The organism is Rhodospirillales bacterium, assembly GCA_018666775.1.
In the GTDB taxonomy this organism is placed as follows: domain Bacteria; phylum Pseudomonadota; class Alphaproteobacteria; order SMXQ01; family SMXQ01; genus JABIXC01.
Window position 1 is genome coordinate 55119 of sequence record JABIXC010000008.1, and the last position, 57425, is coordinate 112543.

Here is a 57425-nt window from a genome sequence, read left to right on the forward strand (position 1 = left end):
GCGATCAGTACCTTTTCAAACATGATGTTTTCCGATACCCGGCTTTATTCTAGAATCAGAAGAACTTCGCCGTATTCAACCGGGGCAGCATTGCCCACAAGAATCTGGGCGACCAATCCTGCGCGTGGCGCGCGGATCGGGTTCATGGTCTTCATGGCTTCAACCAACATCAGGGTCTGGCCTTCGCTGACGGTATCGCCAACCTTTATAAAAGCCGGGGCACCAGGTTCAGGCGCGCTGTAAGCCGTGCCAACCATGGGAGAGGTTACAGCACCAGGATGGGATGCAATGTTGGCCGCTGATGTTTCTTCTGCATTGCCGGCACTTGTCGCATCGGTGGCGCTGCTGGTGGGCGCTGCCACATGAACGGCACTGCCGCCGCTGGCACGTGATACCCGAACATGCCATTTGCCTTCGCCATATTCGAGCTCTGTCAGGCCATTTTCATCAAGGAGTTCTGAAAGTCGTTTGATCAGTTCTTCGTCAACTGGATGTTTTCTTGTCACGGTGTTTGTTCCGCCCCTATCAGTTTTTGGTCAGTTTTTGCATTGCATCAAGGGCTAGAAGATAACCCTGAGATCCGAAACCTGCAATCATGCCGTTGGCAGCTTGGGATACGAATGATTCGCTGCGAAAGGCCTCACGCTGGAAAATATTGGACAGGTGCACCTCGACCACAGGAATCTCTACGATTTTAAGCGCATCCAGAATTGCGATGGAGGTATGGGTATAGGCCCCCGCATTGATGATGATGCCGTGAAATCCGGTGCGGGATTCTTGAATCCAGTCAACCAGGTCTGCTTCGCTGTTGGATTGGCGAAAGTCGATGGTGATGCCAAGTGGCTGGGCGTGTGCCTTGGCCTTTGCCTCGATATCATCAAGGGTATCATGGCCGTAAATATCGACTTCCCGACTGCCCAGCATATTGAGGTTGGGGCCATTTAAGATCAGAATGTTACAGCTCATTGCCGCATCCCCGTTCGTGCGCTTACCGTCAATTTGTGCCATCAATTTGGCCATTATTTTGCACTATGGGGTTTATAGCACGGTGCCCGATTGTAGCAACGGTGCAAATATGCCCAAAGATCGCGGGTTTTCACCAAAATGAGAAAAAAATATATTTTCAGATAATTATTCTCTTTACCTGTATTTAACCAGTTTTTGGCTCTTATCATATGGCAAAAGCATTTAATGCATGAAGGATAACACTTTGAGTGAAACCACAGACCAGTTAGAGCGTCGCTCTGCCGAGACGAATGATCCAAGGGAACGCCGTCTTGTTTTACGGTTGCTATCGTATTGGCGAGATGTGTGTGGTGATAATGACATGCCATTGCCCGAAGATATCGATGGCAGTGCAATCCCTGATATGTGGGATTACAGCTTTATCATCAAGGTTGACGGTGACGAGGGCAATTCGTTTGAAACCGTTGGCGATTGGCATGTGGAATTCCATAGCGGGCCTGTGGTCGGTGTTTCTGTTGGTGAGGTCGGGGATAATACAATCCTTGGTCATTCGACCAGCTACTTGAATGAAGTGATCAAGCGTCAAATTCCCGTCACCTATGGCGGTGAGTTCATTGATGCGGATGGAAATGAAATTTTGTACCGGAGCATTCTTCTGCCACTGTCTTCAGACGGTGTGAATGTTGACTCGGTAATGGGCGGTGCAAATTGTCGCATTACGGCTCCAGACGTAGAGCCATTGGAAGAGTAGGGGATTGGGTAGTGGCATTATTAAGGGTCTTTGAGATCCACACATACCGATCAGGGACATGGAAGATAGATTCAGTCTTCGATGATCGTGATCTTGCATTGATGGAGGCAGAGCGGGTGGACCATTCCAGTCGTTTCCCCGCTGTTCGTGTGGTTGAGGAAACCTTTGATGACGAAAGTCAGCAAGGCGGTACCCGCACGATATATCGTTCAAACAAAGCCGATAAAATTAATAAGGCAACCCGTGCCAAGCAGGCTGCTGCTTCAAAAATACCGGCACCACCCCCCAAGGCAAAGCCTAAACCGAAGCCCAAAAAAGGCATGGCCCACCAAGCAGTTTCAGCATGTTTGCTGTTGGCGGTTATTGTTGGCGGTGGTTTGTTCGTCATCTACCTTCTGAATACGCTGACCGTCGGGTAATTAGCGTTTTCCACCCCTCATAATACATTTGTTTCCAGATTAACCCTGCTTGTCGTGGGTTCTTTGCCTTGGGCGCATCATGGTTTATGATCATGGGCAGAAGCCCCGGCATGTCGTGGGGGCCAAAAAGCACATCAGGGCAGGATACAGATGGACCATCAGATCACCGTCAATGGGGAAGAACATGCTTTCGGCGAAGGCCAGACGGTCAAGGCGTTGCTGGAAAGCCTGGGGGTTGATACCCGCAAGGTTGCCGTAGAATTGAACCGCGAAATTTTGCCTCGGTCTTGCTATGACGCAACGCCGCTTTCGGGCGGGGATAAGCTGGAGGTTGTTCACTTTATTGGTGGCGGTGCCGATGATGGTGGGACCAAAAGCGCGGATGCGCTAGAGGTTGCCGGGGTGCAATATGGTTCCCGATTGCTGGTGGGAACGGGAAAGTACAAGGATTTTGAAGAAACAGCCCAAGCCATTGAGGCCAGTGGTGCTGAAATCGTTACCGTTGCGGTCAGGCGCGTTAATGTCAGTGATCCAACCCAGCCGATGCTGGTCGATTACGTAGACCCCAAACGCTATACCTATCTTCCCAATACTGCGGGCTGTTTTACCGCCGACGACGCTGTTCGTACGCTGCGGCTTGCCCGTGAAGCCGGGGGCTGGGATCTTGTTAAACTGGAAGTTCTGGGGGATCAGAAAACCCTTTATCCAGACATGCCCGAAACCTTGAAAGCGACAGAGATACTGGTCAAGGAAGGGTTCAAGGTTATGGTCTATTGCGCCGATGACCCGATTCAGGCCAAACGATTGGAAGACATGGGCTGCGTTGCCATTATGCCGCTTGCGGCACCCATTGGTTCCGGGTTGGGCGTCCAAAACCCGGTTACCATCCGCATTATCAAGGAAAATGCCAATGTCCCCGTTTTAGTGGATGCCGGTGTCGGCACCGCATCAGATGCGGCCATTGCCATGGAACTGGGGTGTGATGGGGTGTTGATGAACACGGCCATTGCCGAGGCAAAAGACCCCATTGCCATGGCCAAGGCCATGCGGTTTGCCATAGAGGCCGGCCGGCTTGCATACCTTGCCGGGCGTATGCCCAAGAAACTTTATGCCGACCCATCTTCGCCACTTGCGGGAATGATCTAAGCTGTCTGGTTGGAAGCAGGCTGGCAACAGCGTTGCGGCCCTGTTTTTGGATGGCCATCAATGAACGATAAAATCCAGCAATTTCTCGCCTCGCAAAATCCGGAAACACCGTGTCTGGTTGTCGATGTGGATAGGGTTGTCGATCATTATGCAAGCTTGCGCCAGAACCTTCCGGGGGCTGAAATTTTCTATGCCATGAAGGCAAACCCGGCGCCTGAAATCATCCGGGCCTTGATGGATGAAGGGGCCAGTTTCGACGTTGCCAGCATTTATGAAATTAGACAGTTGATGGCCCTTGAAAAAGGGGTTCATGAACGGATTTCTTTCGGCAATACCATCAAAAAAGAAGGCGATATCGCTGAAGCCTTTGCCCATGGCATTCGTTTGTTTGCCTTTGACAGCATAGAGGAATTGCAAAAACTGTCCCGCGCTGCCCCCGGTTCAAAGGTGTATTGCCGGCTGCTTATGACCAATGCGGGGGCGCAATGGCCGACGTCGCGAAAATTTGGCTGTGATGTCGAAATGGCCCGTGACCTTTTGATCAAGGCCCAAAAATTGGGGCTTGATCCATATGGCGTCTCCTTTCATGTGGGCTCGCAACAGACCGATGTTCGCCAATGGGATATCGCCCTTGGGGAGGTTCATCAGTTGTTTGTCGAACTGGAACAAGCAGGGGTGAGACTTTCCATGCTCAATCTAGGGGGCGGGATGCCAATCCGTTACCGCGAAGATGTCGTGGACGAGGTGGAAAGTTGTGCTGCCATTCGGCATGCGCTTGAGCATCATTTTGGCGACCATAACCTGCGTATCTGGGTGGAGCCGGGGCGTTCTATTGTTGGGGATGCGGGTGTTATCGAGACAGAAGTGGTGCTGATATCAAAGAAAAGCGCCGATGATGAACGCCGCTGGGTTTATCTCGATATTGGCAAATTTGGCGGTCTGCCCGAAACCATGGGTGAATGTATCCGCTATTCAATTGAAACCGATCATGATGATGGTTTCAAGGGGCCGGTGGTGATTGCTGGGCCAACCTGTGATGAGGTGGATATTCTTTATGATCAGGCAGGGTATCTTTTGCCCCTTGATCTTAAAATCGGTGATCGGGTTCGTATTCTTGCAACGGGTGCTTATACTGCGACCTATAGTTCGGTGGGCTTCAATGGGTTTCCACCGTTGAAGGCATATTATATTTAGTTTGAACCATGTGCCCTGATGTTATGGGCAGGGAGAAAAAAATGAAGCTTTATGATTACTTTCGATCCTCGGCAAGTTTCCGGGTGCGGATTGGCTTGAATCTCAAAGGCATTGAGGTAGAGCGGGCCACCATCCATCTGACCCGCGATGGCGGTGAACAGTTTTCTGAAGCGTTTACCCAGCTTAATCATCAGCAACTGGTTCCGGTTCTGACCGATGGCGATGTGGTGTTGACCCAATCGCTGGCAATCCTTGAATACCTGGATGAAACCCAGCCTGAACCCCCTTTGTTGCCCGTTTCTCCGGCGGACCGGGCCAGGGTTCGTGGGTTGGCTCAAATCATTTCCTGTGACACCCACCCCGTGAACAATTTGCGCATCTTAAATTATTTGAAAACCAAAATGGACCAGCCCGATGATGACCGCAATGCGTGGTACCGCCATTGGGTCGATCTTGGCCTGTCGACCTTTGAAAATCAGTTGGTGGAAAATGCTGCGACTGGAAAATTCTGTCATGGTGATCTGCCGGGGCTTGCCGATATTTGTCTGGTGCCCCAAATTTTCAATGCAAAGCGGCTGAAATGCCCCTTGGACGGATTTCCGGTGCTCATGAAAATATTTGAAACCTGCATGGAACACCCCGCCTTTGATGCGGCCCAACCGTCCAATCAGCCAGACGCCGAATAGACTTAATTGGCACCCATCGTGCGAAGGGTTCGTTTGATGTCCTGGGCCCTGACCCATCCCGCCGATCCCTTGACCAATTTTTTTTCTGCACGCCAAATATGATAGCGGGCATCCTTTGGGTGGCCACGGATCAGGGCGGCTTCGGCAAGGGCAAGGGCAGCGAACCCCAATTGGCCGTTCCGGCCATAGGCGACGGCCAGTTGGCTCCAGGCAAAGGCGGAATTGGGGTTAGCCTGGGTCGTGAGCAAAAGATTGCTAATCGCTTTTTTGACCAATGCCGCGTCGTTGCTTTCTAATTGTGCCCGGGCCAGCCCAATGCGGATCAGGGGGGCATTGGGACTAATCTGGATGGCTTTGGTGTACGGGACGATGGAGTCACGTATGCGCCCGGTTTCAAAAAGCATTTGCCCCTTCATTTCATAAAAATAGGGGTTTTTGGGTTCGGCCTTGATCAGCCCATCTATCAGGGGAATCCCCTGTTTAAGGTCCGCCAGACGATAATAGGCGATGGCCCGGGCATAGCGTGCGGCAATGGCGGAATCAGTTTTTTTGTAGCGGGCGAAGGTCTGGTGCACTGGTTTGATAAAGGCGAACAATTTTGCCTGCATTCGTTTGAATTTTTTTGCGTGTTCAGGCGGCGGCGGTGTCCGGGTGTAGCGGGATTTTTTGAGATGGCTATCCACATGCCGCATACGGTTTCGGGTTATGGGATGGGTTCGGACATAGGCATCTTGCCGGGTGCTGGCCAAAAGTTCCTGATCTTCGATGGCACCAAAGAACGAACGCATTCCCAAAGCCGATTGTCCGGTGCGGTCCAGCAGTTCCAGCCCAGCCTGATCAGCCGCCGATTCCTGTGCCCTGGAATAATTGAGCAATGATCCAACCGCCAGGCCTTGGCCCCCTTGGGCAACCGCCATGCCCGCACCTGCGTTGCCACTGGCAATGGCTGTCACAACGCCTAGAACCGTTGCCAGCATAGCTGCGGTGTTACCGGTTTCTATCTGTTTGGAAAACCGGACAAGGTGGCCACCTGATATATGGCCGGTTTCATGGGCCAACACCCCAATGAGCTGGTTTGCGTCTTTAACGCGCATCAATAGACCGCTATGAATGAATAAGTTCATCCCACCAGCGACAAAAGCATTGAGGGCGGGGTCGGAAATGATAAAAAGGTCTATGTCAGAACTTCGAAGTCCTGCCGCTTCAAAGAGTGGCGTGCTAAAGTGACGGATGGTATTTTCTATCTCTGTGTCCCGAATTAAATTCGCTGCTGCCACATGTCGCCATGTGGGCAGCAGAAACATAAAGGCAAGCGCCAGTATGATTATGGCCCGAATTCGTATGCATTTTAACATGTTAAAGCTCAAATCCATGCCTAGACATACCATAAAACAAGCCACAGGCACTACCGGACGCTTTGCAAACGTCTTGCCAGTGCTTGTGTTGGTATCGTTGCTGCTTGCGGGTTGTGATTCCATGGTGATCTTTAAAAGAGAGGCAAGAGACTATGTTGCCGGTTTTGCGGGTGGCGTTGCCGGGGATGAACCTTCGGCAGTGCTGGTTGCGCAGAAAATCCTTAAAGGTGAGGGCAGTGCGGCAGATGCCGCGATCGCGGCTTACTTTGCCATGTCGGTGACTTTGCCATCAGCGGCATCCCTTGGTGGTGGGGGGGCATGTTTGGTCATTGATCGTGAAAAAAATAAAGTGGAAAGTCTGACTTTTATGGCCGGCGGCATGGATGGAAACCGCCCTGTTGTGCCTGCTAACGTTCGGGCCATGTATGCACTTCATGCAAAATATGGCCAATTGCCATGGCGTCAATTGGTTGCTCCTGCTGAAAACATGGCCCGGTTTGGTGCCCCTGTTTCCAGAGCATTCGCGCGTGATCTTGTCGCGGCCCAGGGCCATATAACGCCATCTTCGGATATGGGACGCACCTTTGCCAATCGCCAGGGCAGGCTGGTTCGTGAAGGCGACAATCTTCGCCAGCTTGATCTGGCCGCAACGCTCAGCATCATTCGTGGCCGCCCCGCTGCATTTTTCAGTGGCCCCGGAAAACAACGCATTATCCGGGCCTATGGTGCGGCAGGCATGCCCATTTCAAGCGCCGATGTTGATCGTGCCCGCCCGGTCTGGAAGGCCCCCATCACGGTTCGTCGTGGTAATCAGGCAGCAGATTTTCTACCGACCCCTGCAGGGCTAGTTGGTGCGCAGGCATGGGCCATGATGTACAGGGATGGTGCCTGGAAAAGTGCAAATAATCGCGAAAAGCCTCATTTAATTGCTGAGGTGTCGCGGCGTTCCATGGCCGGTGCAGGGCGGTGGCTTCATTCCCCAGCAGAGCTTGAAAAGGCAGCGCCATCGGTGGTTTCTGAAAAACGAACCGAGGCATTGATGGCCAGTTTCGATTCTGGTCGTAAAACCAAATTTGCAATCCCTGAAGGTGGGGGGCACCCAGCACCGGTAGACCAAGGTGGCGCCAGTGTCATTGCTGCAGACCAGTTTGGCCAAGCCGTTGCGTGCAGTTTTACCATGAATGGTCTTATGGGCTCGGTGCGCATCGCGCCTAAAACGGGCATCATTATTGCTGCACGACCTGATCCGGCAATGCGGGGCATGTCTTCGGGTTCGCTTATGGTGTTGCGCTATGATGATCAGAATCAGCTGGAATTTATGGCTTCTGCCACCGGAGGTGCTGCAGCCCCGATTACCATGGTGACCGTGGCCCTTCGGGCAATGCTTGATAAACAGAATTTGGAGAAGGCATCAAGGGCCCCACGACTATTTGCGCCCATGATCCCAGACCAGGTGTTGATGGAATCTGGCAATAGGGGGCTGGCTAAAACGCTTGAGAATGCTGGCCACCGTGTTGCCCCGGTTTCAGCGATGATCCGTCTTAATGGGTTCTTCTGTCCAGCCGGGTTCGATGGCCATCGGTCTCGGTGCGAATTGCGCACCGATCGCCGGGGCTTCGGGTTCGCCAGCCAGTTATAACGCCATGGCCATCAAGGTATCAGCGCGCGGGTCCATCCCACCCTTTATCGTCATGGATGTCATGCGGGCGGCCAATGACCGTGCGGCAAAAGGCCATGATGTTGTGCATCTGGAGGTCGGCCAGCCATCCACAAGCGCGCCAGGCGCCGTTAAATCTCTGGCAAAGTCCGCCCTGGATTCGGAAAACCTGGGCTACACAGAGGCATTCGGTTTGCCCGCCCTGCGTGCGCGCGTCGCCGCTTATTACCGGGAAATTTATGACACGGATATTGATGCTTCAAAGATCGCCATGACCACGGGGTCGTCGGGGGCATTTGTTCTGGCTTTTCTGGCAGCATTTGATGCAGGGGACCGGGTTGCTTTTGCTGCACCGGGATATCCCGGTTATCGCAACATTTTAACGGCCCTCGATATTGACCCCGTGGCGATTCCAGTTGGGCACGCGCAAGGCTTTCAGATTAGCGTAGAGCATTTGGAACGCCTTGAGACACCGATAGATGGCTTGATTTTGGCAAGCCCCGCCAATCCCACCGGGGCGATGATTGATCCCGCGATGCTGAAACAGATTGCCAATTGGTGTGCCGCTAACGGCGTGCGGTTGGTTTCTGATGAGATTTATCATGGGATTACCTATGGCGCGGTAGCTGAGACCATGGCTGAAATTAATCCTGATGCGATTGTGATCAACAGCCTGTCAAAATATTTTTCAATGACCGGCTGGCGGTTGGGGTGGATGATTGTGCCTGATGATCTCATCCGGACGGTTGAATGTTTGGCGCAGAATTTGTTTATTTCACCGCCAACCCTTTCCCAACACGCAGCATTGGCTGTGTTTGATTCCAGGGAAGAACTTGATGCCAATGTGGCACGCTATGCCGATAACAGAAAAATCCTGCTTGATGGCTTGCCCCAATGCGGCTTTGGACCTTTTGCGCCCGCAGATGGTGCCTTTTATGTTTATGCAGGCATTGGAGACCAGGGGTCGGACAGCGCTGAGCTTTGCCGACGAATGCTGGAAGAAACGGGCGTCGCAACGACACCCGGCAAGGATTTTGACCTTGAGGATGGCCACCGGTTTGTCCGGTTTTCTTATGCCGGATCAAGGGATGAAATGCGCGAAGCCATTGCCCGACTAAAGGCATGGAACCAGAAACCCTAAAGGCTTAAATCAGCCGCGAGACCACCATCCCCGGCGTTTCGGGGCATCGGGTGCTTCAGGTGCAGCGTCGGTGCTGGGTTCAGCGCTCACTGTGGTGGGTTCTGTGGCGGCCTCTGTGGGCTGAGCCTTATCGGCTTTCTTTGCCCGGGGCTTTCGGGTTGTTTTTTTGGCAGGCTTTGCTTCGGCCTTGGTCGATTTGGCATCCGCATCTGTTGCCTTATCAGCAGATTTATCAGCAGCCTTTGTCGCCCGTTTTCTAGGCGCCCGTTTTTTGGGCGCGGGCTTTTCAGCGGGCTCACTACTGGCATCTGGGCTGGCATCAGCACTGGCCTCTTCAGGCTTTGCTTTTGCCCGGCTTCTGCGGGGGCGAGGTTTTGGTTTCTCAGCCGGTGTCGCTGCTTCAGAAGGTGTTCCCCCTGAGGCATCGGCACTTGCTTCTGTGCTGCTGGCCTCTGGCGCTGGCTGTGATGTCTCTGGCGTTGGCGCAGGCGTGCTAGTGCTGGGTGCATCGGTCGACACAGGTGATGTCTCTGCTGATTGCGCTGCGTCATTGGTTGTTTCGCCATCAACGCCCGTTTGTTCCGTTGGCTTGCGGTTGTGACGGCGACCACCGCGTCTTCCGCGTCTGCGGCGCTTGGGCTTTTCAGACTGGGTTTCGTCACCATCAGTTGTCGGTGTGGCAGTTGTCGGTGTGGATTGGTCTTGGGTATTGGGCTCACCTGAAACTGGCGGTTGTGTTGTTTCCGATGCTGTGCCCTGATCGGCATTTCTCTGATTTGTGTCTTCATCATTTCTGCCGCCCCGCCTGCGTCGAGGGCGCCGCGCACGCTTGGGTCTGTCTTCTGTCTTTGCAGCCCCATTGGCCCCATTGGCCCCATTGGCGCCACTGCTGCTATTGCTGTTCCCGCCGTTGCTGGATGTGGCAATGGTTTCTGTGATGGTGGCGTCTGTGTTGTCGCCAGCACTGACCACGCGTTCAAGTTTGAAATTGGGCGCAATCAATGTGTCATCGCCCGAAACCATGATGCGGAAATCATAACGCGCTTCGATATCAGCGACCATGGGCCGCTTTTGATTAAGGATATAAAGGGCAATGGCCGTGGGCACAGAGATGTGAATTTGGCTGGAACGACGGCGAATGCCTTCTTCTTCTACCGTGCGCAAAACATGCAAGGCGGCTGATTCTGTTGAACGGATTAAGCCTGACCCATCGCAATGGGGACAATGTTCCGTGCTGGCCTCTAGCAAACTTGGGCGTAGCCGTTGACGGCTGAGTTCCAGCAATCCAAAGGGGCTGATGCGGCCGATTTGGATGCGTGCACGATCGGCACGCATGGATTCTTTCAAGCGGCGCTCAACGGTATGTTGGTTTCGATTTTCCGACATGTCGATGAAATCGATAACGATCAGGCCGGCAAGGTCACGTAGCTTGAGTTGGCGTGCAATTTCTTCTGCCGCCTCAAGGTTCGTCTTGTAGGCCGTTTCTTCAATGTTGCGTTCTTTCGTGGCTCGACCGGAATTGACATCAATAGAGACAAGCGCCTCCGTGGGGTTGATGACAATATAGCCCCCTGATTTAAGCCGCACATTGGTTGAGTGCATGGAATCAAGTTGCGCTTCCACCTGATAGCGGTGGTAGAGCGGAATGGCAGGGTCTTTGTATTGCTGGACCTTCTTGGCATGGCTGGGCATCAGCATGCGCATGAATTCCTTGGCTGACTTATAGCCTTCTTCGCCTTCCACCATCACTTCGGTGATATCCTTGTCGTAAAGGTCGCGGATGGAACGTTTGATCAGGTTGCCCTCTTCATAGACCATGGTGGGGGCAATGGATTTCAGCGTTAATTCGCGGACTTGATCCCAGGTTCTGATCAGGTAGTCGAAGTCGCGGCGAATTTCGGGCTTTGATCGTTCAATTGCTGCGGTGCGCAGAATGGCCGCGACGCCGTCAGGAATATTGAAATCAGCAATAAAGCCCTTCAGCCGCTTGCGGTCCTTGATGTTGGTAATTTTGCGCGAAATGCCGCCGCCCTTGGTGGTGTTGGGCATCAAGACGCAATAACGCCCAGCCAATGACAGGTAGGTGGTCAGCGCTGCGCCCTTGTTGCCGCGTTCTTCCTTGACCACCTGGATCAAAAGAATCTGGCGACGTTTGATGACTTCCTGAATGTTGTAGCGTTGGCGCCGGGGGCGGCTACGGTTGCGTTCTACCGCTTCGGCTTCGACATCGTTTTCGTCTCCGCCACCCACTTCTTCCAGGTTCGCACCATCAGGGGCTTTTTCATTCTTTGGCGCATCATTGTCTGCGTCACCCTCAGCAGTTTCGGCACCGTCTTCTTGATCGGTTTTGTCGTCTTTGTCTGTGGCGTCTTCATCTTTGGACCCGGAAATTGCTTCTTCCGTTTCCTCGGCACTCGCGGCGGCGAATTCTGCTTCTTCCTTAAGAAGGGCTTGGCGATCTGCAATAGGGATTTGATAATAATCGGGATGAATTTCGCTGAAGGCAAGAAACCCGTGCCGGTTGCCGCCATAATCGACGAACGCCGCCTGTAGCGACGGTTCAACCCGGGTTACTTTGGCAAGATAGATGTTGCCTTTAACCTGTTTTTTGGTCGAGGTTTCAAAATCAAATTCATCGAGGCGATTGCCATTAAGTACGACGACGCGGGTTTCTTCCGCGTGTGTGGTGTCGATCAACATGCGCTTGGTCATGTTTATATCTCCTGAGCACCGCTGCCTTGCTTGGGGATACCCAAGCGGCGCGTGCTTTTATGTCCGTGAAGCCGTTTGGCCATATCTCAACCCAAATACGGGGAGGGGGTCTGGCATATCTCACAAAGCCTGAAATGTGGTTGTGAGATCGGCTTCAATCCAAAATTATCCCTCCATTCCGTCTGAGCGCACCAGAAACCGTTTTCCCCCGGCCGATGTAAAAATGCCGGGATGCTTCGTGCTGCGCCGCCGTTGGGTCTGATGAAAATCGGACCTTTGAGCCGACCAGAGGGTCTTCTAACGCCTTCAACATAGTTACTTGCGAACGGTTCTACAATCATATTGTTTTAACCATGGTGCATCAAAGGCTTGCGGGGGGGCGTGCTGGATATTTTTGACCATAATGGCTGTATTTTATGGTGATGGTGCAGTATATGTTGTGGTGATTTTAGGGATTGCTACAAGATGTGGAAAACCACTTCCGCCATCTCCGTCTTTTTGGGTGCGGTGTTGTTGCTGGGCTGTTTGGCCCCTGTCCGTGCTGCAAGTGCTGCTTCGACGGTCTCTGACATTCGGGTTGGGGCACATGCGGGGCGCGTACGCCTTGTCCTTGAATCGAATCAAAACCTTAAGGTCAAAACCTTTGCCTTGGCATCACCGTACCGGTTGGTCATGGATTTACCTGCCGTTGGTTGGGATTTGGCAAAGAAGAAAGCATCCGCGCGCAGGGCCGGTTTTGTTGCCGGGTTTCGGTATGGACAGTTTTCACCATCCCGTGCGCGGGTGGTGTTTGATCTCAAACGCTCATTTGTCATTGCCAAACAATTTACGCTTTCTCCCCGGGGTGGAAAGGGGTGGCGTTTCGTGGTCGACCTTAAACCGGTGAAAGCCAGCCAGTTTGTGAAGTCTGCAAGTGTTGCCGGTGTGTCGCCCAGCAAAGATCACGCATCCCTAAAGCCTAAAAGACGCAGGGCACCTGACCGGAAAAAGGTGGTGGTTATTGACCCGGGGCATGGCGGTATAGATCCCGGGGCCATTGGGCTCCATGGGGTTTATGAGAAAAAGATTACCCTTGCCATGGCACGGGTTCTTCGTCGCACATTGATCGCCCGTCAATACCGGGTTGTCATGACCCGGGGCCGCGATACATTTGTTCGCCTGCGTGGGCGCATTGCCGTCGCACGCCGGGCCAAAGCCGATCTTTTTATCTCGCTTCATGCGGATTCCCTGAAGCGTCGAAACGTTCGGGGGGCTTCGGTCTATACGCTTTCTGAAAAAGCATCTGATCGTGAAGCTGCGGGGTTGGCTGCCAAGGAAAACAAGGCGGATTTGATCGCTGGCGTTGACCTGTCGGGGGAAAGCAGCCAAGTAACAAACATTCTGATTGAACTTGCGCAACGTGAAACCATGAACCTTTCCGCGCGGTTTGCACGGGTTTTGGTGAGCGAAATGCGCAAGACGACACGGTTCCTGCGTAAATCCCACCGTTTTGCCGGGTTCGCGGTTCTGAAAGCGCCAGATGTCCCCTCTGTCCTTTTGGAAATGGGGTATCTTTCCAATGCGCTTGATGAAGCGCAGTTGACACGCCCCCGGTATCGGGCGCGATTGTCCAAAGCCATCGCCAACGGGATAGACCGTTATTTTGCAATTAGGGCCAAGGTTCAAAAGAAATGAGTGGGGAATGCCACATGTTTGCCACAGTTAGGTTCGAAATTGCGGGCCTTCCCCATCGTTGGATAAACTGATCCCATGACAAACATGCCCACCCGTCCAATTAAAAGCCGCAATCCCCTGCGCACCGGGGGGAAAGGGATGCGGTTTTTGGTGCTGGTGCTGGTCACCCTGGTGTTTATGGCGGTGGTTGGTGTTGGGGCCGTGTTTGGAACGTTTTATTTTTATGGTCGCGGGTTGCCCGATTACCAGCAACTGGCCGATTATGAACCACCGGTCATGACCCGGGTTCATGCCGGGGATGGCAGCTTGATTTCTGAATTCGCAACAGAAAAAAGAGCCTTTGTTCCCATCAATGCATTTCCAAAATTAGTTATTAAGGCTTTTCTGGCAGCAGAAGATAAGAATTTTTATTCCCATCCCGGCATTGATTTTCCCGGTGTCGCCAGAGCAGCCCTGACCAATATTATTCAGGTTGGGCGTAATCGCCGCCCCGTTGGGGCATCCACCATTACCCAACAAGTCGCCAAGAATTTTCTTTTGACCAATGAAGTGTCGATTGCCCGAAAGGTCAAGGAAGCGATCCTTGCGTTTCGGATTGAACATGCCTTTTCAAAGGACCGAATTCTTGAACTGTATCTCAATGAGATTTATCTGGGCTTTGGGTCTTACGGCGTGGCCGCAGCGTCACTGAATTATTTCAACAAGTCGATGGATGAATTATCCACGGAAGAAGTGGCATACCTGGCGGCGCTGCCAAAGGCACCCAATAATTATCACCCCATCCGAAATGTGCGGGCCGCATTGGGGCGTCGGAATTGGGTGATCAGCCGGATGGAAAAAGAAGGCTTTATTCCATCCATTCAAGCATCAAGGGCGCGCAAGATTCCGTTGGTGGTACGCCCCCGCAAAGACACATTGCTGGTTCGTGCAGAATATTTTTCCGAAGAGGTCAGGCGCGAATTGATGGAGCGCTATGGGGAAACCCAGCTATATCGCGGCGGCCTATCAGTTCGCACCACCCTGGACCCCAGGCTTCAGACCATCGCCGATGAAAGCCTGCGCATGGGGCTCATTGCCTATGACCGACGTCATGGCTATCGCGGACCGGTGGCTAATATCAAGGCGCCGTGGGCGAAGAATTTGGCGTTGGTGGTTCCGCCCAAGGGCTTGCTTGACCCTTGGCTGCTGGCGGTGGCGGAAACGGTTGAAAAAGATGCCGCCCATCTTGTTTTTGCCGATGGCACAAAGGGAAGCATTCCATTGGCGGAATTGCGTTGGGCCAGAACCTGGATGAAGGGGCAAAAACGGGGCCCTTCGGTGAAGGCTGCAGATCAGGTTTTGCAGGTGGGCGACGTTGTGATTGTGCAGGCCGTGCAGACCCGCAAAATAACATCCCGAAAACGCGGTGTAAAAACCACAACGGTTCATTATGGGCCACACACGTTTGGCTTGCGCCAAATCCCGGGCGTCAACGGAGGGCTTGTGGCCCTTGATCCCCATACCGGGCGGATTTTGGCCATGAGTGGCGGGTTTCATTACGCCCATTCCCAGTTTAACCGGGTAACCCAGGCCATGCGCCAGCCCGGTTCGGCCTTTAAGCCCTTTGTTTATTTGGCAGCCCTTGATTCAGGCTTTACCCCATCGTCTTTGATTCTGGATGCGCCCTTTGTGATTGATCAAGGCCCGGGGCTTGGCTTGTGGAAGCCCCACAACTATGCGCGCCGTTTTTACGGCCCTTCCACCATGCGTCTTGGCATCGAAAAATCCCGCAACCTGATGACCGTGCGTCTGGCCCAGACCATTGGCATGGATAAGGTTGTGGCGTATGCAAAAAAATTCGGAATTTCTGAAAAATTAAGCAGCGGTCTTTCCATGTCGTTGGGGGCCGGGGAAACAAGCCTTCTGCGTTTGACGTCGGCGTATGCCATGTTGGTCAATGGCGGCAAGAAAATCACCCCGTCCCTGATTGACAGGCTTCAGAACCGCCATGGCCACACGATCTTTCGCCATGATGCTCGAAAATGCCCCGGCTGCGATGTCGATGATTTGTTCAACCGCGATATGCCAGATATTCCAGACACCCGCCCCCAAGTGGCCGAAGCAGGTAGCGCCTATCAGGTGGTATCAATGCTTCATGGCGTGGTTAAACGGGGCACAGGGCGGCGTATCGCAAAGGTTGGAAAACCGCTTGCGGGTAAAACGGGCACGACCAATAAAAGCATGGATACCTGGTTTGTCGGTTTTTCCCCCGATCTTGCTGTGGGGGTCTTTGTGGGGTTTGATAAACCCACGCCTCTTGGTCGTCGTGAAACCGGGTCTTCGGTGGCAGCCCCTATCTTCAAAACCTTCATGGAGCGCGGCCTGGCGGATCAGCCGGTCATCCCATTTCGTATTCCCCGGGGCATTCGTCTGGTTCGGGTCAATGCCCAGACCGGGCTTCCGGCGCAACATGGCGATCGCCGCGTCATTCTGGAAGCCTTCAAACCGGGAACGGAACCGAAAGGTGGCGAAGGCGTGATTGATGGCTCTGGTGCATCATCGACCTCGGGTTCGGGTGGCGCTTCAGGGCGCGGGCTTTATTGATTTTATAAACTCTTTACCGCGACTTGAATTGGCCATGGCAGGTGTGGTTTGATGCGCCCCCCGGCCAAATTGATAAAGGCCCAAAGACAGGAAACATTATGCGCGCTGAAACAATGACCATCATCGCCGAGACCAAGCAGTCTCTTGAGCTGCTGAGGAGGTATCTTTGACTGGGATAACGCTCTTAAAAAACTCGATGAACTAAACGCCAAGGCCGAAGACCCGGAACTGTGGTCCGATCAGGCCGTGGCCCAGCGCATTATGCGTGAACGCACCCATTTGGAACAACAGCTCGGGGTGTTCCGGGACATGGAACAGGGCTTCATCGATTCTCAGGAATTGCTTGAAATGGCTGAAGCCGAAGATGATGCCGAAATGATTGCCGAGGCCGAAAAGGGCCTGATCAAAGTTCAGTCCCAAGCTGCGAAGCTTGAAATTGAAAGCCTTTTGTCGGGCGAAGTTGATGGCAATGATTGTTTCCTTGAAATCAATGCGGGTGCGGGGGGCACTGAATCCCAGGATTGGGCAGAAATGCTGGTTCGGATGTATACGCGTTGGGCCGATGCCCATGGCTACAAGGTGGAATGGATCGAAGAAAGCGAAGGCGAAGAAGCGGGGATTAAATCCACAACCGTTCGCATTATCGGCCCCAACGCCTATGGCTGGATGAAGACCGAAAGCGGGGTCCATCGTTTGGTGCGGATATCGCCTTATGACTCTGCTTCTCGTCGCCACACCAGTTTCGCCAGCGCCTGGGTTTACCCGGTGATCGATGAAACCGTTGATGTGGAAATTGAAGACAAGGATTTACGGGTCGATACCTATCGCGCATCCGGTGCGGGGGGGCAGCACGTTAACAAGACAGATTCGGCAATAAGGCTGACCCATTTGCCCACGGGCATCGTTGTGCAGTGCCAAAGTGACCGCTCACAGCATAGAAACCGGGCTTCTGCCATGAATATGCTGCGGGCCCGGCTCTATGAACTAGAGATGCAAAAGCGGGAGGAAGCGGCTCAGGCGACCCATGAAGCGAAGTCTGATATCGGTTGGGGGCACCAAATTCGCTCATATGTGCTTCACCCCTATCAAATGGTCAAAGATTTGCGCACCGGGGTCGAAAAAGGCAATGCCCAAGGGGTTTTGGACGGCGATTTGGATGATTATATGGCAGCAGCCCTGTCCCATAAAATTGGCGGCGGTGGTGCTAAAAAAGGCAGCAAATCTGCGGGTTCTGGAAGTTCCTCAGAAGGTGCGGATTAAATCAGCGCCTAAATATGCCCATTTTGGGGCTTAATCGGGTTTGAAAGCGGAGTACAACATGCACAAACCATTGATGCCAAAAAATCTTCGGGTCAATGCTAATTACAGCCAGGGCATCGAAGTTGAACCGGGCATGCGGCTGGTTGCGGTTGCAGGCCAAACCGGTCAGGAAATCGATGGCGCTGTGCCCGATGGCATTGCCGCCCAAGCGGATCTGGCCTGGCGCAATGTGATGACGGTTTTGGCCGATGCCGGCATGGGCCCTGAACACATCATCCATTACACGTCGTATCTGGTGGCGGGCACCGACACAGCTCCCTATGACGAAGCGCGGCTAAGGCATCTGGGTGATGCCCGGCCTGCTTCGACGAAGGTCTATATCTCCGGTCTCGCCCGGCCAAGTTTGCTGTGTGAAGTACAGGCCTTTGCGGCAGCCCCCTAAAGCACCCTAAAGCGCATTAGCGGCGGCAAGCACTGCTTCGGCATGGCCATCTGCTTTGACCTTGCGCCATGCTTTGGCGATGACCCCGTTTTCGTCAATCAAGAAGGTGGAGCGTTCCACCCCCATGGATTTTTTGCCATACATGTTTTTTTCAACCCAGACGCCATAGCCCTTGATGGCTTTCAGTTCCGGATCGGCTGCCAGAATGAAGGGCAGCCCAAATTTCGCCTTGAATTTATCGTGGCTTTCGACGCTGTCTTTGGAAATGCCGATCACGACCGCATTGATGTTTGAAAAATCTGGATGCAGGTCCCGAAAGGCACACGATTCCAAGGTGCAACCCGGTGTGTCATCTTTGGGATAAAAATAGACGACAATTTTTTTCCCTTTTAAGCCACTCAGGCTGACGCTGTCATTGCCATCTGTTGCCAGTGTGAAATCAGGGGCGTTGTTGCCGGCTTCTATCGTCATAATTCTATTTCCTCTGTTTTGATTATTTCGAATGGGTTTCTGGATTGCCAACCAGCGTGATGAAGGTTTCACGGACCCAGGTTCTGGTGGTTTCCATTTCGTGTTTCAAGTGTTCAAAATCTTTCATTTCACAGGCCCGGGCAAGGGCTGTTTTCAGGCCCATGGGGGCCGCATCTTCATCAAAGCTGCCTTCAAAGGTAAACCGGATCATGCCCAAAATGGTGCGCCAGAATTTTCCAGCACTTGCCAATTGATTGGCCGTTTCCGTTTCAAGGTATCCAAATTTGGCCAACCGGTTGAAGGATTCGGTTATGTTTTGATGGAGAATTTCAGGGTGTTCTGCGCCATGGGCCAGCAGCAAAAACTGGGCGATAAATTCCACATCGATTAATCCGCCGGGGGCGTATTTAACATCCCAATCCGATGATGGCGCATGACCACGGGCAAGGCGCGTGCGCATGTCTGTCACGTCAATCGCCAGCTTTGTCTTGTCTCGTTTGGTGGTCAGAATTTCCTGAATGCTGGCATTGATCTTGGCGCTGAGCTCATCAGGGCCGGCAATCACCCGGGCCCGGGTCAATGCCATGTGTTCCCAAGACCATGCCGATTTAGCCTGATATTGGTTGAACGCGGTAAGGGACGATGCAATGGGCCCCCCATTGCCAGATGGACGAAGCCGCATATCCACTTCATACAATTTACCCTCAGCCGTTGGTGCCGAAATGGCAGTGATCAATTGCTGGGACATGCGGGCATAATATTGGCTGGGGGCCAGCGGCCTTTTCCCGTTTGAGGGTTCCCCATCCTGCCCGTTTGATGGTTCCCCACCCGGATGGTCAGCGGTGACATCGTCATAGACAAACAAAAGATCCAGATCAGAATTTTCGGTAATTTCACGCCCGCCCAATTTGCCAAGGGCGACAATGCACATATTTGGCTTTTGGTCCCGGGTTCCAAAATGCCCATGTTTGGTTTCCATGTCGGCACTGACCAGCGCGTACAGGGATTGGGTCAGCGTATCCGCAAGATCAGATAGGGCAGCCCCCGCCGCATCCCCATCCAGCATGCCGCTTAAAATCTGCATGCCCACCTGAAATTTGTGATCATTGGCAAAACGTCTGGAGCGGTCGAGGATGTCTTCGAAATCCCGGGCAATCTCAAGCATGGTGCTAAGCCGTGCCGCAAGGGCTTTTTTGTCTTCGATGGGGCCGTAGAAATCCCCTGTTAGCACGGCATCAAACAGGGATGGGTTCACCGCAAGATGAGATGCCAGTCTGGGGGCCGAGCCCATGATTTCGGCGATCAGTGAAAGAAGGGTTGGGTTGGCGAGCAGCAGGGAAAACAACTGTACCCCGGCGGGCAGGGCGCTGAGGAACGCATCAAAGTTGCGCAATGCGGCATCGGGGTTGGCGGTTTTGGAAAAGGCATCAAGCAGCCCCGGGCCCAGTTCCGTCAGAAGTTCCCGGGCTCTTGTGCTGCGGGTCGCGCGATAGCGCCCGCGATGCCACGTCCGGATAATTTCGGATATGCCCGACCCCTCAACAAAGCCCATATCGGTCAAGGTTGCCAAGGTTTCCGGATCATCTTCACCACCGGTGAAAACCAGATTGCCCGGTGCCGCCAAGGTTGGAGATTCTTCAAACAATTTCGCATAGTGATGTTCAACTTGCCCCAAATGATGGAGCAGCGTTTCTTTGAACGCATCGGTTTCAAAGCCCATGAAGGTTGCGAAATGGCTAAGCTGTGTTTCATCTTTGGGCAGGCTGTGGGTCTGCATATCGTCAACCATTTGCAGCCGATGTTCTGCCCGGCGCAGGAAATCATAGGCATCAACCAATTGATCCCGGGCCTGTTCTGTGATGCGTCCTTCATGCGTTAATTGCTCAAGGGCAGCACAGGTTGCACGGGTGCGCAGTTCCGGGGCGCGTCCTCCCCAAATCAATTGCTGTGTCTGGGCGAAAAATTCAATCTCGCGAATGCCGCCCCGGCCAAGTTTCAGGTTGTGTCCCAAAATGGCGATGGTCTCACCACCGCGTTGGGCATTGATCTGTCGCTTAATAGAATGGATATCGGCAATGGCAGCAAAATCCAGATTTTTACGCCAAAGAAATGGCTCCAGGGTTTTCAGGAATTGATTTCCGGCCTTGAAATCCCCGGCAATCACCCGAGATTTGATCAATGCCGCGCGTTCCCAGTTTTGCCCGGTGCTTTCGTAATAATTTTCAGCGGCCATGACGGACACAGCAAGTGGGGTAGAGCCCGGGTCTGGGCGCAGGCGCAGGTCGGTACGGAACACGTACCCATCCCGGGTGCGGGTTTCCAGAATATTGACGAGATCACGAACCACGCGCACATAAAACTGTCCCGGGCTTTGACGGCCGGTGTAGTGAATGCGTTCGGGATCATAAAGGGCGATCAGGTCGATATCGCTGGAATAGTTAAGTTCCAGCGCACCCAATTTGCCAAGCCCAAGAATAAACAGTCCGGTTTCCAATTCTGGCGTACCGGTGTTTTTATCGGTGTTTTTAGTGGCAATTTCACCATTTTTGGCGGCCTCTTGAAACAGGAAGCGAAGCGCCACCCCGACGGCAGCATCTGCAAACTGGCTTAAGCCTCCGGTGACGGCGACTGTATCCCAGATGCCCGCAATGTCGGCGATGGCAATGGTCAGGCTTGCCCGCATGCGGGCTTGGCGCAATTGCCGCATCAGATCGTCTTTTGATCCACTGATTGTGGCCAATTCGGCCAAAATGCTTTCAAGGGCATGGTCGGGGCCGTGATCCAGAATGCTTAAGAAGAAGTCCGGGTTGAAGGTGACGCACCGGCTAAGCCACGGAGAATTGCCAAAAATTGCGGTCAGCAACGCATGGGCCCGGGGGTCCTTGATGGCATCCTTGAGTGCTGCCCCAAGGGCTTCATCGCTGGAACTGTTGGCAATTTCATCAAGGGTTGCAAACCCGGCCTCAAGTCGGTCAGGGGCTGCAGCTTTTGGCATTGCCTGGGGATCGGGTAAAAAGGTCACTCTTCGCTTCCCTGAATGGACGGCTTATCGCACACTGCGATCTTCAATGGTGTCATAAAATATGACATATATTGTACAAGACTGGGCGAACAGACTTGAAGCGTCAAGGTTGGGGCATAATGTTGGGGCTAATTTGGGAAAAAATCGAAAAAGGCATGCTGCACGGTGATTAGGCGTACATTTAAAATTTTGTTGGAGACACTGGCGATTATCGTCGCCGGTCTTACGGTGCTTTTGATACTGGGTGCTGTCCGGCTGTCTATGGGGCCGGTTACCCTCAATTTTTTGACCCCCTATATCGAAGCGGGTTTGACCGCCCCCGATGGCAGCCGAAAGGTTTCGTTGAATGAAACCGTTTTGATCTGGACCGGATGGGACCGGACCCTTGATGTGTTGGTGCGCGGGCTCCGGGTGAGCACAAAAGCCGGGGTTGAACAGGCCTATGTTCCAGAACTGGTCATGGGGCTTTCCATGACAGCGCTGATCAATGGCCGCTTTGCACCGGCCCGGTTCGAAATTGTTCAGCCGCGGATTAAAGTGGTGCGCGATCATGATGGCAAATTCAGTTTCGGTGATGCCGGGAAAACCGGGGCAAACAGACCCATTCCTGGCCAAGGGGCTAAGCCCCAATTAAGCAGTGCTGTTTCAGAACGCATCATCCATGCACTGGCTGGCCCCCGGGACCGAAGCCAGCCTTTGGGCTATCTTAAAAGTGTCAGCATATCGGATGCAGAACTGATCTATGAAGACCGCAAACTTGGCATCATGTGGCGTTCACCCGGCAGCAGTTTCGTGCTGTCACGTGATGCTGGTGGCCTTGGCGGCAATGCCCAATTGGTGGTTGATGCCGATGGGGTTCCTGTCCCGGTTGATTTGGCAGGCGGGTACAGTATTGCAACGGGCATGATCGATGTTGGCGCTCGGTTCAAGGGCCTTGATCCTCAGAGTTTGACCCGCATGGGACCGGGCCTTGCGGGCATCACAGGAATCACAGTGCCTTTGAGCGGTGAAGTGACCGGGAAAATTCACGCCAGTGGCCGCGTGGACGAAGTAACCTTTGATGTCAAAAGTGGTGCGGGCAGCATCGGTTTGGCGCAATTGTTTGGTGCCCCGGTTGCCGTGAAATCGCTTGCCTTCAAAGCGGTGGCGACGAACAACATGGATCGCGTGCGGATTGATCGTCTCGATGCTGTGCTTGGATCAGGTTCTGGGCCGAAACTGTCTGTCAGTGGCAATGTGCTTCGCGATACCACAGGCATTCATCTGGGGCTGTCTGTGCTGGCCCGGGACGTCGAGACATCAGATGTGAAGCGCTTTTGGCCTAAAAATGCGGTTGTCGATGGCAGAAATTGGGTGGTTCCAAACCTGATGGGCGGGCGCGCTGGCCGGTTTGAGGGCACGACTGAATTTACCCTGACCCAAAAACCTGATGGCGCGGTTGATACATTCCAGCTTAGAAAGCTGGATACCAAATTTGATTTTTCGGACATGGCTGTTCATTTTTTGCGGCCTTTGCCCCCGCTGACCCATCTTTCAGGCACGGCGCATTTGACCAAACAGGGGCTGGACTTCAAAGTTGCTGGTGGGCGTCTTGGGGTGCTTCAACTGGGTGTGTCCCGGGTCAAGATTAATGGGCTGGATCAGGTCGATCAGGATATTGATGTTAATGCCGTGGCCCATGGCCCCCTGGCAGATGCCCTGAAATTTCTGGATCACCCTGAACTCGATCTGGTCAAGGGGTTCGGCATTGATCCAGCCAAGGTCCAGGGCAAATCGGCAACCCGGTTGGTGATTAAGTTTCCTCTGGAAAAAACCCTGACCTTCAAACGTATCAAGGTTTCTGCTGCCTCTAACCTTACCGGCGTGGCGCTTCCCAATATTATGTTGGGCACGCACCTGACCGATGGCGATCTTCGCTTGCAGCTCGATAAACAGGGCATGGATATTAAGGGGAATATAAAATTAGGGGGCGTTGCGGCCCAATTGGAATGGACCGAAAACTTTTACCCCAATGCCCGCTTCAAAAGCCGCTATGCGGTCAAGGGCCGGATCGATGCTTCTGGCCGGCAGAAATTCGGGTTTCATGCCCCTGATCATATCACTGGCCCTATTGGGTTCGATGCTATTTTGACCCGGTTTGATAAAGGCCGAAGGGGGCTTTCTGCATCGCTTGATCTTAAAGATACGGCCCTTGAGATCAAAGACATCGTGTGGAAAAAGAAAGCCGGGGTTCCAGGGTTCGCGCGTTTCTCTCTGGCCCTTGAAGGCGACCGCATTCGCCGCATTAACAACCTTGCCATCAATGCTGGTGATCTTCGCGTGCGGGGCCGGGTTGATCTTGATGATGATGGAAAATCGATAAAGGGGTTTGAATTTTCAAAATTCAGTTTTGGGGCCAACGACATTCGGGTACGCGGTGATGCCCGCAAAGACGGCGGGCTGGCACTTTCTGTGGCTGGCCCCATTTTGGATGCCAGACCTTTCATAGATGCGCAGGATGAAAAAGGCCCAAAGCGCCCGCTGGATATTGTCTTGGATGTCGGGCTTGTGCGCGTGGGGTCGGGGGCGGCCTTGGCCTCGGTGCGAGGCACCCTGAAACGGGGCACCGGAGAATGGCAGCGGGTCAAAATTCAGGGCAGCGTTGGAAAAGATAAAAAACCCATGCGCCTGAGCATTGTCCCTGATGGTGATTCCAAGGGGCGCACGTTACGCATCGAGTCTGATGATGCGGGCGCAGTGCTTAAAATATTTGATCTTTCAAAGAACGTGGTCAAAGGCAAATTGTTGATCACCGGGCACTATGACGACACCCGGTCTGATCATCTGTTGAAAGGTAAATTTGAGGTCAGAAAATTCCGTATGGTGCACGCCCCTGCCTTGGCCAATCTTTTGGCTGTGGCATCGTTGACAGGAACGCTGGATACCCTGAGCGGTGAGGGCATTGCCTTTTCGATGGCCGATATTCCTTTTACCAAAGCGGGGAATGACCTGCGTCTTGGTCGGTCCCGTGTTTATGGTAATGCATTGGGGTTTACGGCAAAGGGGTGGATTGACCTTGAAAAGAATTCACTGGATGTAACAGGCACCGTGGTGCCTGCCTATACGCTGAATGCGGTGTTTGGCAACATCCCCCTTCTGGGGCCGTTGCTGACAGGCGAAAAAGGGTCAGGCATTTTCGCAGCCACCTATCGGATGAAGGGAAAGATTGAAAATCCCGATGTCACCATTAATCCGTTGGCGACATTGGCCCCGGGTTTTCTGCGGGGGTTGTTCGGCATTTTTGATGCCCCCAGATCAAAACCACCCTCTGAAAGAAAAAAGCCACAAAAGAAAGCCGCGCCAAAGGCGCCCAAGCCGTAATCTTGCCGGGGTTTAAACCGGGCGGATGAGGACGTGGCGTTTGCGTCCGGCCGAAAGCTTGATGGCCCCATCTTCGATGGCGTGATCAAGGTTCAGGGAAACTGTATCTGAAGAAATGGGTTCATTATTTGCCCGCGCCCCGCCGCCTTTGATCAATCGCCTGACATCGGAATTGGAGGTGGCAAGGCCCGCACGTTTGAACAGATCAATCACACCAATGCCTGCGGCCAGTTCTGCCTTGGCGATTTCCACGGTGGGAAGCCCCTGGGCTGCACCGCCTTTTTCAAAGGTTTCCTTGGCAATTTTTGCGGCCTCAATTGCGGCAGCTTTGCCATGGGCAAGGGTTGTTGTGGCATCAGCCAGAATTTTCTTGGCCTCGTTCAGTTCTGCCCCTTCCAGGACTTCGAGCCGGGAAATTTCATCCATAGGCAATTCTGTGAACAGTTTCAGAAAACGCCCAACATCGGCGTCCTGGGTATTGCGCCAGAATTGCCAGTAATCATAAGACGAAAGCCGGTCCTGGCTGAGCCATATCGCACCCTTGGCAGTTTTGCCCATCTTTTCGCCACTGGCGGTGGTGATCAGGGGGGATGTCAGGCCATAGACGGTGCGTTCATCGACACGGCGCGTCAGTTCTACGCCGTTGACGATGTTGCCCCATTGGTCTGATCCGCCCATTTGCAAAACACAGTCCTGATTGCGGGCGAGTTCCATAAAGTCATAGGCCTGCAAGATCATGTAATTGAATTCCAGAAAGCTGAGCGTCTGTTCCCGTTCCAGGCGCAGCTTTACGGATTCGAATCCAAGCATCCGGTTGACCGAAAAATGCCGTCCAAAATCACGCAGGAAATCGATGTAATTGAGTTGATCAAGCCAGTCCGCATTATTCACCATAATGGCGTCTGTTTTGTCGTCCCCAAAACTCAGGAACCGATCAAAGATGGTCTGGATAGAGGCCATGTTGCCCGCAATATCCTGGGTACTCAGCAGTTGGCGGCTTTCATCCTTTCCCGACGGGTCCCCAACCTTTGTGGTGCCCCCACCCATCAAGACAATGGGCCGGTGCCCGGATTTTTGCAGATGGCGCAACAGCATAATAGGAACCAGTGAACCCACATGAAGCGAATTGGCCGTGCAGTCAAACCCGATATAGGCGCTGATGGGGCCCTTGGCCATGCAGGCATCCAGCGCATCCATGTCGGTGCACTGGTGCAAGAAGCCCCGTTCGGTAATTGTGTTGAGAAATTCTGATCTGTGTGATGCCATGGTATGAAAGGTTCTGAATATTGGGGCGAGGAATGTGTGGGAGATCATGTAGCATGATCAGGCGCTGCGCACAATTGATGCCAGACAAAAGAGACAATGATACGGATGACATGAACAAGATAACTGAAATCAAACAAGGTCACCCCGTCTGGGCGCTGGGTCTGATGAGTGGCACGTCAATGGATGGGATTGATGGTGCGCTGGTGTTGACCGATGGTGAAACGATCTTTGAAACCGGCCCGGCTTTAAACATTGCCTATGATGCAGAATTTCGCGCCCGTCTTGCGTTGGCTGTTTCAGGCAAAGCCGATGATGGGGAAATATTGGCGCTAACCGATGCCTTAACGGCGCGCCACGGAGACGTTGTGCGCGATCTTTTGGCAGATTGGCCGGGAAATGTTGCCGTCATCGGGTTTCATGGCCACACGCTCTATCACAGACCTAAGCAGGGGGGAACCCCGGGTGAGACGTGCCAAATTGGCGATGGCGCGCAGTTGGCCCGGTTGTCAAACCTGCCGGTGGTCAATGATTTCAGAACCCAAGATATGTTGGCCGGGGGGGAAGGTGCGCCCTTTGCACCCCTTTACCATCTGGCCCGCCTGAAAACCTATTCCGGAACACGGCCTGTGGTGATCTTGAATTTGGGCGGGGTTGCCAATGTCACCTGGGTGGGAAATGACCCGGAAAACAATGACGATCAATTGCTGGCCTTCGATACCGGGCCTGCTTGCGCCTTCATTGATGATTGGGTCCTTGCCCATGAAGGCCGACCGTTTGACCAAGACGGCGCACTTGCGGCATCCGGCACGGTTTCAAAGACTGCTTTGGCAGCACTTTTGGATGATCCGTGGTTTTCAGAAAAGCCGCCTAAATCGCTGGATCGGTTCGGATTTGATCTTGCCCCGGTGGCAGGTTTATCGGCTTCTGATGGGGCGGCGACCCTGACAGCGTTTACAGCGGGGGCGCTTGCCCGGGCATTGGAACATTTTCCAGAACGCCCCACGGGCTGGTTTGCGACCGGTGGTGGGCGGCATAATCCGGTGCTGATGGCAGCCATTGGGGATTGCGTTGGCTGCCCCATTGGGCGGGTAGAGGATCTTGGCTGGCGCGGCGATACCCTGGAGGCCGAAGCCTTTGGCTTTCTTGCGGTGCGCAGCCTTCGCGGGTTACCCTTAAGCCATCCCCGGACCACCGGCGCAGAACGCGCGGTAACCGGTGGACGGCTTCATTATCCTGATTAAGGTCTTATTTGGTTTTGCCAGCGATGCCTGCTTTGGCGGCTTTTCCGGCTTTGCCAGGCTTATCAGACTCGGTTACTTTTTTAGGCTTCAGCGCGGCCACCATGTACTTATCGACAATGGTGTTCAGCTCTCCCAGTTTGTTCTGGAAGAAATGATTGGCACCGGGGACGACCTGTTGATCAACGGTGATAAAGCGCTGGCTGGATAGTTTCTTGGTCAGGGTGCTGACATCGCTTAACGGTACAAAATCATCAGAATCGCCATGGACAATCAACCCGGAAGCCGGACACGGTGCCAGGAATGAAAAATCATACCGGTTGGCCGGTGGGGCGACGGAAACAAAGCCTTCGATTTCCGGGCGGCGCATCAAAAGCTGCATGCCAATCCAGGCACCAAAAGAAAATCCGACAATCCAGCACCGTGGGGCATCTGGATTTTGGGCCTGAATCCAGTCAAGGGCAGCGGCTGCATCGGCCAGTTCGCCCTGTCCGTTGTCAAATTCACCCTGGGACCGGCCAATTCCCCTGAAATTGAACCGCAACGCAGAAAACCCCCGATTGGTGAACAGGTTGAACAGGTTATAGACAACCTTGTTGTTCATGGTGCCGCCACCCTGAGGATGGGGGTGCAAGAGCAGCACAATGGGGGGATTTTCTTCTTTGTTGTTGTGTTGGTAGCGGCCTTCGAGGCGGCCTTCGGGGCCATTAAAAATAATTTCTGACATTAACTCACCTTAAAAAGTCGCGTGGATTGGCGACAGAATTGAATTTGATCGAGACATTGTACCCCCTCTGTCAAGTCGGACTTTCAATTGGGCAAAAGGGCCTGAAAAGGGGAATAAAATATGGGGCTATGCGCTTTTTACAGGCAATGCTTTATGTTTTTGCTAATACCTGATAATAAATGTGGATTAATTTAACGACTGCTGACAAGCACCTGTATTGGCAGGGTTTTTCCTGCAGGCCCAGGGCGGTTTTCCCCCGATTTGGTGAGCCCGGGCCCAACGTGCGGGTTGATCGATCACAAGAGTGCAAAACGGATGTTATTTAAAAACCTGATTGAAGCGATAGATCAGACCATGGCCCGTGATCCGGCGGCGCGATCGCGGTTGGACGTGGTATTTTCGTACCCCGGTTTCCATGCCCTGATTTTCTATCGCATGTCGCACAAGCTGTGGGGCTGGCATTTGTATTTTCTTGGCCGACTGCTGTCACAGGTTGGCCGTTGGATTACCGGCATTGAAATCCATCCCGGTGCCGTTGTTGGGCAGCGGTTGTTTATCGATCATGGCATGGGTGTGGTGATCGGTGAAACGGCCATCATTGGCAATGATGTGACCCTGTATCAAGGCGTTACCCTGGGCGGCACGTCTCTGGCAGGTGGCAAACGCCACCCAACCATTGAAGACAAGGTCGTTGTGGGCGCAGGCGCACAGGTGCTTGGCCCCTTGACGGTTGGTGAAAATGCCAGAATTGGTGCCAATGCGGTGGTGTTGCGCGATGTTCCCAGTGGCGTGACCATGGTGGGAATTCCGGCCCGCATGGTGCAGCCAAGAGCAAAAAATCAGGAAGAGAAAGCGGATCGTGGGTTTTGTGCCTATGGCACCCCAAGTGCTGATTTGCCGGACCCAGTTGCGCGGGCCATTGATGGCTTGTGCGATCAGGTGACCAGCCTTCAGGCTCAGCTGAAAGACATGGAATCGCGTTTGGTGGAGGCTGAAAAAGCGGCGTCCCCGGAACCCCGGTCCCAAGATGCGGGTGGTCTTGGTACCCGTGTGCCTAAAAATTGATTCCCTCAATGCGCATTCATGACGGTTCGGATTGATGCCCCATTATCTTGATTATAATGCAACTGCCCCGGTGCGTTCCAGTGTGCGTGAAGCCGTCGATTGGGCATTGGGATTGCCGGGCAATCCGTCATCGGTTCATGGCGCAGGCCGGGCTGCGCGGGCAGCCGTAGAGGATGCCCGTATACAGGTGGCTGCCCTTTGTGGGGTGGCACCGGCATCGGTGGTGTTTACCGCAACCGGGTCGGAGGCCAATAATTTGGCCCTGTATGGATCAAAGCCCCGGCGCATTATTGTTTCTGCGGTGGAGCATCCCTCAGTTTTGCGCCCCGCAGCGGAGCGCCCCAACGGGTTTGCCATGATCGGGGTAGATGGGGATGGCGTTGCCGATATGGCAGAGCTTGAACAAGTGCTGGATCAAGATTCAAACGAAAGCCCGGATGCTGGCCCGGTTCTGGTTTCGGTGATGATGGCCAATAATGAAACAGGGGTTATTCAGCCCGTTCGTGATGTCGTGCGCATTGCCCGGGCCCATGGTGCATTGATCCATTGCGATGCGGTTCAGGCAGCGGGGCGCGTTGTTCTGGATTTTGCCGGGTTTGATTTTGATTTCATGAGCCTGTCTGCCCATAAAATTGGTGGGCCAAAGGGCATTGGGGCCTTAATCGTAAAGCCGGGACGGGTGATTGCGCCCTTGATTTCCGGCGGCGGTCAGGAACGGGGTTTTCGCGCAGGCACAGAAAATGTTCCGGGCATCGTCGGTTTCGGGGTGGCAGCAACCCATGCGGCAGAAGAAGCCGCAGGGGTTACTGAACCAGAACGATTGGCAAAAATTCGTGACCGCATAGAAACAGCGGTCAAGGAACAGGCCAATGATGCGGTGATCATTGGTGCATCGGCACCCAGATTATTCAACACATCGTGCATTGCGGTGCCGGGTAGAAAAGCAGAAACCCAAGTGATCGCACTGGACCTTGCCGGAGTTCAGGTCAGTGCCGGTTCGGCCTGTTCATCGGGTAAGGTTGAGGCATCCCATGTTTTGTCAGCTATGGGCTTGGCGCCAGACATCGCAACGTCGGCCATTCGCGTCTCTCTGGGCTTTGGCACCACCACGGCCGATGGGGATGCCTTTATTGATGCTTGGCGCAGCCTGGGAGATCGGGCTATAGAAGACGCCGCAAGATAGTTTTAGTTTTTATTCTTAAGGAAAAACCATGCCTTCCATGACCTTTATTAATAAAGATGGATCAAAATCCGAAGTGGATGCGCCCAATGGCCTTTCGGTTCTGGAGATTGCCCGCACCAACGACATCGACATCGAAGGCGCCTGCGAAGGATCGCTGGCGTGTTCAACCTGTCATGTGGTGGTTGCCCCCGAAGACATTGGTCGTTTGGCAGAGGCATCGGAAGACGAAGAAGACATGCTGGACCTGGCCTTTGGCCTGACGGCAACCTCGCGTCTTGGCTGCCAGATTATCATGAGCGATGATCTAAACGGCCTGACCGTGACCTTGCCAAAAGAAACCTATAACGCACAAAGCGATTGACCGCCCATGGCGACAGCCACAGAAAACCTTGAAGTCCACGCGCCCCTGATCCCGGGTAAGGCACCTGCGGACACAAAGGTGGTGGTGGCCATGTCGGGTGGTGTTGATTCGTCGGCAACGGCTGCCTTGCTGGTGGAACAGGGCTATGAGGTGATTGGCATAACCCTACAGCTTTATGATCATGGCGAAGCCATTGCGCGCAAAGGGGCGTGCTGTGCCGGTCAAGACATTCACGATGCCCGCACCGTGGCTGCACGCATCGACATTCCCCATTATGTTCTGGATTATGAAAGCCGGTTTCGCGAAGAAGTGATGGATGAATTTGCCGATGCCTATTTGCGCGGTGAAACCCCGATCCCCTGTGTGCGCTGTAACCAGACGGTCAAATTCCGCGATCTGGTGAAAACAGCCAAGGAACTGGGCGCCGATGCGCTGGCCACGGGCCATTATGTGCAACGCCGCCTTGGCCCATCGGGCCCGGAACTGCACGCAGCAACAGACGCCATAAAAGACCAGAGCTATTTCCTGTTTGCCACCACCCGCGAACAGCTTTCCTTCCTGCGGTTTCCCTTGGGCGCCATGTCGGGGAAATCTGAAACCCGGGCCTTGGCCGAACGGTTTGCCCTGCCAGTGGCGGCCAAGCCCGACAGCCAGGATATTTGTTTCGTGCCCAATGGGTCGTATGCCAGCGTCATTGAAAAATTGCGCCCCGGTGCCGTTCGTCCGGGAAAAATTGTCCATATTGATGGCACCGTTTTGGGGGATCACGAAGGCATCATCCATTACACCATTGGCCAGCGCCGGGGCATTGGCGTTGGGGGCCGTGCGGACAGTGCGGAAGAACCCCTGTATGTGATCCGCCTTGATGCAGACGAGGCTTTGGTGATCGTTGGTCCGAAAACGGCCCTTGGCCGCCCCGGGATCAGCCTGTCAGAGGTGAATTGGCTGGGCGATGAAGACGCATCTGATTCAACGCCCGATACCGATGGCATTCCTGTGATGGTGAAAATTAGATCCGCGCGCCCCGCAGTGGGGGCCAAATTGTGGCGGCTGCCCGGTGCGCGCGCAGAAGTGCGTTTTGATATCCCCGAACAGGGCGTCGCCCCGGGCCAAGCGTGTGTCATTTATGATGGCAGCAGGGTTTTGGGCGGGGGCTGGATCACCAGCTCTCCCCTCATGGGCGGATAATAAAATATACCAAGAAGTTTTGGTGCTTATTAATTACGTACCAAGAAAGTTGGTACCGGGAGAGGGACTTGAACCCCCGACACCAGGATTATGATTCCCGTGCTCTAACCAGCTGAGCTACCCCGGCCCAATGGGCATTGGATACAATCCTAAGATCACCGGGTCAAGAGTTTCAAACACCCCCACCCATATGATTGCGATAGCGCGCCCATAAAGCCTCAAAAAAGGGCTGTTTTATAAGATTTTTACCTTTGTGACGCGTTGCGGGGCGGGTACCCTCGAACCTTGGCGGGGCTTATTAAGAAACGAGGATAAAATGAGCAAAATTGATGGGGTGGAATTTGGGCCGTTGGCATTGATGATCGGGGTTTGGAAGGGTGCTGAAGGCGTGGATGTGGCACCGGAACCTGATGGGTCTGAAACCAACCCGTTTTTTGAAACCATTACCAATTCTGTTGTGGGTGGGGTCACCAATGCAGGGGAACAGAACCTTGCGGCCATCCATTATCACAAGATCGTCCAGCGCAAATCAAATGGCGATATTTTCCACAATGAAACCGGTTATTGGATGTGGGATCAGGCGACGAACATCATCATGCATTCCCTGTCTATCCCGCGCGCGGTGTGTGTGTTGGCGGGGGGCACCTATAATGGGGAAACCGATGGGGAAGGCCGCGCCGTGATTAAGGTGTCAGCCAAGATCGATGATGAAAAGTGGAAGATTATTCAATCCCCCTTCATGGCAGACAAGGCATCGACCGTTGCCTTCAGCGAAGAACTAACCGTTGGCAATGGCACAATGACCTATTGCGACACAACCATGGTGGATGACCTATTGCGACACAACCATGGTGGATATTTACGGCCAAGTGTTTGAGCACACAGACGAAAATACGCTGGTAATCAGCTAAATCCGGGCCTGCCCGGCATATAAAGCGTTCCATTTGGTCGGATACGCCTCTAGTATTCTTGAAAACAAAAGGTGCCGGTCAGGTTTTAGAATCAGGCGCTAATTATAGGGGAGAATCAGCATGGCCAAGATACGCCACCTTGCCATTGTCACCACAGATCCAGACAAGCTTGCCAAGTTTTATGTCGATGTCTTTGGACTGGAAATTCAACAACGCGCCGACAGCGGCAACATCTTTATGACCGATGGCTATCTGAACATTGCCTTGTTGACCAATAAGGCCGAGGGAAAGCCCAGTGGGCTAAACCATTTTGGCTTTCACATCGACGATATGGCAGACATCACGGCGAAGCTGGAAACCGCAGGGGTGCCAGCACCTGCCAAACGGCCAGCTGATCGCCATTATGCCGAAATGCGGGCCTTTGATCCCGATGGCAATAATTTTGATCTTTCGGTCAATGGGTTTGAACGGGTTCGCAAAGACCGGGAACCGGTTGCGGATTAATAAAGAAAGAAATCTAAAAACATTTTTTATTGGGAGAGCATCATGAAAAAAATATCAAATATCATCACTGCGGCAGCTTTGGGGGCGGCGCTCGCCGTCGCGGCTCCGTTGGCACCCGCAGGGGCCGCCGATTTTTTTAAGGGAAAAACCATCAAGATATTAGTCGGGTACAGCCCCGGCGGTGGGTATGATCTTTACGCCCGCACCCTTGGGCGGAATATGGGCAAGTTTGTGCCCGGAAACCCCACGGTCATCGTGAAAAACATGACCGGTGCAGGCAGCCTCAGGGCCGCTAATTACATTTATCACAAGGCCCCCAAAGACGGCACGGTGTTTGGCACCTTTTCCCGTGGCTTGCCACTGTTGGCCCTGACCGGAAAAGGCAAGAATGTTCGCTTTGATCCGGTGAAATTCACCTGGATCGGTTCCACTTCCAGTTACGCCAATGATGCCTATCTGTTAACGGTGCATAAGAAAGCCGGCATTACATCGGTGCGCCAGCTCATGGGTAAAAATCCCAAACAGGTAACCTTTGGGTCTACCAATCATGGCTCCACCGGGTTTGATATTCCGCTGGTTTTGAAAGATGCGTTGGGCATCAACATCAAACTGGTCCATGGCTATCCCGGCGGCAGTGCCATTAATCTGGCCATTACCCGTGGTGAAATGGATGGCCGCACCCAGGGCTTGTCATCGCTTCGTACCATGGGCAATTGGCGCGCAGAACGGGTTCCTCTGGTGCAGTTTGCCCGGGGTCTGAACCGTCACTCGGACCTGAAGGATGTGCCCACAGCAAAGGAACTGGCCACCCGCCAGGAAGATCGTGATCTGATTGCCATGCTGGAAACGGCGTTCTATATGGCGCGTCCCTATGCGGCACCTCCGGGCCTGCCTGCTGCACGGACCAAAATTTTGCGCAAAGCCTTCATGGAAACCCAGCGCAACCCTGGCTATATGGGGGATGCCAAAAAACTTCGCATCGATGTTAGCCCCAAGAGCGGGTCAGAGGTCGACCAGATCGTTGCCCAGATGATGGCCATGCCGAAACCGCTGATCGCGCGTTACAAAATGATCGTCGAAAACCCAAAATCAACCCGGCGCACCGTGAATTGGCAGACCATCACCGGCAAGATTTCCAAGGTGAAGCGAAAGGGCAAGCTGGAGTTCAAGGTTGCCGGTAAAAAATACAAGACCCGCATGCGCAAGCGCTACACCAAGGTCAAAATCAATGGCAAGAAGGCCAAGCGTAAAAAGGTCAAAAAAGGCATGACGTGTAAAATCTGGTGGGAAGGCAATAAGTCAACCGCCGGAAAGCTTGAATGCACAAAGTAAAATAGCATTTATAAAACTGTATTGGCGGGCCCCGAAATGGGGCCCGCTTTTTACCTATCCTTATTTAAGGGCCAGAGTGCATGAAAATACCCGGTGGTTTTGATTCCATTCGCCAATGTCTGCATATCCGTGATTACCGGTTATATGTGATTGGCAATGTTGCCCATGGTTTGGGGGTGTGGATTTTACGCATGTCCATGGGGTGGCTGGCCTGGGAGATGACCAAATCCACTGCCTGGCTGGGTGGGATCGTTATGGCTGAAATGGTGCCCTCTTTGGTGTTGGGATTGTTTGCAGGAACCCTTGTTGATCGCGTCAATTATTTCAGGCTGATGCGTATTACTCAGGGCCTGGCCATGGTGTTTGCCGCCACGTTGGCGGTGCTGACCCTAATGGGGCTTATGAACATCTGGCTGTTGTTTGGCCTGACCATGTTTAGGGGGTGTTTGATGGCATTCAATCGGCCGTCTAGGGGGGCTTTGATTCACCATCTGGTGGGCCGCGATTTGTTGGCACCCGCCCTTGCTATTGGGTCCATCACCCATAACGGCACGCGCTTTATTGGCCCTGCCATTGGCGGGCTGATCATTGTTGGTGCGGGAACCGGGTGGGGGTTTGCGACCACGGCCGGGATGTTGTTGTTTTATTCGATCATTCTGGGGGTGATGCACGCAGATACGACGCCCCGAAAACGCCAAACCCGTTCTGTAATTTCTGAAACCCGTGAAGGCCTTGCTTATCTAAAATCCCATAGGGGCATTCGGATGCAGCTGGTGCTGTTGATCATTATGGGGATCATTGCCAAACCGGTGACCGATTTATTGCCGGGCTTTGCAGGCCAGGTGTTTGAACGCGGAGCCGATGGATTGGCCATGTTGTTAAGTGCGCACGGGATCGGGGCAACGTGCGGTGCGGTCTGGCTTGCGTCGCGGCCATCGGGGATTGAAGGCTTGACCCGGATCAGCCTGTTGAGTGTTTTGTTCTTGGCCCTGTTATTGATGGCATTCGCAGCAACAGATGTTTTCTATCTGGGTGTTTTCTTCATCGCCTTGCTGGGCTTTGGATTTATTACCCTGAACGTTTCCAGCCAAACCCTTATCCAATCGGCGGTAGAACCCAATTTTCGGGGCAGGGTGATCAGCGTCCATGGCATGGTGATGCTGGGCGTGCCCGCATTTGGTGCGTTGTCGCTGGGTTTGGTTGCAGATTATATTGGACTGCGCCTGCCAGTTTTGATCGGGGGAGCCATCTGCATCTTTGTCTGGTTGGCAGTTTGGTCGCAACGAAAAACACTTGAATCCAGCCTGGAAACACCCCCCGTCAGTCAATAATTCTATTTGGCTTAAAGACAAAAGAAAGCGGCGACACATGATGTGCCGCCGCTAAGGTTTGAATTATAAAATTCACACCAAATTATGACAGGTGTTTTTTGAAGAATGCCATGGTGCGTTTCCATGCCAGTTTTGCGGCGGCTTCGTTGTAACGCTTGGTCGAATTATTGTGGAACCCATGGCGGGTTCCGGCGTAGCTGTGCATTTCAAACGAAGCATTGTTTGCCTTGAGTGCTTTTTCATAGCCCTTACGTGATCTGTTCACACGCCGATCATTCTCGGCATAATGGATCAGCAGGGGTGCCTTTATTTTTGCGACATCGGCCGCTTTTTTGGGCGCACTTCCATAAAAAGGTGCGGCGGCATTCAGGTCGCTGCCCATGTTGACCGCCAGATAATTGGCCACACTGCCACCAAAGCAAAAGCCGGTCGTGCCCAGTTTGCCATTGGACAAGGCGTGGGATTTTATAAATTTGGCACCGTTCAGCATGTCAACCTTGATCTTGTCGCAGCTGAGGCTTTTCTGCAAAACTTTGCCATCATCATCATTCCCGGGATAGCCCCCTGCGGGGTATAGCCCATCAGGGGCAAATGCCAGAAAACCCTCCGTGGCCGCACGCCGTGCGACATCTTCGATATGCGGGTTGAGGCCCCGGTTTTCATGGACAACCAAAACCGATGGGAATGGGCCTTTGCCAACAGGATGGACAAGATAGCCACGCATCTTTCCGGAATTTCCGCCGGGCGAATCGTAGGTTACATAGCGTGCCTTGATGCGTTTGTCGGTAAAGGAAATCATTTGTGCTTCGGCATAACGTGGCAGCAATGCCTCCGCCATGACAAGTGCAGACCCGCCACCAATAATGGTGATGGCAGCGGCGCGTTTCAGAAACTCGCGACGTTCCATCAGGGAATGACAATATTCGTCGTAAAGATCATAAATTTGGGGGTCAATGTCGTCGGGTTTTAAATCATCTTTTTTCATCGATGTCTCCCCTGCCTGTTATACGTTTTTTGTTACCTAAAGTGATTCACGTCTAACGCATATTTTTTAAAATCGTATGCGAAAACTAGGTTCATGCATAGCGCAATATTGATGTTGCTCTTGATGTAATGACTGCTATTCTCAGCGACCTTAGAATCACTATAAATCCCCACATCAGGAGACAGCCCGCATGGTCACAATTGGCATGAATTATCACACATTGCCCGGAAAACAGGCCGAATTCATCGAAAAATTCTGTGCCGTTATGACCGCCCTTGATGGCGCTGCGGGACATGAGGAATCAAATTTGTTCCAGGATGTGAACGATGATGCGTCTTTCTTGATCGTCAGCAACTGGTCCGAGCACGAAGCTTTTCAGACCTTTATTCAGTCCGATGCTTTTGGCGAAGTTACCAGTTTTGGCAAAGAAAACCTGCTTTCTGAACGTCCCCAGCATCGGGTGTATAAAAGCTAGCATGGGTTTTTAATTGGGGTTTTTCAGGCCTCGGGTGTGCTACGGATGAAGTAGGCGATGTAGATGGCGACCACCATCAGCGCGCCGCCAATGACCATGAAGCTGGCCTCAAGCCCCACCAGTTCCACCACGGCGCCCATGACCACGGGTATCACGAAGGAAACCAGCCGGTTGGCTGTGGCGCGGATGCCCACGGCCTTTCCTTGGGCCTTACCGGCGGATCGTGACAACACGGAAATCATTAAAGGTTGCGCCAATGCCATGGCCCCGCCTCTGAACCCTGAGGCGGCGGCCAGCAGCCAGAAGATGCCCCCCAGCAATGGTGTCACGGTGATGGCGAGCACCCCGCCGATCACGACCCCCAACAGAAGCCAGTTTGGCGGCAGGCGTTTTGCCAGCGGTGCCACGGATAAGGCACCGGCAAAACCCACCAACGAGCCGATGGACAGCAAGGTGCCGATCAAGGTGCCGGTCAGGCCAATGCCTTCCAGATAGACCACATAGAATGAGGTGTGCATGCCCTGTCCCGCCATGCGCAGCGTCGACGCCATGACAACCAGCAAGATGGTCGGGATGGCCAGCATGCGGATGGCATCGATATAATCAGATAGCCTGGGCATGACATCGGAAACGCGCAAGCGAACCTGCGGCGCATGCGCGCCTTCTGGTGGTTTGGGGAGTGTCAGGGCGGAAACCAGAATGCCCAGCCCCCAGAAACCAAGGACGGAAAAGCCGCCCCAGGGGCCGAACATGTCCCAGCTCATCCCTGCGACAATAGGGGCCACCAAATGACCAATGCGAACTGTGAAGCTGAGCCGTCCGGCATAGGTGGGATTGCCCTTCATCAATTGGCCAACCTGCGCCTGTGCGCCCATCCAGGCAAAGCTGGATGAAAGCCCATCAATCATCTGCAAGAAAATCACGGCGCCCAGCCATGGCATTAACGGGAACATCCACGGCGTCAAAGCCCCCAAAACGGCAAACCACAGCAAAACACGCCGCGTTCCCATGCGGTCCATCAAGGCCCCGCCATGAATGGAGAACACAGTGGTGAGAATATGCCGCGCACCCAAAACCAGCCCGATCATCATGGGGGATGCGCCCAGGTGCAGCGCCCATAGCGGCAGCACAACTGTGATGACATTGTTGATGGTATTGCCAAACGTGCCGGTGGCATAAACGGCCAATTGGGTAGACAGCGGGATTTGAATTTTTTCGTCGTCGAGTTTTCCCCCGACAGTTTCTTCTGTGCTGCTATTCACCCCTGTTTTCCCCCGGTATTCTTTTTTTATAGTCTCTGATCATCACAGAGCCGCCCCCGACTGTCGAGGGAGGATATCGTTTGTGAAAATGTTATGAGAGGGGGTACTTGGGCCTTTGCCCAGAGCACAGAATACGGATATTCTGGCGCTGGTTATAACGATTATTAACAGGGATGAAATGATGTTGGAACTTTATCATGCGGGCCTGACGGCGTGTTCAAAAAAAACGCGGCTTTGCCTGCGTGAAAAGGGTATCCCCTATGTCAGCCATTTCGTCAATCTGAAGAAATTTGAACAGCACAAGCCGGAATATTTGAAACTCAATCCCAACGGCCTGGTGCCAACCCTGGTTCATGACGGGGTAGCCATCATCGAATCCACGGTGATCAACGAATATATCGATGAAGTATTTCCAGATGTTCCCCTGCGCCCTGAAGATGCGGCAGGCCGGGCACGGATGCGGGTCTGGGGCAAACTGGCAGATGAAGCATTGGGCCCCAATATGATGGTGACGTTTTCCGGGGCGGGCGGGATTGGCAATGCGGCCAGGGATTTAGATGATGCGGCATTAGATAAAATTCTGGCGGGATACCCTTTGCGTGATCGTCGCGAAGTGGTGCGAAAGGTGGTTCGTGGCGGGGGCTTCTCAGAAGCAGAATTTGCCGCCAGCAAGGAAAAAGCAGGGTTCATTCTGGACCGCGCCGAACACTGTCTGGGTGAGGCAAAATACCTTGCGGGTGACACTTTTTCCTTGGCCGATATTAATATGTTGCCATTTATTGATCGCTACCAAGAACGCGTGGTGCCGGAATTGGTGAGCCCGGATCGGCTGCCCAAGCTTTGTGCATGGCTAGAAGAAATGATGGCCCGGCCCAAAGTTATTGAGACCTATGCGCCATCTGAAGAAACCCGGCCCAAAGATGGGGCAGCCTAATACAAAACCGGGTCCTGAAAAGGACCCGGTTTATATGAAAACTTATTCCCGAAGTCTTAAAGGGTGGTTTCTTTCTGTCGGCCTTCGGTGAAGTAGTCCTTGTTATTCAGCTGGCCTTTGCCGGCTATCACGATTTGATCACCGGGTTTCTTCACCTGATATAACATGCAATTGCCATCGGTTTCATTGTGAAGCTGATAATACTGGTTGCCCGGAATCAGCGCACATTCACCTTCGTTGAGATGTCTTTCTGTCGCTTCGCCATCTTCGCTATCTTTGGTCCGAAGGGTCAAGACACCCTTCATCACCAGAAATGATTGGGATGTGCCAACGTGGTAGTGGAATTCATTCCGCGCACCGGGTTTGTACACATTGCACGCAATAATTAGGTCTTCTTGTGCCGCGATCAGGGTGCGTTGGCGTGGTTTGGGCGGATTTTCAATATCCACTTTTTCAAAAAGATTGTTAATTTGGGCCATTGGTGCCTCCTGTTTGGTTTTATTGTTGCTATAAGATTACCCCAAAGCAGCGATCAGGTGTAAAAAAATGGGGGGCCGAAGCCCCCCACTGATTAACGATGTTTTCGATCTTATTTTTTGCAGATCAGGTTTTTGGCTTCCGCCCCTGCGCGCAAATACACAAAGGTGCAGGTCATGCCGGGCTTCACAAACTTGCGTTTGGATTTTTTGCCATTCAGGGTGACCTTGGTCCGTGAACCAGAAATTTTGGCTTTGACCTCTTTGCCTTTGTAATTGATCCAGATGCGACGCCCACCGCGTTTGGTTTTGGTGACCTTCCCGGTGTGTTTCAGATAGGTAACCTTGGTGGTGACCAGAACGGCTTGTTTAAGCAGCTTTTGAACTTCCGGGGTGACATTCAGCGCATTACGAATGGCTTTGTCGACATCTGCCCCGAAGGCCGGTGCCAGGTAGCGGTTGGCTGCCTTGACAGATTTGGCAAAGGCAGGGTCTTGAGCACCCTTTTTATAAGCAGCGCGCAAGACGGCCAAGCGTCCGGCGGGAACCTTGGGTGGCAGGCCAGCAATGCGCCATTGGCCACCAATGGCTGTAATAATCGCTGCCAGCTGTTTGCTGTTGTTATCGGTGATCAGTTCTTTGGCGGTTGGCATTTTGGGCCAGTCTTTATCGCGTTCCGGTGAATAGACCGTTAGGAAGTGACCACGGCCACGTTTAACCATGGGGGTGTTGCTTTCCACGCCGCCCATCATGATATCAATTTCGCCACGCATCATGGCCAAATGGGCATCAGGGCCGGTGTAGCCCGGGATCATCTTGAACTTGAGGCCAAAGGCGCGTTCTGAAACCTTGGCGAAAATCCAGCGTCCGCTGCCCGGTCCACCGGTTGCCATCTTCAGGACCTTGCCGGATTTGCGAAGATCAGCAATCGTTTTGTAGGGCAGTTTGGAATTGATCATGATCATTTGATAGCTCTCGGATAATTTTCCGAGGTAATTCATTTTCGCCATGTCAAAGCGGATGCCCTTTTTTTCCAGAATCTGGTTCAGGAACATGGCCGTATTAAAGGTGCCCATGGTCAGGCCGTTGGGCTTTGAATTGTAGATGTAATTAAGGCCAAGAATATGTCCCGCACCTGGCATGTTGCGCACCACAAAGGTGGAGCCCGGCAGGTTCTTTTGCATATATTTGGCGATTAAACGGCCCCAGAAATCAAACCCCCCACCGGCACCAGTGGCGACGATGAAGGTGATGTTCTTTTTCTTGAAATAATCAGCGTCTCCAGCCGATGCAATTGAGGGGGCAGCAGCAATTGCACCAATGCCAAGGGCAGCTGCGCAAGCAGTAAGGGTCTTTGAAAAGGCCATGAAAATCTCCCAGATGTCATACTTTACGTTATTGATCAGTGATGGTTCACAACCGTAATCAGGCAATTGACACCTGCGGTCGAGGCCGTCACATTTATGCCAGACATTTACCACGATCCAGAACGAGAGGCAAACCGGGGCTTGTTTTGCCCCTGTTTGCACAGAAAATGGGTGTGTGGTCGCTTGAAAGTTAAAAAACAGGGGGAAGCATGAAAAAGGATTTGAAGGTAGAACGCCGCACCCGGCGCTGGCAGGAACAGCGCTGGATTCTTGATATGATCATCCAGACTGTTGGACCGGAATGGGATCAGGGACGCATCCATTCAAAGGGCGGGCGTGCTGGTTCTGTTGGAACCGCATCTTTTAATGCGGCCGCCAGCCGCATGAAGAAATTCAATGATATTGGCCCGGAATTCACACGCGGTGGTCGTCGGGCCGAGGTCCGGGCCCATGCATTCGAAGAACAGCACCGCTATGTTTCTGCCCGTGCTGAATATATGACAGCATCCCTGTTTTATGCATCCGCCCAATGGCCCTATTTTGACTATGACGATACCGTGCGTGAACTGGAAGAACGCATGAACGATACCTATGCTAAATATATCACCTATGCCCCGCACCCCATTGAACGGGTTGAAATCCCGTTTGGGGATTCTGCCCTGCCTGCATATTTGCATTTGCCCCATGCACCAAAACCCGGTGAAACATTTCCCTGCATTCTGGTGACCGGTGGCATGGATGGGTCCAAGGAAAACATCGTGTCCATGTATGGCGATCCGGGGCTGGAACGCGGCATGGCTGTTTTGGCACTGGATGGTCCGGGGCAGGGGGAATGCCCGGGCCGGGGCATTTACCTGACGCCGGATAATTTTGCCGAAGCTGGGGTCGCTGCGGTCGACTGGCTGTGTGATCGCCCGGAAATTAATTCCGAAGGCATTGTCATTCGCGGTTCATCCTTTGGCACTTACTTTGGGACCGTGGCAGCGGTGGCCCTTGGGGGCCGCATCAAGGGGGTGTCAGCCACCGGTATTTGTCAGGAACCGGGTGCGCACACTATTTTTAATATGGCATCCCCCACCTTTAAGGTGCGTTTCATGTTCATGTGTGGCTATGAGGATGAGGATGAATTCGATGAATTCGTCCAGGGGTTTGACCTGACCCGGGTGGCAGACAAGATGACCTGTCCTTATATGATTGTTGCCGGTGAAGATGATCAGCTTTCCCCGATCCAGTACACGTATGATCTGTTCGATCAAATCACGGCGCCGAAGCGTTTGGTGGTTTATGAAAGCGCCAATCATTCCATTAAAGGCGGCCCAGCGGCAGCCAATGGCGAAGATCGTGAAGTGATGATGTTCGACTGGTTGGCTGACCGGGTTGCAGGGAAGCCTATGAAATCAGAGCTTTGGTATATCACAGGGTCAGGGCGGGCCGAAATCACGCCTTATTAAGGGCATATTTACCCCTTTTTCTTGAGTTGTTCCCATGTTCCATGTTTGAATTCAAAAAAATGCATTCAATAAGAATTATCAGTTAAAAACAGGGAGTTTATAAAAATGCAAAATCGATTTTTAATCACCAGTGCATTGACGGTTGGTGCCGTGGTTTCAGCCATGGTGTTGGCACAACCCGCATTGGCCAAATCAGGCAAAGACTATTTCAAAGGCAAGACCGTAGAATGGATTGTGACCACGTCTCCGGGTGGCGGCCATGATTTCTGGGGGCGCTTGCTTTCGCGGCATATGTCCAAAAGGCTGGATGCGAAGTTTGTGGTCAAAAATCGTCCCGGTGCAGGACATATCATCGGCGTTAATCTGATCAACCGCGCCAAGGCCAATGGCCTGACCATTGGTAATTTTACCACGGGCCTTATTTTCTCTCAGATTTTAAAGAAAAAAGGCATCCGGTTTGATCTTTCCAAGATGTCCTGGTTGGGCAAGTTGGCAGCAGAACCCCGGACCATGACCACGGGGGCAAAGTCACGTTACAAGAATTTCGAAGATGTCCTCAAGGAAAAGAAGGTCATCAAATTCTCGGCTTCAGGGGTGGGGTCCGGTTCTTATACGGATGCGTTCATGATTGCGACAGCATTCAACATTCCTCATAAAATTATCACGGGTTATTCCGGGTCTCAGGCATCTTTGGCACTGCTTCGCGGCGAAGTGGATTTGTTAATGGGCAGCGAAGATTCAGCGGCCTCTTATGCACGTGCCGGATCGGTTCGGATTGTCATGCAGGTGGGTGGCAACATCAAAGGCATTCAGGATGCGAACAATTATGCCAAAACCCAACAGACCAAGAACATTCTTAAATTAATGACCAACATGGGTAACCTGTCGCGCATTGCAGCCGGTCCGCCAAATATTCCCAAAGACCGTTTGGACGCCCTTCGTTCGGTGTTCAGGGCTTCTGTTGAAGACAAGAAATTTATCGCTGCTGCTGCAAAGGCAGGACGGAAAACAGTTCCGGCTTATGGCGATGATGTGCGCAAGATGGTGGTGACCTTATTGGATCAGCCGGCCGAGATTGTCACGCTCTTGAATAAAATATCCAACGTCAAAGTTGCGATGGTTAAACACTCAGGCTCTGTCTCCAAGACCAAACGCGGTGGTCGTCGTATTTCGATCATGTATAAGGGCAAAGAGGTCAAGGCCAAGGTTTCAGGGTCACGCACGACCGTCACCCTTAATGGCAAAAATGCCGTCCGTAAAAAAATCAAGGTTGGTATGAAATGCACCTTCACTTATCCAGGACCGGGTAAGGAAGCGAAGCGCATTGATTGCAAAGGCTAAGACAGATTGAGACATTAAAAGGGCGCCTTCGGGCGCCCTTTTTTTGACTAGATATTGCTTTCTGCCATGTCATTCTTCTGTGATGGCGCTAGAAAAAAAGGTGCGCCGATCGTGTCCCGGTCTATGCCATGGGTTTCGACGAAGCCATCAAAGGAAGACCGGAGCATGGCAAGGATCGGATTAAAACCCGTACCATCTTTGGATGTGGATTGTTCCTTGATGCGTTCCAGTGCCGAAATTGCGACCATGATCTGGATTGCAATTTCTTCTGGCGTTTTGGCCCGGGTCCCGGCGATCAGGGTTTCAAGTTTTGGCACATCGCGCGCCAGTATAAATCCCAAATGGGTTTCATCGGTATTCAGATGCAGGTCCATCAGGGCTTCTGATGCTTCCGCTATGCCCATGTTTGGCTGGGCGATGTAATGAAAGGTTGGCGGCGCAAAGGGGGATGCGACATTCGTATCTGATTCCAATGAACCCCCGTTTTCTGTTTTCTGTGCAGCGAGTGCCGCTATAGGAGCAATCAGCGCCGTGTATTGATTGGTGTTTTCAGGTTTGCGATGATGCTTAAGATTAAGGTTTGGATACACGTCCTTAAGCGCTTCGGCTTTTTCCGAGTCTACTAGCACCCGGACGGGGGCCGTGCTTTTTTGGCTGTACAGAAATTCAATGAGCGACAAATAATGCGGATCATCTTCACTGGCCGTTATAAAGATCATATCGGGCGGGGTTTGGGTGTAGTGCCGCTTGAACGTTTCAGGGGTTCCTGAAATCCTGCTCTGGTGCCCCGCCTCAAGGTTTAGCTCATGCAAGAACAGGCGATCGGTAATGGAAGGTTCGTAAATCTGTATGATCAAAGGTTCGTCCAATCCCTGCGCCAGAATACAGCTGAATTGTTTTCAGCTGTGGTTTGAATGAGGTTCGGGGGTGGATTTGGGACTTAATTAAACGCCAGATTGAATGTATGACGGTGTTCCAAGACTGACCCAGCGCCCAATAACTGCATAAAAAACCTCAATAAAACAAGTATAAACACATACATATCATCAACAGGTATATATACCTAGTTATTTTAGGGTTTCTATCCTTAATTGCTGGTTGAGACCGGCACGAGGCAGTGTTTCAGCCAGATAAAAGCTGGGTGAAACACTGGGATGTGATTTAGAAAGTGCTTTGTGTTTTATGAAATGGGGTCAGGCGGGGGCGGGGAATACCAGCGACTTGATGACCACAGGGACCGCGCCTGATGTCGGGATCATGGCGCCAATGTCGATATAATCGAACTCGCTCAATTCAATGCCATCAATGGATATGGTGGCCGCTTTTATGCCCATTTCCTCTTTCAGGTGGAGCCCTAAAAGTCCGCCAACATCCAGATCATTGACCAAGATAAGCGGGTGGTTGTTTTCCGTGAATTTGGCCATACCATTTTTGATGCCCGTGCAAAAATCGTCCAGCCTTTTGTAAGTGGCAGAACCGCCCCAGTGAAAGGAAACCGCAACAGGCTGATCGGCCTCTGCAAGATCAAGGCGCGTTAATGCAACGGTTATGGCGTCACTGATGGTGTCGGGATCAAGGATGTCCAGGGTCAGATCAAGTTCCGGTGCGATGACGGGTACGTTGCGCACAGGGACGGTGTCTTCGGGCTTAATGAAAATGGTGCTGCCCGAAACTTGAATGGTGTACTGGGATGCCCCAATGACTGTGGCGCGAATGGTGGCGCGTGGTTTCTCAATCGCTGCGGAAAACTTTTCCACGCCTTCACGCACGTGCCGGGCCAGCATGGGGCCAAGGTCACCGAAAGATTCTGTGTGGTTGTTGTAAACAAATTCGGAAACCCCACCAGAGAAAATAAGGGCTGCAACGTCAGATTCCCCATCAAGGCGGGGCAGGCGCAACAGGGCTTCGGTCTCGGCTGAGAGGGGGGAAAGCCCTGCGGCTTCAAGGATGCGCGTGGCCATGCGTTCGGTAATGCGTTCCAGATCCTGTTCGGAGGGTTTGTCGCCAAGATTAAGGTCAATGCCCAGCTCTTTGGCATAGGCCTTGCCTGTGGGTTCCAGACGATTGATAGAACCGTCTTTATCCATGACAATCAGGCGCGCGCCCCCTTCAACGGCGGTGACTTGCTCGACCTTGCCGCCGCGACACCGTGCAAGCTTGGTCGTCCCGCCACCGATATCGATGTTCAGAACCAGCCCGTCGATTTCTTTGGATCGTGTGATGGCTCCGGACCCGTGGGCGGCCATGGTCGATTCAAGCCCGTCCCCTGCGCTGACGGCGACGAATTTCCCGGCATCGGCTGCAAACAATTCACCGATGGCCCGGGCATTGCGTCTGCGCACTGCAACCCCGGTCAGGATTAAGGCACCGGTGTCGATGTCTTCCTGTTTGAACCCGGATTCTTCGTAGGTTTTTTTGATGAAGGCTTGCAGCGCATCGGAATCAATCACCTCACCATCCAGATATGGGGTGAAGTAAATTGGCGATTCATGCACCAATTCGCGGTTGGTTACCACGTAACGCGCATTTCGCTGTTCCAGCGTTAAGCGTGAAAAAGCTAAATGGGATGTAGACGAGCCAATATCGACACCGACACTAATCAGGACGATTTCGTCTTCTTCCAAAAGGTTACGTTCCGCGTTTGAAAACTGCGCGCCATCATCAATTGCCATTGCGTGTGCTACTTACCTTTAGGAGTTTGATAGAGTTCTTCTTCCATCCGGGTCGTCGCACCTTCTTTACGCAAGGTTTCTTCGAATTCCTTGCGCAGGTAAGGGTCTTCCATATCGTAGGGAACGGCCGAGCCGCCATCGCGAATGTCGATGGCACCATAATCGTTCATTTTCGCACCAGGTGCGCCGGCGCGGGAATTTTTGCCGGGGTGGACCGGGCCAAACCATGCGGTCAGGCGCAGCGGACCTTTGGAGGCACCGAAATGCTGGTGGAACCATTCGCCGCTCATTGGTGCGGCTGTCACCATGCCCACCGGTTCGTAATCCTGGCGCATGACCTTGTCCATTTTGCCATCTTTCCACGGGGTGGGGCCTTCTGATGATGGCCAGGTATAGGTGTAGCCCTTGCCTTTGATGCAAATCAGAACGGCGGCACTGCCATGGGCATGGGCTTTTGAATAACGCCCGGTTTCATGCTGGCCGATCCACAGGTAGAAATTCTGGTTGGCCATGTGGGGTTCAATCCGGCGGTAACCCGGTGAACGACGGTTATCCAGCGGCAGTTCGCAATTAACGATATCGGCAATGATGTTGGTCTTTTTCATGGCCAGACCACGGATGGGGTCAGCTTCAATATCATCATTGGCTTTGTAATAATCTTCCGTATCGGGATCAAAGCGATCGCGAAAATTATAGGGGCAGTTCATGATGAAGTCGGTGTTTTTGAACATGTTGAACACCTGGGGTGCCAAAGAACCACCCAAAAGCATTGCTGGCGAAGATGCGGCATTAATGATGCGATAGCAGGCGTTAATGGGGATCGCAAAAAGTGATCCGGCCTGCCATTCGAACACATGCTTTTGGTCTTCGCGGCCTCGTTCCCAGACTTCTGTGGTGCCACGGCCTTCAACAACAAAGTATTGCTGTTCAAACAGATGCTGTATCGGGTTCAGCGCGCCAGCACCGGGGACTTCAATGACATGACAGCCCCACAAACCTTCAGTGCCCCAAAGCTGGATGAAACTGGCATTGCCACCCATTAGATCCCAGTGTTTCAGTGGCAAGTCCTGAACCCTTTTAATACCGATGCCGCGGAAAATGGGAATTCCCTGAGCTTCCATCCAATCGTCATAGGGCATGTTTGGTTTATCAAATAGACCAAAGCCAGATTTAGTTTTGAGGTCAGTCGGTTCAGTCCACTCAATAGCCATTTAAAAATCCTCAGGAAATTGATTGTCATAAGATGAAAGTGCGGCGAAAAAACCGCGTGTGTTGCCTCTTTTTAGCACCTATTCAGCCGGTGGGGCAAGTTGACCCTAACACCCGTGAAAATAGGGGGGGTTAGGCGCGCCACGCCCTTTTATTGATCGCTTCAATCAGCCATAATCATAAAAAATTTAAGGGAGCGTTGCGTGGAATTTGATCTTCCGGAAGAGCTAAAAATACTGAAACAGACCGTTCGACGGTTTGTTGATGCGGAAATGATCCCCCTTGAGGGCAAATCCCTGGATGGCGGCAAGATGAAACCGGACATTCGGGCACTTTTGGAAGAAAAGGCCAAGGCTTTGGGGCTTTGGTTGATCGACGTGCCCGAAGAATTCGGTGGCCAGGGCCTTGGATTGGCAGCGCGTTCTGTGGTGTGGGAAGAACTGGGACGCACCGTCACCCTGCCAACCCGGGGTTATTCAATTCTTGGCCCCGATGTCAGGCCCATTCTTTATGCGCTGGAAGGGGAAATGCGGGAACGTTATCTCTATCCCGTGATCCGGGGCGAAAAGACCTGTTGTTTTGCCCAGACCGAACCCGATGCGGGATCAGACCCCGGTTCCATGCGCACGACGGCTATTCTTGATGGCGATGATTACGTCATCAATGGGGTTAAACGCTTCATCACCGGGGCCGATCATTCAGATTTTGCCCAAGTCATGGCCGCCACGGACCGGGAAAAGGGATCACGGGGCGGCATATCATGTTTTTTGGTGGATATGGATACCCCGGGCATTCGTCTTGGCACCCAATACAAGACCTTCACCGAAGAAGGACCATGGGAAATTGTGTTCGAAGATGTCCGGGTGCCAAAGGACCATCTGGTGGGCGGAGAGGGCAATGGCTTTCGTCTCGCACAAAAATGGTTGGGGGTTGGGCGCATCAAACAGGGATCACGCGCATTGGGGGTGACAGAACGCTGTCTTGAATTGGGGGCTGGCTATGCCAAAGACCGCGTGACCTTTGGCGCGCCCTTATCGACCCGACAAGCCACCCAGTGGAAATTGGTGGATGCTGCTGTGGCGCTTCAGGGTGCGCGGTTGATGGTCTACCACGCAGCAGAGATGCTGGATTCCGGGGCGGATGCCAGACTCGAAGCCTATATGGCGAAACTCTATTGCACAGAAATGGCCTGGAAGGCGGCAGATGACTGCCTGCAAATTCATGGCGGGGTTGGCTTGACCAAAGACCTGCCTGTGGAACGCATTTGGCGGGATCAACGCAGCCACATGATCACCGAAGGCACGCCGGAAATGATGCGCATGGTCATTGCCCGCACGGTGATCCGCAATACCAATTAAAAAACGGGTGCCCTTACATTAAGGCGCCCGTTTTTTTAGTTGCTGATTTTGGCGTTTAGTATTTGTAGCCAAATCCGACGCCGAACACCCATGGATCAAGATCGGTGTCCGTGGTGGTGATGGAACCGTTATTGACCGTGATGTCGGTGGAAACGTATATCTTCTTGAGATCAACGTTAAAGGACCAGCGGTCGTTGATGGCAATGTCCATGCCGACCTGAAATGCCAGCCCGAATGAGTCTTCGTATTTGACGGCGGTAATGGCGCTCGATTTTTTCACATCATAAAACATTGTGTAATTGAGGCCCGCACCGACATAGGGGCTGAATTTTGCTTTCGGCTGGAAATGATACTGCAGGGTCAACACCGGCGGCAGCAGGGAAACCTCACCAAGATGGGCAACCCCCGCAACATCAACGCTGTTTTTGGTGGTGGCAAGAATCAATTCTGCAGCAATGTTGTCGGTGAAAAAATAGGTGAAATCCAGTTCAGGAACAGTGTCACTGCCAACCCGTGCAGAGCCACCTGAGGTGGTGGTGCCATGGGTATCGGACGTCAATGTGGCGGAACGCAGGCGAATAATCAGGTCACCCTTTTGTTTGGCATGAAGCATGCCTGGCTGTATCGCCAACACGGTAAAGGCCAAAAGGCCAAAAGGCTGAAAGCAGAAATGTTAAAAAAACGGGTGAGACCAGACATTAATTATTCCCCTTTTTATTTATGTCCGTTAGACGAATTTGCGCGAGATGACAGAGTCATGTCTTAAATATATATCGTTAAATCAACCTTGATTCATTCTTAATGCTTAGATATCTATCGAATACCATGGCATTGAAATTTTGGCAACAGGTCATTGGAAAGCAATGTTATTTTTAATTGAATAGATTGGAGCGTGAATGGGGGAGGCGCTAAAGGGATGGGTGTTTATGGTTTAGGTGCCAACACCACCAACGCATCAAGGGCCACACATCCTTGGCCTTTGGGGCAGGCAAGCAGGGGATTGATATCGACGGCTTCGATCAATCCCTTGGTCTCGTAGGCGAACCGTCCCATTTTTAAGATGGCATCAACCACCGCATCGCGATCCGCAGGGGCAGCACCCCTGTAACCATCCAGTAATTTTCCGGCCCGTGTGGCATCGATCATGGCTTCGGCCTCTGCCCGGTTCAGGCCGGCCCGGCCAAGGGCGACGTCTTTATAGAGTTCCACCATGATGCCGCCGGAGCCAAACACCACCACAGGCCCCATTTCAGGGTCATTGGCGATGCCGAGCGCCAGTTCAATGCCACCTAGGACCTGTTCAGCAACCAGAAACCCATCGATTTTTACCGCCCCATCATAGTGCGCCACGTTCTTTGTGATTGCATCACATGCTGTTTTAACCCCATCGGCATCTTCAAGGCCAAGCATGATGGCCCCGGCTTCGGTTTTGTGGGGCAGGTCAGCGGAAACCGCTTTGACAACCACCGGAAACCCGATGTCTTGTGCAGCCTTTGCGGCACTTGGCCCATCGGCGGAAAATGCTTCGCGGGCCAGTGGTAGGCCGAAATCTGCCAGTATCGCCTTGGATGTCGTTTCATCCAATGCGGTTGGTTTATCCCCGGCCAATGTTTTTAATTCTGCAATGCGGGATTCTTGTTTACCCGTTAAGGGGCTTGAATTTTTGGGCTCGGATTTTGCGCGGGTGCGCCGGCCGATCTGGTCAAAGATGCGCCCAAAGACCCGAAAGGCGCGATCAGGATCGGAAAGATAGGCCAGATGGCTAAAGGTTTTGCGCAAAGCCTGTGCGTGATCGGTCAGGGCAACATTGGCCGGTGCAAACAGGGCGACGGGCAGGGTAGTATCTTCGCCTTTGGTCCATTCTGAAATTGCTGCAAGGTTCAATTCCTTGCGTTCAATCCCGGGTGCCAGGGGCAAATCCTCTGCGACCAGCAGCAAATCAAAATTGGGGTCGGCGGCAAAGGCCTCAATGCAGGCAATATATTTATCTGTGGTGATGGTCTGGCGGGTATCCAGCGGATTGGACGCACTGGCAAGGGGGCCAAGCACAGCAGCGATTGTTTCCTTTGTTTTTGCATCCGGTGTTGCAAAGGTGACGCCTGCGCGCGCAGCAGATTCCGAAATCAGGCTTTTCATGGCCCCGGAATTGGTAATGGCGCCAACCCCTGTGCCTAACGGTGCCTTGGTGCGTGCCAGATATTCCATGGCCTCTACGGCATCTTCCAGACAATCCAGGCGAACCACCCCGGCGGCACCGGCCAGGGCATCAAACGCATCAACCGATCCCGCCAATGATCCTGTATGGGCCAATGCCGCGGCACGGCCTTCGTCTGATCCGCCAATTTTGACGGCAACCACGGCCTTGCCAGCATCGCTGGCTTCTCCGCAGGCATCGATGAAATCGTCAACCCGAACGACCTGTTCCAGGTACAGCATGATCCCCTTGATTTGGGGCTGGCGCGCCATGAAACGAATATAATCCCCTGCACCCAAGCCAACCTGATTGCCTGCGGAGACAATATAGGAGGGGTTTAAGCCCCGCTCGGTCAGCATGCGGTTGAGCGCCAGACACAAGCCGCCCGATTGGGCAATGATGGCGGTCGGGCCAGATTCCAGTGTTTCCATGCCATCATCGGGCAGGGTGATGGCCCGGCTGGGGGCCGGTGCATTGCCCATGCAATTGGGGCCACAGACAGCAAGTCCGGTTTTATCGATAATTGCGGCAAGGCGTTTTGCCCGCTCGCGGCCTTTTTCGTTACCGCCTTCGCCAAAATCGCCAGCAAAGATAAGGGCGCTGCGGGCACCATGGGCGGCACCATCTTCCAAGACATTAAGGGCAATGTCGGCGGGGACAAAACAGATGATGTGATCAGGGGGCTCTGGCAGGGCATCAAAACCGGGAAAACAGGGGATGCCCCAAATCTCTTCGCGCTTTGGATTGATGGGGTAAATGCCACCGGGATAATCAAACCGTTTCAGATTGTTATAAACCCGCTCCGACCAGTGGCGGTCCCGGTCCGATGCGCCGACCATGACAATATTGCGGGGATGGAGGAGTGCTTCGACGTCATCGCGTGCCATGGTGCAGAAAAAATCCTGTCATTGTTTCGTTATTGTTGTTTGATGTTCATCGTAATTCTATGCTGCGGGGTGTGAACGCTGCAAGGAACGGTGACACAAAACAGGGAGTTTTTTTATGACACTGATCATCAACAACGATGATGTCCATGCCGTGCTAACCATGGAAGACACCATGGCGGCACTGGAAAAGTCCTATTTGGACCTGTCGGCCTCGCGCGCGGTGTGTCGCCCGCGCATCGATATTCAGATTCCCACATCAGACCCGGATAAAACGTATCAATGGGGCACCATGGAAGGGGGCTCCATGGATGGCTATTTTGCCGTTCGCATGAAATCCGATGTTGTTACCCAAGAAAACCACAACGGGATACCCACAGAAAATAAATACTGTGTGCGCCCGGGTCGTTGGTGTGGGTTGATCTTTCTGACCTCCATTAAAAATGGTGAGCCCTTGGCGCTTTTGAATGACGGGGTGTTGCAGCATATGCGCGTTGGGGCTGATGGGGGCATTGGTGCCAAATATATGGCTCGCGAAAACGCCGAAGTGATTGGCATGTTGGGATCAGGCGGCATGTCGCGCAGCCATATGGATGCCTTTATGGCGGTGCGTGACATTAAAAAATTACAGGTCTTTTCACCGACCAAGGCCAACCGGGAAAGTTTCGCTGCTGAAATGCGCGATAAATTCGAGATTGAGGTTGTGGCTTGCGATGCGCCCGAACAGGTCTATCGCGGGGCAGATATTGTCGCCGCATTAACCGATGCCACGGTGCCCGTTACCGATGGCGCCTGCATTGAGGCGGGTACCCATGTGGTGGTCATTGGTGGTTCGGGTGCGCCTGATGACACCACAATTGAAAAAATTGATCGGTCTTTGCGATTTGGCAATGCGCCCCAACCGTGGGGGCTTCCTGAATTTGGCAAGGGAAAGTCACGGCTGACCTATGCTGCCATGACCCCCGAAATTGCTGAAACGCGTCTGTCGCCTGATGGCAAACGCGGGGGTCGCACAGCAGTGGCCGAAGACCATCTGGTGTGGTTGGCCGATGTTCTTTCAGGTGATGCCAAGGGCCGCGAAAGTGATGATCAGATTACCTATTCGGAACGGGGCAATTTACAAGGCGCGCAGTTTTACGCGGTGGCGGGCAGGGCCTATGAACTGGCCCGCGATGCAGGTCGGGGCCGGGAAATTCCCACCGACTGGTTTTTACAAGACATAAGGGATTAAGCGCCATGACACTTTTCATAAACAACGACGTTGTGGCACAGGTTCTGACCATGACGGACACCATTGCGGCATTGGAAAAATCCTATCACCAATTGGTGCGGTCTCAATCGGTTTGCAGGCCAAGGGTCGATATCCAGATCCCGACGCCGGAAGAAGATAAAATTTACCAATGGGGCAGCATGGAAGGCGGATCAACGCAAGGCTACTTTGCCATTCGCATGAAGTCTGATGTCATTTTCGAAGAAAGCTATAACGGCGTCGTCACTCAGGATAAATACTGTACTAGGCCCGGCATGTATTGCGGGTTGATCTTGTTGACCAGCACCGAAAATGGCGAGCCTTTGGCGTTTATCAATGATGGCGTGTTGCAGCATATGCGCGTTGGGGGGGATGGCGGCATTGGCACCAAATATATGAGCCGCGAAAATTCTGAAACCGTCGGGATGCTCGGTTCCGGCGGCATGGCCCGGACCCATATGGACGCCATCATGTGTGTGCGCGACATTAAAAAGCTTCAGGTGTTTTCACCAACGCCTGCCAACCGCGAAGCCTTTGCCGAGGAAATGCGTGCAAAATACGGTCTGGAAGTGACGGTCTGTGACAATCCGCGCGATGTTTATCGGGGTGCAGACATTGTTGCCGGCGTTACCGATTCTGCGGTGCCTGTTTTGAATGGGGAATGGGTTGAGCCGGGGACCCACATTATCAATGTTGGTGGCGGTGGGGGAAAACCCGATCAGGCGACCCTTGATAAGGTGGATGTTTATTTCCGCTTTGGCGATGCGCCGGGCCCATGGGGAGAGCCGGATATGGAGCTGGGGGATGAATACATCACCTATGCTGCCCAGCCCGAGTTTAATTCCAATTTCAAGATGAAGCGTTCAGGGAAACGGGGCCATGCGGCATCCCTGCCCGGATGCATGATCACGTTCAAAGACATTATCGAAGGCACCAATCAGGGCCGCACCGATGCGTCACAGATCACCTATTCGGAACGCGGCAATCTACAGGGCGCACAGTTCTGGGCAGTCGGTGGGGTGGTCTATGAAAAGGCCAAAGCCGAAGGGCTGGGCAATGAAATCCCAACCGAATGGTTGTTGCAAGACATCCGGGATTAAGCCTGATTTACGGCACCGTTGGTCTTAGGGCACCGTTGGGACTGATATCGCTTTCTTTGGGATGAGCACGGTCACGACCAAAATGGCCAGACACCCAGCCAGAACATAGAACAGCCAGCTTGGGTTGCCTGAATCCAGAATCCAGCCAAAAATAACGGGCGCCGATGCGCCCCCAAAGGCCGCCCCCGTTGCCACCATGCCAATGGCCTTGCCAAAAGATTCGCGCGGGATAACGGCGCGCATCAGCATATCGCGAGCGGGGCGCAATGCGCCCTGAAACAAACCGATGAAGCTCATCAAGATGATGATGGCAAACAATGGCATGGTCAGGGTGCCCAGCAGGATCAAAAGAACGCCGGAAGAGACTAATACGGTTACTGCCAGAAAGGTATGGCGTGGCGTTTTGTCGACGATGAAGCCACCACCCAGCACCCCGATGGCGCTGGCGACCAGATAGACCGTCAAGGCACCGGAGGCCACGGTTAAGGGGGTGTTGTGTAGTTCAGCCAGTGCCGCAACGATAAAGGAATGGATGCCGTGGGTGCCCAGAGCATTGAAAATGAAAAAGACAAAAAAGACCATTAAAGACCCTGATGCCAGGGACCGAATTTCCTGAAAAAACCCGAGACCGCCCGGCGGTTTTTTGCCGATGGAATCATCGCGCACGTTCTTCCATTGGGTCATTAATCCAAAGGTGACAATGATGCCAAGGACGCCGGCGATGACCACGGCGACGCGCCATCCCCACAACAAGGCAGACGTCACCAACAGGGGCGGGGCGACCACCCGCCCGGCATGGCCTGCAAACATATTGATTCCAAAGGCCCGCCCGATCCACGCCGAAGGCATGGATGCGTTGATAATGGTGTAATTGGATGGCCGCATGGAGGCAATGCCAATGCCAAAGGTGACCATCAAGGGCATGGCATACCAGAAGCTGGGGATCACCGCGAGCAAGGCAACACTGATGGATAGAATAAACAGGCCCGTGACCAAAACGATCTTGCCGCCAATGCGATCAACCATGAAGCCGACAGGAATTTGGAAGAATCCGGTGGTGATGGATCGCGTTGAGAGCAAAAGTCCCAGAAAGGTATAGCTGACGGCAAACTCGACTTTAAGAAAAGGAATGAGTGCGGGCAGGCACAGGATATAAAAATTTGAAAGCGCGTGTCCCGTGCTGATCAGCGCCAGAATGCGAACGCTTTGCTTGTGTTCAGCCCGTGAAAGTTCGGTGTCAGTTTCGCTCATTTAACTTCCGGTGTTCGTTTTACAGACCAGAACAGCCCGCATTGATTGGGCGCAGAATATGCGCGTATGGGGTGTCGGCCCGGGTTAGCGCCGGGGTGCCATGGTCCCGCCGGGCGCAGATTTGGCCGCAGTGGGCGAAATGGTGAAATTGACTTCTGAGCCGCCCAAAGAGGTGCCGGCGATCAAAACCGTGGTGGCGCGTTGGCCACGGGTATAGGTCAGGATAGAGACTTTTGACCGCGCCCGGGTTACTTCTTGCCAGCCAAACCCCGGCATTTCACGGGAATAAAATTCAAAAATTTGCTGTGCATTGGTTGATGTGGTGAAAACCAGACGGCCAATCCACGCGTCCTTGGGCCCTAGAATCAGGCTGCGTTCGACATTCATAGTGGCTTTTTGGGGAATGGGAATGTCTGGAAAACGGGCAAGATCGCCCTGTTCACCCTTGGGGAGGGATCCGCTATTAGAGGCCTTTATATCAGTACTCAGGCCGGAACAGGCGCCAAGGGAAAGCGTTATAATTCCCGCAAATGATATATAACATATTGTTTTTAATGATATTATTTTCATTGCCCTTATTTTCTCCAGGCTGAAGGTTGTGTATTTGAGGGTTGGCATTACTGGACATTTGCGCATGATATACATATATTAGCGAGTGTAGATGCCCCACAAGAGGCATTACACAAAAATCGTATGATATAAATTTTACCCATTTTTCGCGGCCCGTTTTTTGCTGGTGGCGAAACCGTTGTCCAGCCTCACGTTTACGTCTTTTTAACGGGTCGTAAAAATAAGCAAAAAAGGGGTTTGACAGGGGTGCATAGGGCGGCGTATAACCCGCTCCTCCGATGAACACCGGCACCGATTAGTTGGTTCTCAGGATTTGTTGGAACGCTCTTTGTTATTGTTAAGAGGAAGGGATACGCAGGCGGCGGCGTGTTGAATAAACATGCCAACGCAAGCGTATTTGCAAATTGAACACATACGTTTGTGAGTGGACAGACCTCAACTTGAGAGTTTGATCCTGGCTCAGAACGAACGCTGGCGGTAGGCCTAACACATGCAAGTCGAACGAAGGCCCGGAGCTTGCTCCGGTGTCCTTAGTGGCGGACGGGTGAGTAACGCGTGGGAATTTGCCTTTCAGTACGGAATAACTCCGGGAAACCGGTGCTAATACCGTATACGCCCTACGGGGGAAAGATTTATCGCTGAAAGATGAGCCCGCGTCTGATTAGCTTGTTGGTGAGGTAATGGCTCACCAAGGCGACGATC

46 protein-coding genes, 1 tRNA gene, 1 rRNA gene and 2 pseudogenes (1 of these 50 only partly in view) are annotated in these 57425 nt (G+C 53.0%); 29 read left to right on the forward strand and 21 right to left on the reverse strand.

Annotated elements, in window-relative coordinates; genetic code table 11:
* The 3 genes in view from accC to aroQ are tightly spaced (at most 21 nt apart) and all read right to left on the reverse strand, a layout consistent with a single transcriptional unit that may run on beyond the window.
* Positions 1–23, reverse strand: the 5' portion of a protein-coding gene (gene accC, locus HOJ08_04825; GenBank protein MBT5672759.1) for an acetyl-CoA carboxylase biotin carboxylase subunit. The gene continues 1318 nt to the left of window position 1, outside the view; the window shows 23 of its 1341 coding nt (coding positions 1–23); the start codon lies at positions 21–23; its stop codon lies off the left edge, out of view.
* 21 nt (positions 24–44) lie between these two features.
* Positions 45–506 carry an acetyl-CoA carboxylase biotin carboxyl carrier protein gene (gene accB / locus HOJ08_04830; protein ID MBT5672760.1) on the reverse strand — a complete coding sequence of 154 codons (462 nt, stop codon included), beginning with the start codon at positions 504–506 and terminating at the stop codon, positions 45–47.
* 19 nt (positions 507–525) lie between these two features.
* Positions 526–966, reverse strand: a complete 441-nt coding sequence (gene aroQ / locus HOJ08_04835; protein MBT5672761.1) for a type II 3-dehydroquinate dehydratase — start codon at positions 964–966, stop codon at positions 526–528.
* Positions 967–1210: 244 nt separating this feature from the next.
* Between aroQ and HOJ08_04840 the strand changes: the two genes are divergently transcribed.
* The 5 genes from HOJ08_04840 to maiA all read left to right on the forward strand — a co-directional run bounded on the left by HOJ08_04840 (position 1211) and on the right by maiA (position 5162).
* The gene (locus HOJ08_04840; GenBank protein MBT5672762.1) at positions 1211–1717 is read left to right on the forward strand and encodes a PAS domain-containing protein; all 507 of its coding nucleotides are present in this window, start codon (positions 1211–1213) and stop codon (positions 1715–1717) included.
* A gap of 11 nt (positions 1718–1728) precedes the next feature.
* Positions 1729–2136 (forward strand): hypothetical protein, encoded by a 408-nt coding sequence (locus HOJ08_04845; GenBank protein MBT5672763.1) that lies wholly within the window; start codon positions 1729–1731, stop codon positions 2134–2136.
* A 150-nt stretch (positions 2137–2286) separates the two neighbouring features.
* Positions 2287–3282, forward strand: a complete 996-nt coding sequence (thiS, locus tag HOJ08_04850) for a sulfur carrier protein ThiS (protein ID MBT5672764.1) — start codon at positions 2287–2289, stop codon at positions 3280–3282.
* A 60-nt stretch (positions 3283–3342) separates the two neighbouring features.
* Complete coding sequence (locus HOJ08_04855; protein MBT5672765.1) at positions 3343–4476, forward strand: type III PLP-dependent enzyme; 1134 nt, start codon at positions 3343–3345, stop codon at positions 4474–4476.
* A 41-nt stretch (positions 4477–4517) separates the two neighbouring features.
* On the forward strand, positions 4518–5162 hold the full coding sequence (gene maiA, locus HOJ08_04860) for a maleylacetoacetate isomerase (GenBank protein ID MBT5672766.1): 645 nt from the start codon (positions 4518–4520) through the stop codon (positions 5160–5162).
* Between the two features lie 2 nt (positions 5163–5164).
* Here maiA and HOJ08_04865 read toward each other — a convergent pair whose 3' ends face one another.
* Positions 5165–6466: a M48 family metalloprotease gene (locus HOJ08_04865; protein MBT5672767.1), complete on the reverse strand. Its 1302-nt coding sequence runs from the start codon at positions 6464–6466 to the stop codon at positions 5165–5167.
* A gap of 16 nt (positions 6467–6482) precedes the next feature.
* On the opposite strand from HOJ08_04865, the gene HOJ08_04870 reads away from it, so the two are divergent.
* Positions 6483–8156 carry a hypothetical protein gene (locus HOJ08_04870; GenBank protein MBT5672768.1) on the forward strand — a complete coding sequence of 558 codons (1674 nt, stop codon included), beginning with the start codon at positions 6483–6485 and terminating at the stop codon, positions 8154–8156.
* A 4-nt stretch (positions 8157–8160) separates the two neighbouring features.
* Positions 8161–9315: a pyridoxal phosphate-dependent aminotransferase gene (locus HOJ08_04875; GenBank protein ID MBT5672769.1), complete on the forward strand. Its 1155-nt coding sequence runs from the start codon at positions 8161–8163 to the stop codon at positions 9313–9315.
* 9 nt (positions 9316–9324) lie between these two features.
* Here the strand turns inward: HOJ08_04875 and HOJ08_04880 are convergent, their stop codons facing one another.
* Complete coding sequence (locus HOJ08_04880) at positions 9325–12027, reverse strand: Rne/Rng family ribonuclease (protein MBT5672770.1); 2703 nt, start codon at positions 12025–12027, stop codon at positions 9325–9327.
* Positions 12028–12492: 465 nt separating this feature from the next.
* Here HOJ08_04880 and HOJ08_04885 point away from each other — a divergent pair, with 465 nt between their 5' ends.
* The 4 genes from HOJ08_04885 (at position 12493) to HOJ08_04900 (ending at position 17986) form a co-directional block, all read left to right on the forward strand.
* Positions 12493–13701: an N-acetylmuramoyl-L-alanine amidase gene (locus tag HOJ08_04885; GenBank protein ID MBT5672771.1), complete on the forward strand. Its 1209-nt coding sequence runs from the start codon at positions 12493–12495 to the stop codon at positions 13699–13701.
* Between the two features lie 138 nt (positions 13702–13839).
* Positions 13840–16284, forward strand: coding sequence for a penicillin-binding protein 1A (locus HOJ08_04890; GenBank protein ID MBT5672772.1), 2445 nt, complete (start codon positions 13840–13842; stop codon positions 16282–16284).
* Between the two features lie 98 nt (positions 16285–16382).
* Positions 16383–17544, forward strand: a protein-coding gene (locus tag HOJ08_04895; protein ID MBT5672773.1) for a peptide chain release factor 2 whose coding sequence is annotated in 2 segments (ribosomal slippage) — positions 16383–16451 and positions 16453–17544 — 1161 coding nt in all. Because the reading frame shifts where the segments join, the coding sequence is not laid out codon by codon here.
* Positions 17545–17602: 58 nt separating this feature from the next.
* Positions 17603–17986, forward strand: coding sequence for a RidA family protein (locus tag HOJ08_04900; protein MBT5672774.1), 384 nt, complete (start codon positions 17603–17605; stop codon positions 17984–17986).
* A 6-nt stretch (positions 17987–17992) separates the two neighbouring features.
* Here the strand turns inward: HOJ08_04900 and HOJ08_04905 are convergent, their stop codons facing one another.
* Both HOJ08_04905 and HOJ08_04910 read right to left on the reverse strand, forming a co-directional pair.
* Entirely contained in the window at positions 17993–18457 is a 465-nt protein-coding gene (locus tag HOJ08_04905; protein MBT5672775.1) for a peroxiredoxin, read from the reverse strand.
* 22 nt (positions 18458–18479) lie between these two features.
* Complete coding sequence (locus HOJ08_04910) at positions 18480–21479, reverse strand: bifunctional [glutamine synthetase] adenylyltransferase/[glutamine synthetase]-adenylyl-L-tyrosine phosphorylase (GenBank protein MBT5672776.1); 3000 nt, start codon at positions 21477–21479, stop codon at positions 18480–18482.
* A 165-nt stretch (positions 21480–21644) separates the two neighbouring features.
* Between HOJ08_04910 and HOJ08_04915 the strand changes: the two genes are divergently transcribed.
* Positions 21645–24839 carry a hypothetical protein gene (locus HOJ08_04915; protein ID MBT5672777.1) on the forward strand — a complete coding sequence of 1065 codons (3195 nt, stop codon included), beginning with the start codon at positions 21645–21647 and terminating at the stop codon, positions 24837–24839.
* Positions 24840–24851: 12 nt separating this feature from the next.
* Here the strand turns inward: HOJ08_04915 and HOJ08_04920 are convergent, their stop codons facing one another.
* Positions 24852–26105 (reverse strand): tyrosine--tRNA ligase, encoded by a 1254-nt coding sequence (locus HOJ08_04920; GenBank protein MBT5672778.1) that lies wholly within the window; start codon positions 26103–26105, stop codon positions 24852–24854.
* A 110-nt stretch (positions 26106–26215) separates the two neighbouring features.
* On the opposite strand from HOJ08_04920, the gene HOJ08_04925 reads away from it, so the two are divergent.
* Positions 26216–27346 carry an anhydro-N-acetylmuramic acid kinase gene (locus HOJ08_04925; protein ID MBT5672779.1) on the forward strand — a complete coding sequence of 377 codons (1131 nt, stop codon included), beginning with the start codon at positions 26216–26218 and terminating at the stop codon, positions 27344–27346.
* A gap of 4 nt (positions 27347–27350) precedes the next feature.
* Here the strand turns inward: HOJ08_04925 and HOJ08_04930 are convergent, their stop codons facing one another.
* Positions 27351–28070 carry an alpha/beta hydrolase gene (locus HOJ08_04930; protein ID MBT5672780.1) on the reverse strand — a complete coding sequence of 240 codons (720 nt, stop codon included), beginning with the start codon at positions 28068–28070 and terminating at the stop codon, positions 27351–27353.
* A gap of 315 nt (positions 28071–28385) precedes the next feature.
* Here HOJ08_04930 and cysE point away from each other — a divergent pair, with 315 nt between their 5' ends.
* From cysE to mnmA, 4 genes are read left to right on the forward strand one after another with little or no spacing between them, the layout of a single operon-like run.
* Positions 28386–29135, forward strand: coding sequence for a serine O-acetyltransferase (cysE, locus tag HOJ08_04935; protein MBT5672781.1), 750 nt, complete (start codon positions 28386–28388; stop codon positions 29133–29135).
* A 34-nt stretch (positions 29136–29169) separates the two neighbouring features.
* Positions 29170–30318 carry a cysteine desulfurase gene (locus HOJ08_04940; protein ID MBT5672782.1) on the forward strand — a complete coding sequence of 383 codons (1149 nt, stop codon included), beginning with the start codon at positions 29170–29172 and terminating at the stop codon, positions 30316–30318.
* Positions 30319–30346: 28 nt separating this feature from the next.
* A complete protein-coding gene (locus HOJ08_04945) occupies positions 30347–30679 on the forward strand; it encodes a 2Fe-2S iron-sulfur cluster binding domain-containing protein (protein ID MBT5672783.1) in 333 nt (110 codons plus the stop codon).
* Positions 30680–30685: 6 nt separating this feature from the next.
* Positions 30686–31867, forward strand: coding sequence for a tRNA 2-thiouridine(34) synthase MnmA (gene mnmA, locus HOJ08_04950; protein MBT5672784.1), 1182 nt, complete (start codon positions 30686–30688; stop codon positions 31865–31867).
* Between the two features lie 50 nt (positions 31868–31917).
* Here mnmA and HOJ08_04955 read toward each other — a convergent pair.
* Positions 31918–31994: transfer RNA gene (locus HOJ08_04955), tRNA-Met, on the reverse strand.
* Positions 31995–32183: 189 nt separating this feature from the next.
* On the opposite strand from HOJ08_04955, the pseudogene HOJ08_04960 reads away from it, so the two are divergent.
* The 4 genes and pseudogenes from HOJ08_04960 (at position 32184) to HOJ08_04975 (ending at position 35945) form a co-directional block, all read left to right on the forward strand.
* Positions 32184–32778 (forward strand): annotated as a pseudogene (locus tag HOJ08_04960) (FABP family protein).
* A 120-nt stretch (positions 32779–32898) separates the two neighbouring features.
* The gene (locus tag HOJ08_04965; GenBank protein MBT5672785.1) at positions 32899–33282 is read left to right on the forward strand and encodes a VOC family protein; all 384 of its coding nucleotides are present in this window, start codon (positions 32899–32901) and stop codon (positions 33280–33282) included.
* Between the two features lie 42 nt (positions 33283–33324).
* Positions 33325–34614 (forward strand): hypothetical protein, encoded by a 1290-nt coding sequence (locus tag HOJ08_04970; GenBank protein MBT5672786.1) that lies wholly within the window; start codon positions 33325–33327, stop codon positions 34612–34614.
* A gap of 80 nt (positions 34615–34694) precedes the next feature.
* Complete coding sequence (locus tag HOJ08_04975) at positions 34695–35945, forward strand: MFS transporter (protein ID MBT5672787.1); 1251 nt, start codon at positions 34695–34697, stop codon at positions 35943–35945.
* An 82-nt stretch (positions 35946–36027) separates the two neighbouring features.
* Here the strand turns inward: HOJ08_04975 and HOJ08_04980 are convergent, their stop codons facing one another.
* Positions 36028–36930 carry a dienelactone hydrolase family protein gene (locus HOJ08_04980; protein ID MBT5672788.1) on the reverse strand — a complete coding sequence of 301 codons (903 nt, stop codon included), beginning with the start codon at positions 36928–36930 and terminating at the stop codon, positions 36028–36030.
* 190 nt (positions 36931–37120) lie between these two features.
* Between HOJ08_04980 and HOJ08_04985 the strand changes: the two genes are divergently transcribed.
* A complete protein-coding gene (locus tag HOJ08_04985) occupies positions 37121–37405 on the forward strand; it encodes an antibiotic biosynthesis monooxygenase (protein MBT5672789.1) in 285 nt (94 codons plus the stop codon).
* Positions 37406–37428: 23 nt separating this feature from the next.
* On the opposite strand, the gene HOJ08_04990 is transcribed toward HOJ08_04985, so the two are convergent.
* Positions 37429–38667, reverse strand: coding sequence for an MFS transporter (locus HOJ08_04990; protein ID MBT5672790.1), 1239 nt, complete (start codon positions 38665–38667; stop codon positions 37429–37431).
* Positions 38668–38782: 115 nt separating this feature from the next.
* Here HOJ08_04990 and HOJ08_04995 point away from each other — a divergent pair, with 115 nt between their 5' ends.
* On the forward strand, positions 38783–39601 hold the full coding sequence (locus tag HOJ08_04995) for a glutathione S-transferase family protein (GenBank protein MBT5672791.1): 819 nt from the start codon (positions 38783–38785) through the stop codon (positions 39599–39601).
* A gap of 56 nt (positions 39602–39657) precedes the next feature.
* Here the strand turns inward: HOJ08_04995 and HOJ08_05000 are convergent, their stop codons facing one another.
* Both HOJ08_05000 and HOJ08_05005 read right to left on the reverse strand, forming a co-directional pair.
* On the reverse strand, positions 39658–40080 hold the full coding sequence (locus tag HOJ08_05000) for a cupin domain-containing protein (protein MBT5672792.1): 423 nt from the start codon (positions 40078–40080) through the stop codon (positions 39658–39660).
* Positions 40081–40190: 110 nt separating this feature from the next.
* Complete coding sequence (locus tag HOJ08_05005; GenBank protein ID MBT5672793.1) at positions 40191–41444, reverse strand: tripartite tricarboxylate transporter substrate binding protein; 1254 nt, start codon at positions 41442–41444, stop codon at positions 40191–40193.
* A gap of 209 nt (positions 41445–41653) precedes the next feature.
* On the opposite strand from HOJ08_05005, the gene HOJ08_05010 reads away from it, so the two are divergent.
* Together HOJ08_05010 and HOJ08_05015 are read left to right on the forward strand one after the other, a co-directional pair.
* Positions 41654–42895, forward strand: a complete 1242-nt coding sequence (locus HOJ08_05010) for an alpha/beta hydrolase (GenBank protein ID MBT5672794.1) — start codon at positions 41654–41656, stop codon at positions 42893–42895.
* A 105-nt stretch (positions 42896–43000) separates the two neighbouring features.
* Positions 43001–44236 (forward strand): hypothetical protein, encoded by a 1236-nt coding sequence (locus HOJ08_05015; GenBank protein MBT5672795.1) that lies wholly within the window; start codon positions 43001–43003, stop codon positions 44234–44236.
* 47 nt (positions 44237–44283) lie between these two features.
* On the opposite strand, the gene HOJ08_05020 is transcribed toward HOJ08_05015, so the two are convergent.
* The 3 genes from HOJ08_05020 to HOJ08_05030 form a co-directional block, all read right to left on the reverse strand.
* Positions 44284–45093: a hypothetical protein gene (locus HOJ08_05020; protein ID MBT5672796.1), complete on the reverse strand. Its 810-nt coding sequence runs from the start codon at positions 45091–45093 to the stop codon at positions 44284–44286.
* 336 nt (positions 45094–45429) lie between these two features.
* The gene (locus HOJ08_05025; GenBank protein ID MBT5672797.1) at positions 45430–46908 is read right to left on the reverse strand and encodes an ethanolamine utilization protein EutA; all 1479 of its coding nucleotides are present in this window, start codon (positions 46906–46908) and stop codon (positions 45430–45432) included.
* Between the two features lie 8 nt (positions 46909–46916).
* Positions 46917–48119 (reverse strand): cupin, encoded by a 1203-nt coding sequence (locus tag HOJ08_05030; protein ID MBT5672798.1) that lies wholly within the window; start codon positions 48117–48119, stop codon positions 46917–46919.
* Between the two features lie 201 nt (positions 48120–48320).
* Between HOJ08_05030 and HOJ08_05035 the strand changes: the two are divergent.
* Positions 48321–49475: pseudogene (locus tag HOJ08_05035) on the forward strand (acyl-CoA dehydrogenase).
* A 55-nt stretch (positions 49476–49530) separates the two neighbouring features.
* Here the strand turns inward: HOJ08_05035 and HOJ08_05040 are convergent.
* Together HOJ08_05040 and HOJ08_05045 are read right to left on the reverse strand one after the other, a co-directional pair.
* A complete protein-coding gene (locus HOJ08_05040) occupies positions 49531–50088 on the reverse strand; it encodes an OmpW family protein (GenBank protein ID MBT5672799.1) in 558 nt (185 codons plus the stop codon).
* Positions 50089–50399: 311 nt separating this feature from the next.
* The gene (locus HOJ08_05045) at positions 50400–52556 is read right to left on the reverse strand and encodes an acetate--CoA ligase family protein (protein ID MBT5672800.1); all 2157 of its coding nucleotides are present in this window, start codon (positions 52554–52556) and stop codon (positions 50400–50402) included.
* Between the two features lie 115 nt (positions 52557–52671).
* On the opposite strand from HOJ08_05045, the gene HOJ08_05050 reads away from it, so the two are divergent.
* Positions 52672–53784: an ornithine cyclodeaminase family protein gene (locus HOJ08_05050; protein MBT5672801.1), complete on the forward strand. Its 1113-nt coding sequence runs from the start codon at positions 52672–52674 to the stop codon at positions 53782–53784.
* 5 nt (positions 53785–53789) lie between these two features.
* The gene (locus HOJ08_05055; protein ID MBT5672802.1) at positions 53790–54902 is read left to right on the forward strand and encodes an ornithine cyclodeaminase family protein; all 1113 of its coding nucleotides are present in this window, start codon (positions 53790–53792) and stop codon (positions 54900–54902) included.
* Between the two features lie 24 nt (positions 54903–54926).
* Here the strand turns inward: HOJ08_05055 and HOJ08_05060 are convergent, their stop codons facing one another.
* Both HOJ08_05060 and HOJ08_05065 read right to left on the reverse strand, forming a co-directional pair.
* On the reverse strand, positions 54927–56153 hold the full coding sequence (locus HOJ08_05060) for an MFS transporter (protein ID MBT5672803.1): 1227 nt from the start codon (positions 56151–56153) through the stop codon (positions 54927–54929).
* A gap of 84 nt (positions 56154–56237) precedes the next feature.
* Positions 56238–56723 (reverse strand): hypothetical protein, encoded by a 486-nt coding sequence (locus HOJ08_05065; protein MBT5672804.1) that lies wholly within the window; start codon positions 56721–56723, stop codon positions 56238–56240.
* Positions 56724–57158: 435 nt separating this feature from the next.
* On the opposite strand from HOJ08_05065, the gene HOJ08_05070 reads away from it, so the two are divergent.
* Positions 57159–57425: ribosomal RNA gene (locus HOJ08_05070) — 16S ribosomal RNA — on the forward strand; the annotation flags it as partial.

Coding starts and splice junctions, on each gene's coding strand:
- aroQ (MBT5672761.1), bottom strand. CDS start 966: ATGAGCTGTAACATTCTGATCTTAAATGGCCCCAACCTCAATATGCTG.
- thiS (MBT5672764.1), top strand. CDS start 2,287: ATGGACCATCAGATCACCGTCAATGGGGAAGAACATGCTTTCGGCGAA.
- HOJ08_04855 (MBT5672765.1), top strand. CDS start 3,343: ATGAACGATAAAATCCAGCAATTTCTCGCCTCGCAAAATCCGGAAACA.
- maiA (MBT5672766.1), top strand. CDS start 4,518: ATGAAGCTTTATGATTACTTTCGATCCTCGGCAAGTTTCCGGGTGCGG.
- HOJ08_04865 (MBT5672767.1), bottom strand. CDS start 6,466: ATGTTTCTGCTGCCCACATGGCGACATGTGGCAGCAGCGAATTTAATT.
- HOJ08_04870 (MBT5672768.1), top strand. CDS start 6,483: ATGATTATGGCCCGAATTCGTATGCATTTTAACATGTTAAAGCTCAAA.
- HOJ08_04875 (MBT5672769.1), top strand. CDS start 8,161: ATGGCCATCAAGGTATCAGCGCGCGGGTCCATCCCACCCTTTATCGTC.
- HOJ08_04880 (MBT5672770.1), bottom strand. CDS start 12,027: ATGACCAAGCGCATGTTGATCGACACCACACACGCGGAAGAAACCCGC.
- HOJ08_04885 (MBT5672771.1), top strand. CDS start 12,493: ATGTGGAAAACCACTTCCGCCATCTCCGTCTTTTTGGGTGCGGTGTTG.
- HOJ08_04890 (MBT5672772.1), top strand. CDS start 13,840: ATGCGGTTTTTGGTGCTGGTGCTGGTCACCCTGGTGTTTATGGCGGTG.
- HOJ08_04900 (MBT5672774.1), top strand. CDS start 17,603: ATGCACAAACCATTGATGCCAAAAAATCTTCGGGTCAATGCTAATTAC.
- HOJ08_04905 (MBT5672775.1), bottom strand. CDS start 18,457: ATGACGATAGAAGCCGGCAACAACGCCCCTGATTTCACACTGGCAACA.
- HOJ08_04920 (MBT5672778.1), bottom strand. CDS start 26,105: ATGGCATCACACAGATCAGAATTTCTCAACACAATTACCGAACGGGGC.
- HOJ08_04925 (MBT5672779.1), top strand. CDS start 26,216: ATGAACAAGATAACTGAAATCAAACAAGGTCACCCCGTCTGGGCGCTG.
- HOJ08_04930 (MBT5672780.1), bottom strand. CDS start 28,070: ATGTCAGAAATTATTTTTAATGGCCCCGAAGGCCGCCTCGAAGGCCGC.
- cysE (MBT5672781.1), top strand. CDS start 28,386: ATGTTATTTAAAAACCTGATTGAAGCGATAGATCAGACCATGGCCCGT.
- HOJ08_04940 (MBT5672782.1), top strand. CDS start 29,170: ATGCCCCATTATCTTGATTATAATGCAACTGCCCCGGTGCGTTCCAGT.
- HOJ08_04945 (MBT5672783.1), top strand. CDS start 30,347: ATGCCTTCCATGACCTTTATTAATAAAGATGGATCAAAATCCGAAGTG.
- mnmA (MBT5672784.1), top strand. CDS start 30,686: ATGGCGACAGCCACAGAAAACCTTGAAGTCCACGCGCCCCTGATCCCG.
- HOJ08_04965 (MBT5672785.1), top strand. CDS start 32,899: ATGGCCAAGATACGCCACCTTGCCATTGTCACCACAGATCCAGACAAG.
- HOJ08_04970 (MBT5672786.1), top strand. CDS start 33,325: ATGAAAAAAATATCAAATATCATCACTGCGGCAGCTTTGGGGGCGGCG.
- HOJ08_04975 (MBT5672787.1), top strand. CDS start 34,695: ATGAAAATACCCGGTGGTTTTGATTCCATTCGCCAATGTCTGCATATC.
- HOJ08_04980 (MBT5672788.1), bottom strand. CDS start 36,930: ATGAAAAAAGATGATTTAAAACCCGACGACATTGACCCCCAAATTTAT.
- HOJ08_04985 (MBT5672789.1), top strand. CDS start 37,121: ATGGTCACAATTGGCATGAATTATCACACATTGCCCGGAAAACAGGCC.
- HOJ08_05000 (MBT5672792.1), bottom strand. CDS start 40,080: ATGGCCCAAATTAACAATCTTTTTGAAAAAGTGGATATTGAAAATCCG.
- HOJ08_05005 (MBT5672793.1), bottom strand. CDS start 41,444: ATGGCCTTTTCAAAGACCCTTACTGCTTGCGCAGCTGCCCTTGGCATT.
- HOJ08_05010 (MBT5672794.1), top strand. CDS start 41,654: ATGAAAAAGGATTTGAAGGTAGAACGCCGCACCCGGCGCTGGCAGGAA.
- HOJ08_05015 (MBT5672795.1), top strand. CDS start 43,001: ATGCAAAATCGATTTTTAATCACCAGTGCATTGACGGTTGGTGCCGTG.
- HOJ08_05025 (MBT5672797.1), bottom strand. CDS start 46,908: ATGGCAATTGATGATGGCGCGCAGTTTTCAAACGCGGAACGTAACCTT.
- HOJ08_05030 (MBT5672798.1), bottom strand. CDS start 48,119: ATGGCTATTGAGTGGACTGAACCGACTGACCTCAAAACTAAATCTGGC.
- HOJ08_05040 (MBT5672799.1), bottom strand. CDS start 50,088: ATGCTTCATGCCAAACAAAAGGGTGACCTGATTATTCGCCTGCGTTCC.
- HOJ08_05045 (MBT5672800.1), bottom strand. CDS start 52,556: ATGGCACGCGATGACGTCGAAGCACTCCTCCATCCCCGCAATATTGTC.
- HOJ08_05050 (MBT5672801.1), top strand. CDS start 52,672: ATGACACTGATCATCAACAACGATGATGTCCATGCCGTGCTAACCATG.
- HOJ08_05055 (MBT5672802.1), top strand. CDS start 53,790: ATGACACTTTTCATAAACAACGACGTTGTGGCACAGGTTCTGACCATG.
- HOJ08_05060 (MBT5672803.1), bottom strand. CDS start 56,153: ATGAGCGAAACTGACACCGAACTTTCACGGGCTGAACACAAGCAAAGC.
- HOJ08_05065 (MBT5672804.1), bottom strand. CDS start 56,723: ATGAAAATAATATCATTAAAAACAATATGTTATATATCATTTGCGGGA.